The organism is Vibrio viridaestus (assembly GCF_003856525.1).
Taxonomy (GTDB): Bacteria; Pseudomonadota; Gammaproteobacteria; order Enterobacterales; family Vibrionaceae; genus Vibrio; species Vibrio viridaestus.
The window spans coordinates 519,043-576,713 of record NZ_RJVQ01000003.1 but is presented as its reverse complement, the minus strand read 5'-3'; the positions used below and the strand labels follow the sequence as shown (position 1 = coordinate 576,713).

55 protein-coding genes and 2 riboswitches (2 of these 57 only partly in view) are annotated in these 57,671 nt (G+C 40.3%); of the genes, 32 read left to right on the top strand and 23 right to left on the bottom strand.

The window, feature by feature from the left end; genetic code table 11:
• Window positions 1-1,103: the 5' portion of a cation:proton antiporter gene (locus EES38_RS10200; protein ID WP_124937077.1), read on the bottom strand. Its footprint begins 685 nt before the window's first position; only the first 1,103 of its 1,788 coding nucleotides appear in the window; its start codon is at window positions 1,101-1,103; its stop codon lies off the left edge, out of view.
• A gap of 243 nt (window positions 1,104-1,346) precedes the next feature.
• On the opposite strand from EES38_RS10200, the gene EES38_RS10195 reads away from it, so the two are divergent.
• From EES38_RS10195 to EES38_RS10175, 5 genes are all read left to right on the top strand, one after another.
• Window positions 1,347-1,772, top strand: coding sequence for an HIT family protein (locus EES38_RS10195; protein WP_124937076.1), 426 nt, complete (start codon window positions 1,347-1,349; stop codon window positions 1,770-1,772).
• Window positions 1,773-1,944: 172 nt separating this feature from the next.
• The gene (locus EES38_RS10190) at window positions 1,945-4,350 is read left to right on the top strand and encodes a sensor domain-containing protein (RefSeq protein WP_124937075.1); all 2,406 of its coding nucleotides are present in this window, start codon (window positions 1,945-1,947) and stop codon (window positions 4,348-4,350) included.
• 70 nt (window positions 4,351-4,420) lie between these two features.
• A complete protein-coding gene (locus tag EES38_RS10185) occupies window positions 4,421-5,350 on the top strand; it encodes a zinc dependent phospholipase C family protein (protein WP_124937074.1) in 930 nt (309 codons plus the stop codon).
• Between the two features lie 48 nt (window positions 5,351-5,398).
• Window positions 5,399-6,037 carry a LysE family translocator gene (locus tag EES38_RS10180; RefSeq protein WP_124937073.1) on the top strand — a complete coding sequence of 213 codons (639 nt, stop codon included), beginning with the start codon at window positions 5,399-5,401 and terminating at the stop codon, window positions 6,035-6,037.
• Window positions 6,038-6,196: 159 nt separating this feature from the next.
• Complete coding sequence (locus EES38_RS10175) at window positions 6,197-7,342, top strand: iron-containing alcohol dehydrogenase (protein WP_124937072.1); 1,146 nt, start codon at window positions 6,197-6,199, stop codon at window positions 7,340-7,342.
• Window positions 7,343-7,397: 55 nt separating this feature from the next.
• Here the strand turns inward: EES38_RS10175 and EES38_RS10170 are convergent, their stop codons facing one another.
• Window positions 7,398-8,768 carry an alanine/glycine:cation symporter family protein gene (locus EES38_RS10170; RefSeq protein ID WP_124937071.1) on the bottom strand — a complete coding sequence of 457 codons (1,371 nt, stop codon included), beginning with the start codon at window positions 8,766-8,768 and terminating at the stop codon, window positions 7,398-7,400.
• A 116-nt stretch (window positions 8,769-8,884) separates the two neighbouring features.
• A riboswitch (glycine riboswitch) is annotated at window positions 8,885-8,968 on the bottom strand.
• Window positions 8,969-8,970: 2 nt separating this feature from the next.
• A riboswitch (glycine riboswitch) is annotated at window positions 8,971-9,092 on the bottom strand.
• A 172-nt stretch (window positions 9,093-9,264) separates the two neighbouring features.
• Between EES38_RS10170 and EES38_RS22150 the strand changes: the two genes are divergently transcribed.
• The 3 genes from EES38_RS22150 (at window position 9,265) to EES38_RS10160 (ending at window position 11,333) form a co-directional block, all read left to right on the top strand.
• A complete protein-coding gene (locus EES38_RS22150) occupies window positions 9,265-9,423 on the top strand; it encodes a hypothetical protein (RefSeq protein WP_166434237.1) in 159 nt (52 codons plus the stop codon).
• An 18-nt stretch (window positions 9,424-9,441) separates the two neighbouring features.
• Window positions 9,442-10,185, top strand: coding sequence for a chromosome partitioning protein ParA (locus EES38_RS10165; RefSeq protein WP_124937070.1), 744 nt, complete (start codon window positions 9,442-9,444; stop codon window positions 10,183-10,185).
• A 194-nt stretch (window positions 10,186-10,379) separates the two neighbouring features.
• Window positions 10,380-11,333 (top strand): lactate/malate family dehydrogenase, encoded by a 954-nt coding sequence (locus tag EES38_RS10160; protein ID WP_124937069.1) that lies wholly within the window; start codon window positions 10,380-10,382, stop codon window positions 11,331-11,333.
• A gap of 5 nt (window positions 11,334-11,338) precedes the next feature.
• Here the strand turns inward: EES38_RS10160 and EES38_RS10155 are convergent, their stop codons facing one another.
• Window positions 11,339-11,893: a lipocalin family protein gene (locus tag EES38_RS10155; RefSeq protein WP_124937068.1), complete on the bottom strand. Its 555-nt coding sequence runs from the start codon at window positions 11,891-11,893 to the stop codon at window positions 11,339-11,341.
• Window positions 11,894-12,031: 138 nt separating this feature from the next.
• Here EES38_RS10155 and EES38_RS10150 point away from each other — a divergent pair, with 138 nt between their 5' ends.
• The 6 genes from EES38_RS10150 to EES38_RS10125 are packed head-to-tail and all read left to right on the top strand — an operon-like array spanning window position 12,032 to window position 16,901.
• Window positions 12,032-12,790 (top strand): DUF3450 domain-containing protein, encoded by a 759-nt coding sequence (locus tag EES38_RS10150; protein ID WP_124937067.1) that lies wholly within the window; start codon window positions 12,032-12,034, stop codon window positions 12,788-12,790.
• Complete coding sequence (locus EES38_RS10145) at window positions 12,790-14,145, top strand: MotA/TolQ/ExbB proton channel family protein (RefSeq protein WP_124937066.1); 1,356 nt, start codon at window positions 12,790-12,792, stop codon at window positions 14,143-14,145. Before EES38_RS10150 ends, EES38_RS10145 begins: the two co-directional genes overlap by 1 nt.
• Window positions 14,145-14,681 carry a MotA/TolQ/ExbB proton channel family protein gene (locus EES38_RS10140; RefSeq protein WP_124937065.1) on the top strand — a complete coding sequence of 179 codons (537 nt, stop codon included), beginning with the start codon at window positions 14,145-14,147 and terminating at the stop codon, window positions 14,679-14,681. Before EES38_RS10145 ends, EES38_RS10140 begins: the two co-directional genes overlap by 1 nt.
• Window positions 14,678-15,082, top strand: a complete 405-nt coding sequence (locus EES38_RS10135; protein ID WP_124937064.1) for an ExbD/TolR family protein — start codon at window positions 14,678-14,680, stop codon at window positions 15,080-15,082. Before EES38_RS10140 ends, EES38_RS10135 begins: the two co-directional genes overlap by 4 nt.
• Window positions 15,082-15,717, top strand: a complete 636-nt coding sequence (locus EES38_RS10130; RefSeq protein WP_124937063.1) for an energy transducer TonB — start codon at window positions 15,082-15,084, stop codon at window positions 15,715-15,717. The genes EES38_RS10135 and EES38_RS10130 overlap by 1 nt, the downstream gene beginning before the upstream one ends.
• Window positions 15,714-16,901 (top strand): tetratricopeptide repeat protein, encoded by a 1,188-nt coding sequence (locus EES38_RS10125; RefSeq protein ID WP_124937062.1) that lies wholly within the window; start codon window positions 15,714-15,716, stop codon window positions 16,899-16,901. Before EES38_RS10130 ends, EES38_RS10125 begins: the two co-directional genes overlap by 4 nt.
• Window positions 16,902-16,918: 17 nt before the next feature.
• Here the strand turns inward: EES38_RS10125 and EES38_RS10120 are convergent, their stop codons facing one another.
• Complete coding sequence (locus EES38_RS10120; protein WP_124937061.1) at window positions 16,919-17,914, bottom strand: DUF3080 domain-containing protein; 996 nt, start codon at window positions 17,912-17,914, stop codon at window positions 16,919-16,921.
• 16 nt (window positions 17,915-17,930) lie between these two features.
• On the bottom strand, window positions 17,931-19,298 hold the full coding sequence (locus tag EES38_RS10115) for an MATE family efflux transporter (protein ID WP_124937060.1): 1,368 nt from the start codon (window positions 19,296-19,298) through the stop codon (window positions 17,931-17,933).
• A gap of 102 nt (window positions 19,299-19,400) precedes the next feature.
• Here EES38_RS10115 and EES38_RS10110 point away from each other — a divergent pair, with 102 nt between their 5' ends.
• Entirely contained in the window at window positions 19,401-20,021 is a 621-nt protein-coding gene (locus EES38_RS10110; protein ID WP_124937059.1) for a riboflavin synthase subunit alpha, read from the top strand.
• On the opposite strand, the gene EES38_RS10105 is transcribed toward EES38_RS10110, so the two are convergent.
• Window positions 20,018-20,893 carry a fructosamine kinase family protein gene (locus EES38_RS10105; RefSeq protein ID WP_124937058.1) on the bottom strand — a complete coding sequence of 292 codons (876 nt, stop codon included), beginning with the start codon at window positions 20,891-20,893 and terminating at the stop codon, window positions 20,018-20,020. The genes EES38_RS10110 and EES38_RS10105 overlap by 4 nt on opposite strands.
• A gap of 288 nt (window positions 20,894-21,181) precedes the next feature.
• On the opposite strand from EES38_RS10105, the gene EES38_RS10100 reads away from it, so the two are divergent.
• The 4 genes from EES38_RS10100 (at window position 21,182) to nagK (ending at window position 25,476) form a co-directional block, all read left to right on the top strand.
• On the top strand, window positions 21,182-21,523 hold the full coding sequence (locus EES38_RS10100) for a DUF3802 family protein (protein WP_124937057.1): 342 nt from the start codon (window positions 21,182-21,184) through the stop codon (window positions 21,521-21,523).
• Window positions 21,524-21,628: 105 nt separating this feature from the next.
• A complete protein-coding gene (locus tag EES38_RS10095) occupies window positions 21,629-23,674 on the top strand; it encodes a methyl-accepting chemotaxis protein (protein WP_124937056.1) in 2,046 nt (681 codons plus the stop codon).
• A gap of 70 nt (window positions 23,675-23,744) precedes the next feature.
• Window positions 23,745-24,476, top strand: a complete 732-nt coding sequence (locus EES38_RS10090) for a tRNA-uridine aminocarboxypropyltransferase (protein ID WP_124937203.1) — start codon at window positions 23,745-23,747, stop codon at window positions 24,474-24,476.
• Window positions 24,477-24,564: 88 nt separating this feature from the next.
• Complete coding sequence (gene nagK, locus EES38_RS10085; RefSeq protein WP_124937055.1) at window positions 24,565-25,476, top strand: N-acetylglucosamine kinase; 912 nt, start codon at window positions 24,565-24,567, stop codon at window positions 25,474-25,476.
• 23 nt (window positions 25,477-25,499) lie between these two features.
• On the opposite strand, the gene EES38_RS10080 is transcribed toward nagK, so the two are convergent.
• Entirely contained in the window at window positions 25,500-25,757 is a 258-nt protein-coding gene (locus tag EES38_RS10080) for a DUF2960 family protein (protein ID WP_124937054.1), read from the bottom strand.
• A 202-nt stretch (window positions 25,758-25,959) separates the two neighbouring features.
• Between EES38_RS10080 and EES38_RS10075 the strand changes: the two genes are divergently transcribed.
• The 5 genes from EES38_RS10075 (at window position 25,960) to cobB (ending at window position 32,377) form a co-directional block, all read left to right on the top strand.
• Window positions 25,960-27,378 (top strand): sigma-54-dependent transcriptional regulator, encoded by a 1,419-nt coding sequence (locus tag EES38_RS10075; RefSeq protein ID WP_124937053.1) that lies wholly within the window; start codon window positions 25,960-25,962, stop codon window positions 27,376-27,378.
• Window positions 27,371-29,401 (top strand): sensor histidine kinase, encoded by a 2,031-nt coding sequence (locus EES38_RS10070; protein WP_124937052.1) that lies wholly within the window; start codon window positions 27,371-27,373, stop codon window positions 29,399-29,401. The genes EES38_RS10075 and EES38_RS10070 overlap by 8 nt, the downstream gene beginning before the upstream one ends.
• A gap of 136 nt (window positions 29,402-29,537) precedes the next feature.
• Window positions 29,538-29,933, top strand: coding sequence for a DUF3305 domain-containing protein (locus EES38_RS10065; protein WP_124937051.1), 396 nt, complete (start codon window positions 29,538-29,540; stop codon window positions 29,931-29,933).
• A 360-nt stretch (window positions 29,934-30,293) separates the two neighbouring features.
• Window positions 30,294-31,517, top strand: a complete 1,224-nt coding sequence (locus tag EES38_RS10060) for an ammonium transporter (protein WP_124937050.1) — start codon at window positions 30,294-30,296, stop codon at window positions 31,515-31,517.
• A gap of 140 nt (window positions 31,518-31,657) precedes the next feature.
• Window positions 31,658-32,377 (top strand): Sir2 family NAD+-dependent deacetylase, encoded by a 720-nt coding sequence (gene cobB, locus EES38_RS10055; protein ID WP_124937049.1) that lies wholly within the window; start codon window positions 31,658-31,660, stop codon window positions 32,375-32,377.
• A gap of 58 nt (window positions 32,378-32,435) precedes the next feature.
• On the opposite strand, the gene EES38_RS10050 is transcribed toward cobB, so the two are convergent.
• From EES38_RS10050 to potA, 4 genes are all read right to left on the bottom strand, one after another.
• Window positions 32,436-33,473: an extracellular solute-binding protein gene (locus EES38_RS10050; RefSeq protein WP_124937048.1), complete on the bottom strand. Its 1,038-nt coding sequence runs from the start codon at window positions 33,471-33,473 to the stop codon at window positions 32,436-32,438.
• Window positions 33,474-33,698: 225 nt separating this feature from the next.
• Window positions 33,699-34,466, bottom strand: a complete 768-nt coding sequence (gene potC / locus EES38_RS10045; RefSeq protein ID WP_124937047.1) for a spermidine/putrescine ABC transporter permease PotC — start codon at window positions 34,464-34,466, stop codon at window positions 33,699-33,701.
• Window positions 34,466-35,332, bottom strand: coding sequence for a spermidine/putrescine ABC transporter permease PotB (potB, locus tag EES38_RS10040; RefSeq protein WP_124937046.1), 867 nt, complete (start codon window positions 35,330-35,332; stop codon window positions 34,466-34,468). Before potB ends, potC begins: the two co-directional genes overlap by 1 nt.
• On the bottom strand, window positions 35,319-36,446 hold the full coding sequence (gene potA, locus EES38_RS10035; RefSeq protein WP_124937045.1) for a spermidine/putrescine ABC transporter ATP-binding protein PotA: 1,128 nt from the start codon (window positions 36,444-36,446) through the stop codon (window positions 35,319-35,321). Before potA ends, potB begins: the two co-directional genes overlap by 14 nt.
• 322 nt (window positions 36,447-36,768) lie before the next feature.
• Between potA and EES38_RS10030 the strand changes: the two genes are divergently transcribed.
• The 3 genes from EES38_RS10030 to ttcA all read left to right on the top strand — a co-directional run bounded on the left by EES38_RS10030 (window position 36,769) and on the right by ttcA (window position 39,390).
• Entirely contained in the window at window positions 36,769-37,554 is a 786-nt protein-coding gene (locus tag EES38_RS10030) for a DUF2189 domain-containing protein (protein ID WP_124937044.1), read from the top strand.
• Complete coding sequence (locus EES38_RS10025; RefSeq protein ID WP_124937043.1) at window positions 37,547-38,350, top strand: glucosaminidase domain-containing protein; 804 nt, start codon at window positions 37,547-37,549, stop codon at window positions 38,348-38,350. Before EES38_RS10030 ends, EES38_RS10025 begins: the two co-directional genes overlap by 8 nt.
• A 146-nt stretch (window positions 38,351-38,496) precedes the next feature.
• Window positions 38,497-39,390 (top strand): tRNA 2-thiocytidine(32) synthetase TtcA, encoded by an 894-nt coding sequence (gene ttcA / locus EES38_RS10020; protein ID WP_124937042.1) that lies wholly within the window; start codon window positions 38,497-38,499, stop codon window positions 39,388-39,390.
• Window positions 39,391-39,438: 48 nt separating this feature from the next.
• Here the strand turns inward: ttcA and uspE are convergent, their stop codons facing one another.
• Window positions 39,439-40,389, bottom strand: coding sequence for a universal stress protein UspE (gene uspE, locus EES38_RS10015; RefSeq protein ID WP_124937041.1), 951 nt, complete (start codon window positions 40,387-40,389; stop codon window positions 39,439-39,441).
• A 138-nt stretch (window positions 40,390-40,527) separates the two neighbouring features.
• Window positions 40,528-41,271: a fumarate/nitrate reduction transcriptional regulator Fnr gene (fnr, locus tag EES38_RS10010; protein ID WP_124937040.1), complete on the bottom strand. Its 744-nt coding sequence runs from the start codon at window positions 41,269-41,271 to the stop codon at window positions 40,528-40,530.
• Window positions 41,272-41,520: 249 nt separating this feature from the next.
• Between fnr and EES38_RS10005 the strand changes: the two genes are divergently transcribed.
• From EES38_RS10005 to EES38_RS09995, 3 genes are all read left to right on the top strand, one after another.
• Entirely contained in the window at window positions 41,521-41,898 is a 378-nt protein-coding gene (locus EES38_RS10005; RefSeq protein WP_124937039.1) for a hypothetical protein, read from the top strand.
• A 153-nt stretch (window positions 41,899-42,051) separates the two neighbouring features.
• On the top strand, window positions 42,052-43,170 hold the full coding sequence (locus EES38_RS10000; protein ID WP_243694183.1) for an FIST signal transduction protein: 1,119 nt from the start codon (window positions 42,052-42,054) through the stop codon (window positions 43,168-43,170).
• Window positions 43,171-43,174: 4 nt separating this feature from the next.
• Window positions 43,175-44,890, top strand: a complete 1,716-nt coding sequence (locus tag EES38_RS09995; protein ID WP_124937037.1) for an ATP-binding protein — start codon at window positions 43,175-43,177, stop codon at window positions 44,888-44,890.
• Window positions 44,891-44,927: 37 nt separating this feature from the next.
• On the opposite strand, the gene EES38_RS09990 is transcribed toward EES38_RS09995, so the two are convergent.
• The 6 genes from EES38_RS09990 to matP all read right to left on the bottom strand — a co-directional run bounded on the left by EES38_RS09990 (window position 44,928) and on the right by matP (window position 50,821).
• Entirely contained in the window at window positions 44,928-46,349 is a 1,422-nt protein-coding gene (locus EES38_RS09990; protein WP_124937036.1) for a cytochrome c, read from the bottom strand.
• 2 nt (window positions 46,350-46,351) lie between these two features.
• Complete coding sequence (locus EES38_RS09985; protein WP_124937035.1) at window positions 46,352-47,944, bottom strand: GMC family oxidoreductase; 1,593 nt, start codon at window positions 47,942-47,944, stop codon at window positions 46,352-46,354.
• 36 nt (window positions 47,945-47,980) lie between these two features.
• Window positions 47,981-48,553 carry a sugar dehydrogenase complex small subunit gene (locus EES38_RS09980; protein ID WP_166434236.1) on the bottom strand — a complete coding sequence of 191 codons (573 nt, stop codon included), beginning with the start codon at window positions 48,551-48,553 and terminating at the stop codon, window positions 47,981-47,983.
• Window positions 48,554-49,193: 640 nt separating this feature from the next.
• Complete coding sequence (locus EES38_RS09975; RefSeq protein ID WP_124937033.1) at window positions 49,194-49,541, bottom strand: RidA family protein; 348 nt, start codon at window positions 49,539-49,541, stop codon at window positions 49,194-49,196.
• 494 nt (window positions 49,542-50,035) lie between these two features.
• The gene (locus EES38_RS09970) at window positions 50,036-50,356 is read right to left on the bottom strand and encodes a DUF3634 family protein (RefSeq protein WP_124937032.1); all 321 of its coding nucleotides are present in this window, start codon (window positions 50,354-50,356) and stop codon (window positions 50,036-50,038) included.
• Between the two features lie 15 nt (window positions 50,357-50,371).
• Complete coding sequence (gene matP / locus EES38_RS09965) at window positions 50,372-50,821, bottom strand: macrodomain Ter protein MatP (protein WP_124937031.1); 450 nt, start codon at window positions 50,819-50,821, stop codon at window positions 50,372-50,374.
• A 172-nt stretch (window positions 50,822-50,993) separates the two neighbouring features.
• On the opposite strand from matP, the gene EES38_RS09960 reads away from it, so the two are divergent.
• Both EES38_RS09960 and fabA read left to right on the top strand, forming a co-directional pair.
• A complete protein-coding gene (locus EES38_RS09960) occupies window positions 50,994-52,655 on the top strand; it encodes a S16 family serine protease (protein ID WP_124937030.1) in 1,662 nt (553 codons plus the stop codon).
• A 66-nt stretch (window positions 52,656-52,721) separates the two neighbouring features.
• Window positions 52,722-53,240 (top strand): bifunctional 3-hydroxydecanoyl-ACP dehydratase/trans-2-decenoyl-ACP isomerase, encoded by a 519-nt coding sequence (fabA, locus tag EES38_RS09955; protein ID WP_124937029.1) that lies wholly within the window; start codon window positions 52,722-52,724, stop codon window positions 53,238-53,240.
• 144 nt (window positions 53,241-53,384) lie between these two features.
• Here fabA and rmf read toward each other — a convergent pair whose 3' ends face one another.
• From rmf to rlmKL, 4 genes are all read right to left on the bottom strand, one after another.
• Window positions 53,385-53,558: a ribosome modulation factor gene (rmf, locus tag EES38_RS09950; protein WP_124937028.1), complete on the bottom strand. Its 174-nt coding sequence runs from the start codon at window positions 53,556-53,558 to the stop codon at window positions 53,385-53,387.
• A 157-nt stretch (window positions 53,559-53,715) separates the two neighbouring features.
• Window positions 53,716-55,404 carry a DUF3466 family protein gene (locus EES38_RS09945; RefSeq protein WP_124937027.1) on the bottom strand — a complete coding sequence of 563 codons (1,689 nt, stop codon included), beginning with the start codon at window positions 55,402-55,404 and terminating at the stop codon, window positions 53,716-53,718.
• A 6-nt stretch (window positions 55,405-55,410) separates the two neighbouring features.
• A complete protein-coding gene (locus EES38_RS09940) occupies window positions 55,411-57,333 on the bottom strand; it encodes an ABC transporter ATP-binding protein (RefSeq protein ID WP_124937026.1) in 1,923 nt (640 codons plus the stop codon).
• Between the two features lie 74 nt (window positions 57,334-57,407).
• Window positions 57,408-57,671, bottom strand: partial view of a bifunctional 23S rRNA (guanine(2069)-N(7))-methyltransferase RlmK/23S rRNA (guanine(2445)-N(2))-methyltransferase RlmL gene (gene rlmKL / locus EES38_RS09935; protein WP_124937025.1) — the 3' end only. It continues 1,878 nt past the right edge of the window; 264 of the gene's 2,142 nt are visible here — the last part of the coding sequence; its start codon lies off the right edge, out of view; it ends in the stop codon at window positions 57,408-57,410.

Genomic DNA, 57,671 nt, shown 5'->3' with positions numbered 1-57,671 from the left:
AAGGTCAGGGGAACAAGTAGATTGGCTTCAACAATACCAAGCGAGTTGAGTTTGATAGCAAATAGAGAAGAAATTGATGCTGCCACAATACCACGCGGAGCACACCACGCGAGAAAGGTTTTCTCACTGCGCGTTAATTTACTGCGCAATGTCGCGATAAAAATCGAGACTGGACGCGATACTAATTGCATGATGACAAATAGCGTAATGGCACTCCAACCGAGAGTGGTAAAATCGTCTAACTCAATTCGGGCGGCGAGAAGAATGAATAGACCGGTGATGAAAAGGATCGTAAGTTGCTCTTTGAAGTGAAGAATATTACGAATATCGACCCCTTTGGCGTTGGCTAACCACATCCCCATGATGGTAACAGTGAGTAACCCCGATTCTGGTTCAAGGGCATTCGATGCAGCGAACACACCAAGAACGATACTCAATACCGCAAATGGCTGCAGATATTCAGGAATCAAACTTTTTCTCAACGCATAACCCACCAACATTCCCGAAATAACACCAAAAGAAAGCCCGACAAGGAGGATGAGTGCAAAGACATGAAGACTGTGTGCTTCACTACTTGAGATAATGAACTCATACACCATTACGACAAGCAGAGCACCGAGAGGATCGATTAATATACCTTCCCAACGTAAGAGATTAGAAATACGAGAATTAGGTCGTACGGTTCTTAACAATGGAACGATTACCGTTGGCCCCGTTACGACTGTCAGACTACCAAACAGTAAGGCTAGCTCCCAGCTGAAATCAAGCAGGTAGTGGGTTGAAACACTGGTAATAGCCCAAGAAATCAAAGAGCCAATGGAAATGATGCTCCAAACAGTATTACTGACCCCTTTAATCTCTTTGAAGTTTAATGTAAGGCTACCCTCGAATAGGATAACGGCAACAGCGAGTGAAACAAGAGGGAATAGCAGTTCTCCCAGAAGATCCTGAGGTCTTAAAAAACCGGTCAGAGGACCAACAATGATCCCAGCGATAAGCAAAAATAAAATCGCTGGTAGCTTTAATCGCCACGCCAGCCACTGGCAACCCAGTCCTATAACCCCGATGATAGCCAAACCCAGGGCAACAAGCTCTTCACTCATGTAGATTTTCCTTTATTATCAATATTGAAGGCGCTAGTTATAATCTAGCTTTGAGGAATAGGAATCACAACCTTTTCAAATTTTTATCAGCAATATTATTAAGAATAGGCCACGATAGATTTGTTTTTGGAATTTTAAATCCACAAAATTTTGATATGAAACACTTATTTCATTTTCATCTAATGATATGGTAACGCATGTATTCAATAAGATATCCAAAAATTCAAATTGAGGCGTTTCAAAATGGATAATAGTTGTTTCTATTGTACGAAGGATGAAAGACTAACAAATCTGATGTATGAAATCGCAGAATTAAGTGTATCAACTTTTTTCTTTTTCAAAGATCAGACTTACAAAGGTCGTTGCATTGTTGCTTATAAAGGACATGCAAAAGAGCTAACTGATATTCCGGCTGAAGATTTACCATTGTTTGCTCAAGATATGGCAAAAGCCGTTAAAGCTATGGAAGCTGTGTTTAAACCTGACAAAATTAACTATGCCGCCTTTGGCGATAAGCTACATCATATGCATTTCCACTTAGTTCCTAAATACGAAGATGGTCCGGCATGGGGTGGCGTATTTGCCATTACTCCCGATCCAAAAGTTCATCTTCAGGAAGACGAATATCAGCAATACATTTCTCAGCTTAGACAAAGCTTAGAAGCTTAATTCTAACTAAAATATATTTTATTAGTAGTTTGATCGCACTTGTTTTCTCTGGACAGTGCGATTTTTTTCTTTTCGTTTTCTGTAAATAGAATAGGGTATGTAACATAGAGATGATCCACAAGAAAAGTCAGTGTAAACTATTGATCTGACCAATATAACGACATTACACACTATGTTCGGACTTTTTCTTCTTCAAGTTGCGCTATTTTCGTTATTTCCACTGTATTTCACCACACTAGATGGCCCGATCCGCAGGGTCTCGTACTACATTTATCTGGCACTTGTACTTTTGATTGGTGGATTCTTTGGAAACGTGTATTCACTTCCTATCACCTCAGAAATAAACGTGTCAGGTGGTAACATTTGCTACGGCGCCTTTATGATGACAGCCGTGCTTTTTGTTTTAGTGGAGAAAGATTTTTTCATACTACGCCATGTCGTTCGTTTGGTGATTTTCGTCGATCTATTTAACGTATTATTTTCATCTTTGGTGGCGAAAAGCCTCGAAAATAATTCCGTTATCAATCCACACAACACATCCGCAGCCTTATTCGATGTCTCGACTCCATTTATTATTTTGGGGGGAGTTCTAATTATCTCGGAATTATTGGTTCTTCTGTTTTTGTTTGAACAAATCAAGAAGATCAATCTTGCTCCGGCACTCAGTGCGTGTATCTATATTCTCTTGTTCATCTCTGTTTTGTGTTTCGATGGAATTGCTTTTCCACTAATTGCGTTTGGTTTCAGTCCAGAGATTGTTGCGATTGTTTTTGGAGGATTAGACGGAAAAGTCTTAACGGCAACTTCATTTAGTATCCCTCTCCTTATATTTGCGGTAGTAAAAAGAGAGTCTTTCATTCACTACCTTGAGTCAGATACGTTTCGTTGGGGACTGTTGTTTAAAACGAGTTCACAAATTATCGAAGAAATGTCAGATCAAGAATACGGATTAGAACAGGCAGCAACGGTATTTAAAAACTCAAGTGAAGGACTCGCATTTGTCTCTCATAGTGGGCAAGTTATTCAGGCGAACCAATCATTTCTTGAGATGCTCAAGTTATCAAACGACGATATCTCGAATAAAAACACGGTGGTGAGTGCATTGTTTCAGCACAATGGCTTATTAATTCATAATACTCAGGTGTTATCCGGTAAATGGCGTGGTGAAGTAACCTTTGGTGAACGTTATCAACATCAGGGATTACTCTCAGTTACAAAAGTGAGATCTTCATCGAACAAAGAATCAACCTTTGTTTTCTCTCTTGTCAACATCGATGAGCAAAAGCAAGCGCAGAGTAAGTTAAATCATCTTGCACGACACGATCAATTAACTCAATTACCTAATCGTCGTGTTCTGGATGAGAAATTGCATGAAGCAAGTGGTAGAGCAGCTGCGCTACTGATCATCGATTTAGACCATTTTAAAGACGTGAACGACAGTTATGGACATGCTGCAGGTGATGAAGTGTTGAAACAGGTATCAACTCGCTTACTGCAAGTACAAAACCAGTACAGTGGCCATGTTGGCGTATTGTGTCGAACGGGTGGAGATGAGTTCGCTTTGCTCCTCAACGTGTACGATTATGAATTGAGCAAGCGTATTATTGCGGATATACAAGATTCACTTAAACAAGTTATTCAGCTTGAGCGATCAACAGAAGTCTATATATCAGCAACTATCGGTGCGAGTTTTCAGTCAGTTAATGAAGCACGCAATCTATTGCAAGAAGCCGATGCCGGAATGTATGAAGCGAAGAAAAATCGGCGAGGCACCTACGGCATCTATGAAGATCGTCTAACCATTGAAAGCCAACGTAAATTAACGTTGAGTTCTCACTTAAAAGTTGCAATCGAAAATAATGAAATTGAAGTGTATTACCAACCTCAATATCAAACCACTACCGAAACATTAATCGGTGTTGAAGCTTTGGCGCGTTGGAGAGATCAAGAACTAGGGTGGATCTCACCTGCGGAGTTTATTCCAGTAGCAGAAGCAACCGGACTGATTGAAAAGCTTGGAGAATACGTACTTTGTAAAGCGTGTAGTGATGCAGTTACATGGGCGGAACGCAATATTAAATTATCAGTCAATGTTTCAGCGCACCAGTTACGCTTTGGTCAGTTTATTACATCCCTAAACAAAGCGCTCGAGACGACTCATTTCCCTCGTCACTTACTTGAACTGGAATTAACGGAATCAGCCTACATTGAGAGAGAAAAAGAGGTATTCCCGCTGCTTGACCAACTCAAACAGTTGGGGGTTTGCTTGGCAGTGGATGATTTCGGTACTGGGTATTCATCATTATCGTATTTATCCAAAATGCCGTGGGATACTTTAAAAATAGACCGAAGTTTCATTACCAGAATCCCAGATGATGAAGAGCAGGCAAAATTAACCTCAACAATTATTAAAATGGCTCAAGATCTACGTTTGAATATCGTAGTTGAAGGGGTTGAAACGGTGGAACAACTTAATTTTGTCGCTGAGAGAGGATGCCAGATTATTCAGGGATATTACTATTCACCGCCAGTACCTAAATTCGAATTGGAAAAATTATTGGCAACAAAGTCAGAGTAAGTCAGCCATATTTTTGTAATAGAGTTCTCATAGGATCTTAACTAACTTAAACGGATTCTTAGGAATTCTGATGCCAGGTGCATTTGCCCACATAACAGTAGTTAATAAAATGATCCTCTCGGATTATTTTGTCCGAGAGTTTGATAGTGATGCTCGCCGAATTCTGACTATGAATCAGCCCTTTATGGAGTTAGGGTCACTAGCTCCAGACTTTCCATATTTAGTCTTTGGCAATAAGCCGCAGGCTCTTTGGGCAGATATTATGCATTCTTCTGGTGTGAACAGTTGTCTCATTAAGATGATTGAATATGTAAAATCATTGCAAGGCCACTGTTTTGCAAAGGCTTATGCTTGGCTTAGCGGCTATCTGGCCCATATCGTGGCAGATATTACCATTCATCCGGTTATAGAACGTACGGTCGGACACTATAAGGAGAACAAGAATCTCCATCGCGTTTGTGAGATGCATCAGGATGCCCATATATGGCATCGTATGGGACTTGGTGATATAGGTAATAAAGAAAGAGTATCGCGAACGTTAGAGTGCTGTTCCGGACGGGATAGTCCACTCGATCCTATCTTAATCGATATATGGTCATTAGGCCTTCTGAGTATCGATATGCCAAACAAAGTAGAAATGCCGAACATCCGACTTTGGTTTGAGTCCTTTCAGAAAGTCATTAATGTGGTGGAAGATAACTACCAGCTCTTTCCTTTCTCACGACATGTCGCTGCCTTCGTGGGGCTAAAATATCCAGATATCAAAGATATACAACCGCAATTTATTAATAATCTGCCGACCCCCGCTGGTAGAATGCCTTATGACGAGCTGTTTGATCTTTGTGTTGATGAAGTAGGGCATTACTTGAATTTATTGTGGAACAGTGTTGTTTACAACGGTGACCTTGATTGGATAAAACAATGGAATCTTGATATCGGTGAAGATGAAAATGGTGTAATGACCATCTGGGACAAATACAGTAAGAGACAGAGAGCGTAACTTGATGTATAAGGATTTTAAGTTTGTTTTATTGGCAGTTTTTCAGGGATGTATATTCAAAATATAGAAGCGTTTCTCATCGCGATTACCATACTTACTTTGACACCTGGACTTGATACCGCGCTGGTTATTCGCAATACCTCGCGTGGTGGATTAATCGATGGCAGTGTCACCAGTTTAGGTATTTGTACCGGGCTCTTTGTTCACGCAACTTTTTCAGCAATCGGTATTTCTGCGGTTTTGGCTCAGTCAGCTGAGCTTTTCCAGATTATTAAGTCAATCGGTGCCGTTTATTTAATCTGGCTCGGAATCTCCAGTCTTAGGTCTCTCAAAAACACCAATCATGGGCTCCAAATCAGTAATACGACACAAGGGCAATTACGCTTAATGCGTTCACTGAGAGAAGGGTTTCTTTCTAACGTACTCAATCCTAAAACCGCCGTTTTTTATCTCGCCTTTTTACCTCAGTTTATGAGCATGGAGCATTCAGCATTACTCCAGTCGTGGGTGATGGCGGGTATCCACTTTGTCATCGCTATGGTTTGGCAGTGCAGTCTGTCGGCTGTCTTAAATTCAGCGAAAAAGCTCCTGAAAAACCCGACATTTATGAAATGGATGGAAGGTACCACAGGTGTTGTTTTGATCGTTCTCGGCGCTAAGTTATTGCTGGATAAGCAATCTGCGTAATATCTGTTTTTCAATGTGATAGACGTGTCAAATATTGGCTTCGAATCGCTAATAGAGAATATTGTTAGCCTTTTCCTGATTTAAATCAGAATTTCAGACTTTTGAGAGGCATATTGTGTGCTCAAAAGGTCTGAAACTTCCAATGAATCGGAGAAAGTTATGAGCATAATGAGATTCTCAGTACCCAGAGATATAATCTATGGTGAAAACGCGCTTGCTGAACTAGCAAACTTAAAGGGTAAAAAGGCCGCTATTGTCACTGGCGGAAGCTCCATGAAACGTTTTGGTTTTCTAGATCAATGCCAGGCTCACTTGGCTGAAGCTGGTATTGAAAGTATCATTATCGATGGTGTGGAACCCAATCCTTCTGTTGCTACAGTGTGGCGTGGTGCGGAAGCGATGCAAAAATTCGAACCGGATTGGATTGTCGCGATTGGTGGTGGCTCAGCTCTGGATGCGGCAAAAGTGATGTGGTGTTTCTATGAGCACCCACATCTAAAATTCGAAGACATCATCGAAGTGGGCTCAATGCCTCCTTTACGTAATAAAGCGAAATTCATTGCTATTCCTTCAACCAGTGGCACAGCGTCGGAAATAACTGCGTTTTCAGTGATTACTGACACTGAAAATCACATCAAGTACCCAATTGTTGCAGCAGATATGGTGCCAGATATCGCCATCTTGGATCCGTTGCTACCTGAAACCATGCCAGACTATATCACCGCTAATACCGGTATGGATGTACTGACTCATGCCATCGAAGCACTTGTTTCAACCGCGGCCACTTCATTTACGGATCCTTACGCAATTGAAGCAATTCGCCTAGTAGTAGAAAACATTGTCCCTGCATTTAAAGACGGTAAAAATAAAGCTGCACGCTATAACATGCACAATGCGTCAGCTTTAGCTGGCATGGCGTTTACAAACGCATCTTTGGGATTAGTTCACTCTCTCGCACACAAAATCGGTGGTGAGTTTGGCGTAACCCATGGTCTAGCTAACTCAATACTCTTACCTTATGTCATTGAATATAATCGTCAGTTCACAGAGAAGTATAAAGTTGCTGAAGCATTAATTGGGCTTGATGATGTTGCAGAATCTGTACGTAAACTGAATGCTGGATTGGGTATTCCGTCATGTTTCAAAGATTGTGACGAAGTTGACTTTAGTGAAGAGAAATTTAAAGCGGTCTTAGATCGAATGAGTACACACGCACACGGTGATCCATGTACTCTGACCAATCCAGGCAACCCAACAGTTGAAGATGTCAAAGAGTTATACCGCGTTGCCTACTATGGAAAATAAGTGTGAGTTTTATAAATGAGCGAAAAGAAAATGCCGGGCTAATCCCGGCATTTTTCTATGCTTCGGCTTCTCTAGTTACAGAAGCTTCGGTGCGAAAATAGTTTTTTGTTTCTTCGATAACGACATTACGTAAAAGCAATAGACCAATCAAGTTAGGTATAGCCATCAACCCATTGACGATATCGGCGATAATCCAAATAAGCTCAAGGTGGAGGAAAGCGCCCGATGCAACCAGGAGGATGAATATCATTTTATAGGGTAGGACAGCCTTGGTGCCTAATAAAAATACAACGCATCGCTCACCGTAATAGTTCCATCCTAGTATCGTTGTGAAGGCGAAAAACATCAGTCCTATTGTGACTAGGAGCGGTCCCCACAAATCTGAATTCAAACCAGTAGCAAATGCATGAGTTGTCATTGCAGCTCCTGCAAAGTCACTTTGCCAAGCACCGGTTAAGATCAGTGCCAGTCCTGTCATCGTACATATCAAAATGGTATCAAAAAAGGTACCAGTCATTGATATCAGGCCCTGACGAACACACGAATTTGTTTTTGCCGCCGCTGCTGCCATTGGTGCGCTTCCAAGCCCGGATTCGTTCGAGAATACCCCTCTGGCAACACCAGACTGGATTGCTAACATTATTGTTGCTCCAGCAAAGCCGCCAGTAGCTGCGGACGTTGAGAATGCAGAAGACACGACTAAAGAAATCGCTGCAATAAGATGTTCTGACTGATTTATAATGACCGCAAGACACGCAAGTACGTAAAATACAGCCATCGATGGAACAACTTTTGAAGCCACTCGACTAATAGATTGAATACCTCCGATCGTTACGATAGCGACGAGTAACGTAAGCACGATTGCAGTAAGCTCTTTGGACATACCGAACGAAATATTGGCCGCATCAACGATTGCGTTAACTTGTGGGAAAGTACCAATGCCGAAAAAAGCCACGCCAATAGCGAATATGGCAAAAGCCGTTGCTAAAAACTTGGAGCCAACACCATTTAAGAGAAAGTACATTGGTCCGCCGACCATCTGACCTTTCTCATCTGTTTGACGGTATTTAACGGCTAATAAACATTCAGCGTATTTCGTTGCCATACCGAAAAGAGCTGCCATCCACATCCAGAATAGTGCACCGGGACCACCTAGCTTAATTGCTGTAGCGACACCAACGATGTTGCCTGTACCAATTGTAGCCGATAGCGCAGTACATAATGCGGCAAAGCTCGATACATCTCCTTCAGACTGAGAGTGACCGGATTTGCCAAAAACAAGTTTTAGAGCAGTTGGTAAATATCGAAACTGAAGAAGACCAAGCCTAATAGTAAAGTACACGCCTGTACCCACGAGCAAAATAAGTAGTGGCGGACCCCAAACAAAGCTGTCGATTGAGTTGAGTAGATTTTGTAACTGGTTCATAAATTCCCCTTATAAAACTTAACTAAGGAGAAGAGGAAAGGTGTGCGTTATACGCGAGCCAAAAGCAAGGTATAAAAATACGCCAAAACGGATAGGTAAAATTGTCGCCTTTCACTCCTCTGTCCTTTTGCCTGAGAGTTTCACCCCAATATGCTGGGACTTGCTCCTTCGGCGATCGATTAAACGATTCTCTCCAGAGGTTCCTCCAACTACAGTCCTTGCAAGCTTCTAAGAGCTATGCACCTGAAAGATTCACTTCTTCGGCGGGTTATTTTAACAAACTTGTAATAAGTAGGTTAAAAACCTCTCTCCTGCAGTCTTCACTGGAACAATTATCTTTGTAGGATAATTTGCGAGGTGAATGTTAAGACATATGAGGTACAATGACAATAAGAAACTTATACTTAGCTGATTAGTTATTGTTTTTTATCAATCCGCACGAAAGTCTGACGAAAAAACAATATAATTTAGATATAGTTATAAATAGGATAGACGTATGATCCGCATAATCGCTATTGTGGTACTTATCGCTCTGGCATTTGTTTTGGTTCGGTACAATACCAATCAACGATTGCAGAAAGGGGTAGTCATTACCATTCTTGCTGCATTTATTATTTATCTGGTGACTTTGGTCATTACTGAACTTGCTCATTGATGTTAATTGGGAGATATCATGAAAACAAAAAATGACGATCACGAACATGATGAAGACGTGGTCATCATAGAGCAACGAGACAAAAAATCGGTTCTTTATATTGCTATCGCGGCGCTAATAGGACTTGCTGCAGGCGGCCTTATTGGGGCGGCTGTAGCGAGTAATCATTGGGAAGGAACTTATACTGATCTAGAAAATAATATTAAACAAATGGATCAAAGTAGTGCATCAACGCTTGCACAAGCCAAGCAAGAAAATGATGAACAGATAGAAAAACTTAAAAGTGATTACGAAGAGCAGATAGAGAAGTTAAAGCAGCAGCAAGATGAAAAAGTGTCACAGCTGCAAGATAAACTTAAGCAATTAGAGTCACAGAAGCAGCAATTAGATAAAAAAGTTTCCTCTAAAGATAGCGAACTTAAAACTGCGGAAAGCAAGAACCAGAAACTGAATCAAAAAGCGGATATGCAGGCATCGGTTTTTGAACGTTCAAGAGAACTCTTCCAGAAAGAACTGACTGTCAAGCAAGAGCTAGAAAAGCTGGAGAAAGAAAAGGCGGATCTTAATAAGAAGTTGAAGGTATTCAAAACGGAATGTGATGCCTACTTAAATGGTACTTCTTGGGATGCACATTCTGATGCGTGTGATAAACAAGATGAAGCTAACTCTCGGATTAGTCAGGTGGATCAATTAATCAGAGTTCATCAGATGGATCTTAAGCAAATTAAAGCATTAACCAATGATTTAGGTCTAGATCAATAGCCAGTACGTTTTATAATCAAAGGCACTGACAACGTCAGTGCCTTTTTTATTGGTTCGTGCAGAATTTGCTTTTTAATGGTGCAGTAAAAGATTTTTCAGCCAAATACTGGACACTTAACGACATATAAATATGGCACAAAGGTTGCTTCAAGGATAATTATAATAACAAGTTCCCATGGAACGAGGGAGGTACTATGAAAATTTCAGTTATCGGAGCTGGCTCGGTCGGCGTTGGTGTATGTAATTATATATTGATGTTAGGAAGCGTCAGAGAGCTGGTATTGTACGATCGCACTCTGGCAAAAGCACAGGGCGAAGTATTCGACTTTAGACATACAATGTCACTCACTTTTTCCAAACATACGCGAATCACGCCCACGGATGATTTTATGGAATTGGTTGGTTCAGATATTATTGTTGTGACAGCCGGAGCTCAAATACAAGAAGGACAGAACCGGCTAGAACTGGCCGAAATTAACAGTCAAATTGGAGTAAGCATAGCAAAGCAGCTAGAAAAAGTGGCTCCTAAAGCCATTCTGATTGTTGTTACCAATCCATGTGACATTGTCACGCACTTTATGGTAGCTAATACCGGGTATTCACCATCGCAAATCATCAGTGCTGGATGCGTTGTAGACACAGCTAGACTGATGTCAATTGTCGCTAATAGAGTCAATCTGGATCCTAAAAATATTTTTGGCTATGTTCTCGGTGAGCATGGAAGTCATTGTTTTACGCCAAAAAGCTTGATCAGTATTGGGGGGCAACCTGTCGACTATTATTGCGATGTAAATAAAATTCCAAGGATAGATCCTGACGAACTCCTCGATGCGGTAAAACAAGCAGGGTATGAAATCTTCAAGAGGAAGAAAAATACCACACACGGTATCTCAGCCAGTGTTTTCCGTATCATACAAGCGGTTGCAATTAATGAGCGTTCTATATTACCGGTAGGAACCTTACTGCGTGGTGAGTATGGTTTAAAAGATGTTGCTTTAAGTCTGCCAACCGTTATAGGAAGGAAAGGGGCTGAGTCGATTCTGACTCATCCCTTCACTAACGATGAAATGGAGACTTTGAAAGCTATTGCTGGAGAGATGCAACAACAGATAATCAAAGTGGCTAAACAGACTGGACTAAGCTACTAGTTAGCTTAATTGTTACTTGCTAGGTTGTGTTTAGGATAGATCAATTTAGAAGTATAGAATCCATGCTTCTTAGCAATATCAATGTAATGATTGATTTGCTTCTGGCCCATGTTTGGTTTCCTTGACAGTAGCCAGAAGTAATCCGAGTTATATCCGCTAACAAGTGATACTGAATAATCTGGTTCCAGATAAAATACAGCATAAGTCCCATAAAATGGGCCAAAAAATGAAACTTTCAAATAACCAGTTGATTTGTCATCAACGAACTTTGCTTTTCCTTCAGCGGATTCCCAATGTTGTTCACTGTCATTCCAACCTTTATTAATGACTTTTAATGAACCGTCCTTATTAAGAGTATAATCGGCAGTTACGTTAGATAGTCCCTGCTCAAATGAATGGTCTAGTCTAGCAATCTCATACCATTTACCAAGGTAGTCATTTACGTCAAATTTTTTAACTGGAGTAATACCATTCGGAATCCCTGTGCACGCTGAAATAAGCATGCAAAGAGTTGAAAGAAATGTAATTTTTAAAATAGTTAGCCTTGATGACAGTGGCATTATGTTCTCCTAAATGCGTTTCTTATTCTCCGCTAAAAGCGAAAGAAGTGAAATTCTCAAAGTTATTTATTGATAATGAGAGACTTTCTCATTAAGATTGAGACCAAGCTCATATGAATATTTTAGTGAAACAATTAAATGAAAATTAGTCTAGCACTTGTTGCCACATTCTCGAGTTTTGCGCTTCATGCCGCGGACATCGACACTGCAACGTCAATACAAAATAAAACAAATCAGGCTTCTGTAAGCAGCCAGAAGGCTATCGATAAAAGTGTCGTAAGATCGAATCAAATGAGTTCGGATATCGATCAGCTAAACGAAGAGCTTCATAATCTCAAAATATACAAAAAGCACCTCATGGGACTTGTTGCAAGCCAAGAGGACGAAATGAATAGCCTAAATAACCAGATCACCGAAATAAAAGAGACTCGTCAGGGTATCGTTCCTTTAATGTACGAGATGCTTGATGGACTACAAAAGCAGATCGAAACAGACAAACCCATTAATAAAGAGAAGAGAATCCAACGTTTAGACGAACTGCGTTCTTTGATGTCCCGCGCAGATGTGAGCGAGGCAGAAAAATACCGTCGTATCTTAGAAGCTTACCAAGTTGAATATCAATATGGTGACAAAATGGCGACCTACAGAAGCGATATCGACTTAGCCGATAATAGAACTGTCGAAGCTGATATTTTTTATCTTGGTAGAGCGGTTCTCATTGCCCGAAGTCTTGATAAATCCAAATATTGGACGTGGGAACAGTCATCACAAAGTTGGGTTAAAGGTGATGAAGGTTACTTAGAGCAAGTCAACCAAGCATATGCCTTAGCAAATAAACAAATTGCACCTCAGTTATTGACTCTGCCACTTTCTCTAAAAGCTAAGGAGATGAACTAATGAAGCGTACATTAATTTCATCATTACTCATTTCATTATCTCTGGCTTCTTCGTTTTCAGTTCAGAGTGCGTCATTAACCCAAGACGCTAAAGCACAAAGAACTCAGGAAGCGAGTCACGATCGTCAACGTGAGTCTGGATTTAAACGTTCAGAAGCGGAGTTGCGACAAGAAAAAAGTGATTTGACGGCAGAAAAACAACAAATCCAAAAAGAAATAGATCAGCTTTCGGCAAAATTTAGTCAAAACGAAGATTCGTTGGCTAAGTTGGAAGAGAAGTTACGCTTGGAAAGTGGCAGTTTAGGTGAAATGTTTGGGGTCGTAAGACAAAATGCAAAAGAGCTCAACTCAAACATGGAAGATGCGGTGAGCACCGCTGATCATAACCAATATAGCGATGTTATTGCAGATATTGTCGCTGCTAAATCATTACCATCACTAAAACAGCTCAACGGCTTGTGGCTTGCTCTACAAGATCAGATCTCTGCGAGCGGTGAAATCAAAGCTATCGATGTTCCTTTCGTTGATCAACAAGGTGAAAAATCGACAAAACAAGTTATTCGTCTCGGCAATTTGGCCATGATCGACAATTCTGGATATTTAGAGTGGGACGACTCGAAGCATCAAGCGACTTCTTACTCTGTTCAGCCAGACAATGCACCAACTCTAAGTTCGGTTACTCAGCTAATGGATGGTAAAACTCAGTATCTACCCATTGACCCTTCAAAAGGGATGCTTATCAAGCAGCTTGAAAATGAGCCGACACTTTCTGACAGAATTAAAGCAGGTGGTGTTATAGGTAATATCATCATTGGACTACTGGTTATCGGATTGATTATCGCAATTTATCGTGGTGTGGTTCTGATGGTAAGTAAGCAGAAAATTAATGCCCAACTTAAGAACCCGAGTCAACTTGGTGACAACCCATTGGCACGCGTACTTGGTGTTTATAAGAAAGATAACTCTCAGTCAGTAGAGGCTTTGGAGCTACGTTTACTAGAAGCTGTTATCGACGAGCAAAGCCATTTAGAAAAAGGGTTATCAATGCTTAAGCTTCTTGCTGCACTGGCTCCAATGCTTGGTCTGCTGGGTACGGTAACCGGTATGATAGAAACATTCCAGGTTATTACTCTATTCGGTAACGGTGACCCTAAAGTAATGGCCGGTGGTATTTCGATGGCACTTGTTACAACTGTTCTTGGATTAGTCGCTGCAATGCCATTGTTGCTTGCTCATAATATTCTTACCTCTCAGTCAGAAGCAATTCGAACCATATTAGAAAAGCAAGGGATTGGTCTGGTTGCAGAACAAGCTGAAAAAGATGGTCTTAAAAACGTACTTGGGAAAGCAGCCTAATGTTGAGTCTATTGTCACTCGATCATCTTTTTGTTCCTCTTGACGACTTTATGTCTCAAGGGGGAACAATATTGTGGTGGCTGGCATTTATCGTATTGTTATCCTGGTTCTTTGTTGCGGAAAGGATCATGTTCCTTTTGTTTACTTTTCCAAAGCACAGTGAAGAATGGATTAAACATTGGCATAGCAGAAATGATCGTTCTTCTTGGTATGCGTTATCAATACGTGAAGGCTGGCTCTCAGAAGCTCATATCCTTCTTTTTAAGCATCTTAATTTTATTAAAGTGCTAGTACAAATTTGTCCGATGTTGGGTTTACTAGGCACAGTCACTGGAATGATATCCGTTTTTGATGTGATGGCGACCAAAGGGACAGCGGATCCAAAACTGATGGCTTCAGGTATCTCATTAGCAACGTTGCCCACTATGGCTGGAATGGTAGCTGCGTTAGCAGGCCTGTTCATCCATGCACGTCTTCAGAAAAAATGCCAAATGATGGAAATGAAGTTAGAAAAGTCACTTAGGAGTTACTCATGAGATTAGGACGTAGACAAAATCGCCAGGATGAGGCTCAAGTTGATTTAACATCTATGCTAGACATCGTGTTCATTATGTTGATTTTCTTTATCGTCACCAGTTCTTTTGTCAGAGAATCTGGTGTTGAAGTCAACAGACCGCAAGCCTCACATGCAGTGAGTCAGAAAGATGCGGGAATTTTTGTTGCTATAACGTCAGCAAACGATATCTATATCGATAAGAATCAGGTCGATGTTGAACGGGTGCAAGCCACCTTGGAAAGAATGATGACCGATAAGCCAGATGCATCACTTGTTATTCAGGCTGATGAACATGCTTATAACGGCACAGTGGTCAAAGTAATGGATGCGGCAAAGGGCGCTGGAGTTAAGAACATCGCGTTGGCTGCGGAGAAGAAATAATGGCTCGTTATTTTATTGCGATGCCAGCAAGCGCTCTTATCGCTTTTCTTCTATTTAGCTTCATGGCTTGGATGGTCGATAACGGAAGAACTCAGAAACCGGAACAGGCCTCTCCACTTCAGTTTGATATGGTGATGGTTGAAAATGATACCGATGTCCAAAGGCGTCAACGCTCCGTTCCAGATCAACCTGAAACTCCGCCAGAGCCGCCAACAAATGAATTACCGAAACCAACTGCGGCGTCATCGCTTGATGCATCATTTGATAGCCCGGTAGCGCAGTTGAGTATGAATACTCAAATAAAAGGAGTCGCGATTCAGGCTCCTAGTATCGGGAAACTGACTAGTCAAGTGAGCGACAATCGCCAGCTAATGCCGATTTACCGCGTACAACCAAACTATCCATCACGAGCGTTACGACGTAACATAGAAGGGTATGTTGTTGTTCGATTTGATATTGATGAAAACGGGCGGCCATTCAATATTCAGGTGGTCGAATCAAAACCAAGCAGAATGTTTGACCGTGAAGCCATTAGAGCAGTTAAACGTTGGAAATATCAGCCTAATGTAGAAAATGGAACAGCGTCAGTGGTAACAGGACAGCAAACTAAAGTGGAATTTAGGATCGCAAAATGAAAAAGCCAGTAATAAAAGCGTTGTTGGTATGGAGTATTTTCGCGTCTTTGGGCGCAAATGCCGCCGAGTTGAGTACCCGGACGACACAAAAAATTATTGTTGCTCAACAGCTCGCTGAGAAAGATAAGTTCTCAGAAGCCATTGCAACCCTGAATAAGATCGATACATCAAGCGAATATGATAAGGCGTACCTAAATCGTATTCTTGGTATCTATTACTGGGAAAATAATCAACCAAACAACGCGATTAAAGCGCTAAAAGCCTCGGTGGATTCAGCTCAGCTTAAAGATGAGCAAGCCTGGTCGACTGAAAACATGCTTGCAGGGTTGTTACTCAATAGTCACGAGTATCGTCAAGCTCTTTCCCATTATGAAAACTTGCTGAAGAATCCTCAGGATGGTAAGGATATTGATCAAATCTGGTTGCGTGTTGCCCAAATTCATTATCAGTTAGAGCAGTGGAAGCAAACTCTTACTTCCGTAGCACAATACGAAAAGTTCAAGAAGCCTGATGCAATCACACCTCTATCAATTAAATTAGGCGCACAACTGCAACTCAAGCAGTTTCGCTCGGCCATCCCTACTGTAAAACGTATCATCCCTCTTGATAAGAAAGATAGAAATTGGTGGTTACAGCTAGTCAATTTACAAATGCAGACGAATCAACATAGAGATGCATTAAGTAGTCTTGAACTCGCTAAAACTAGTGGTGTATCGCTTAAGCGCACCGATCTTCTGCTTTTAGCACAGCTATATGGACAGAATGGTATACCGGAAAGAGCGGCAAGAGTTCTCGAAAATATTTCGGGTGTCAAACAGGATCGTAAGCTTGTTGTGCAGCTCGCGAGCTATTGGCAAAACGCAAAAGAATGGACGCAAGCGAAGTCGACCTGGCAAATAGCTGCTCAAATGAATAAAAAATACCTTTGGAACGTTGCTCAGATTGAGCTTCAGCAAAGAAGTTATAGCGATGCTTACCAAACGCTGCAATCACTGGAAGGTCATTACCCTAAAGATAAAGTGGCGTTAGCAAAAGCTCGTGTATTGTATCGCTTAAATAAGTTAGGCCCAGCATTAAGACTCGCTCAGGAGGCTCATGATCTACATCCTTCACGAGAAACAAAGAGTTGGGTTAAGTATTTAAGCCAGTTGCAAAAATACCAGGAAAGAATGTCAAACGCGTGATACGTTGTTCAATCCTCTCATCCTGCCGTGGGTGAGATGTTGCAGCGTTCAAATAGGCTTTGCCAGTAATGCACATGCTTCTGTATCGATTTCCTAAACAGAGTGTGTGCATTTTTTATTGGGTAAACATATTGTGAGTCGGGGATGTCGAATATGACTGTAGATGCTTCTATTCGGTAATAAACGCTATCTAGGGTAGCAAGATAGGGCTGTATAACTCCTATATAGTATTTATAAAACACATTCCTTAGGTAAAGTGTTTTGGTTTTATCCCTGTTGGGGCCACATAATAAACGTTCATCATTTTGCTGTAACCACTGGGTAATTTGATTGAGCCAAGATGTTGTTGTTTGCATTGAAAAAAGTAGAGGCCCGAGCAAGGGCTGTTTCTCCAAATCTTCTTGTGACGATGTCACTTTTATTACTGTTATTGATGCCAAATTTTCTGGATTTTTAATTAGTGGAAAAAGTGAAGATAGATTTTTCAATGCAGTTTCAGTCTCTGAAGTTGGGATTCCCGACACTAACCACTCGGCTTTCCCTAGTTGTACGCGCATCGCTTCGCTATGGTAGAGAACTGCCTGCCAATATAGTGTTAAATTCCGCTGCTTTTCGGCAATGATCTTGGCAATAAATTGTTTTATTTCGGGCTTTAAATCGGCCGCTAGGCATTGTGAACCTATCTTAATGAACTTCAACTCGTAGTCTAAATTGCGAAATGGGTCGCTTACTTTTCCGAGGATCGAGTTTTTCTCTGCAATCAATTCGAATAAACCGCACGACTTCAAGCTGTAGCTATCGACCAAGCCCATAGACTGTCTTTCGATGACGATGGGGATTTCTCGTTTATCTGGTAAAAGAGAATAATCTGGAGTGCTTAGGTCCACTTCATTTACGTTTAAAATCGACGCAATTCGTTCTTGATACGTACTAAAAGCTTGTGTTGGTAAATGGTCATCCGTACAGGAGGTCAAGGAGAATAGCAGGAATACGATGACAACGATTTTCTGCATTTCTCCTCCAATGGTTTTATGTAGTCTGTGTGTTTGGAACTTTTTTGAATAACTTAAAAATGACTTTGAGTCGTAATCCTAACAATACTGCTGCCGTCGATAACCCAGCAATGAAGCCAATCCAAAATCCTTTGGCTCCCATGGGACTGATAACCCAATTAGTCATTCCGAGTATGTATCCTACAGGTAGGCCGACCCCCCAATAAGAAACCAAGGTACGTATAAAGATAGCACGCATATCTTTATAACCTCTAAGTGCTCCAGCAGCTGTTGCCTGGAATGCATCTGTACATTGATAAACGCCTGCAACGATTAATAATGATACCGCAAGATCGAGTACTTCCTGATTACTTGTGTACATTCGAGCGATGATACCACTTCCTAGCATAGTAAAACTTGCCGTTATCAAGGCAGTACCGATGGCAACAAACAGCGCTGTCTTTGTCGCTATTTGTGCATCTTCATTTCGGCCTTCACCTAAAAAATGTCCGACTCTTATCGTAACCGCAACACCAATGCTCATCGGCAACATAAATATTAAAGTAGAAAAGTTAATCGCAATTTGGTGGGCTGCCACAATTGTTGGGCCTAACGGTGAAATCAGCAACGCCACTGCGGCAAACAATGTCACCTCAAAAAATTGAGCAGACGCGACTGGTAGTCCTAGCTTAAATAGTTTCCACACTTCTTTGAGATTAATAGGGTGCCATTTTTGGAATATTTGATAGTGGCGCACAGCGTGAGCTTTTAAGATATAGAACAGAAGCAATGCGGCCATTAACCAATAGACTAATGCTGTCGCAATACCACAGCCAACGCCACCCAATTCAGGCATACCAAACTTACCGTATACAAAAATCCAGTTTAGCGGAATGTTACACAGTAATCCGACAAAACCGATAAACATTGCAGGCTTGGTTCGCGAGATCCCGTCAGTGAAGCTACGTAATGATTGAAAGAGTAAAAATGCTGGCGCAGCAAAGATCATGGCATAGAGATAGTGTACGGTCTTAAGTTCTAACTGAGGTTCAACGTCCATCAGCTGAAGGATATAATGGGACTGATAAAGTACCAATCCCGTCGGTAGAGTAAGGATTAAAGCGGTATAAATACCTTGTTGTATTTCAAAAGGGATACTTTCTATTCGCCGGGCACCGGATAATTGGGCTACAACCGGAATCAGAGCCATCAATACCCCCATACTGAATAAGATAGTGGGAAGCCAGATACTTGCCGCTACCGAAACTGCTGCCATATCAACAGCACTATATCCACCTGCCATAATGGTATCAACAAAGCCCATGCCTGTCTGGGCCACAGACGCAATTAAAACGGGGGTCGCTAGTCGGACTAAGTTGTTTGCTTCGTTCTTATAATTAGACACCAATTTCTCCGATGGGTACTATGGCAAGATTATCCGTGGTGAAAGAGGCGCCATGATAAAGAAATGCGCCTTATACTGCTATTAAAATTTAGGAGAAGTAACATGTTTACTGGGATAGTTCAGGGGATCGCGCAAGTTACCCACATAGAAAAGAAACCAGGACTGCAATCGCATACGATTTCGTTGCCGCAAGGCCATACTGAACATCTTCAAATAGGTGCGTCAGTTGCTCATAATGGATGTTGTTTAACTGTGACGGCCATTTCAGGTGACAATGTCACGTTTGATCTAATGCAGGAAACTCTAAAGCTCACCAATCTTGGTTTGCTGGAAGAAGGTAGCTACATCAATTTTGAACGCGCAGCAAAGTTTGGCGATGAGATTGGTGGTCATGTTATGTCTGGGCACATTATCGCGACCGTTGATATTACCGAAATTATAGCTAGCGAAAACAACAAAACGATCTGGTTTAAAGCTCCAGAAGAATTAATGAAGTATATTCTTCCCAAGGGATTTGTTGGCCTTGATGGTTGTTCTCTTACGATTGGCGATGTTAAAGACGATCATTTTTCCGTTCATTTGATACCCGAAACAATCGAACGAACTCTTTTTGGGAAACGTCAAATCGGTCATCAAGTAAACCTTGAGATAGACGCAAGCACCCAGGCGGTCGTCGATACCGTAGAACGTGTTATGCACAATAACAAGAACGCAGTGGCTTAAACTGTTAGTGCCAATTTTATTTCCTGAATCATGGATTCTGCGTGAGCTAAATAGTGACCACCAAAGCAATTGCAGTGGTTCAGGATATGATAGAGGTTGTAAATCGACATTCGTTCTTTGAAGCCTGGGGATAGAGGATAAATTTGCTCATATCCCTGATAGAATTCTTTCGGAAATTGACCAAACAGGCGAGTCATCGCAATATCACATTCACGGTCTCCCCAATAACTCGCTGGATCATAAAATACAGCGCCGTTCGAGTACTGGGATAAATTCCCTGTCCATAGATCACCATGAAGAAGAGATGGCTTAGGGTTATGAGCAAGTAAATTATCATGGATCAAACCAACAAAGGATTCTATGTCTGTTAGGACAATACCTTTGTCGAAAAGTAGCTGAAGTTGCCAGCCTATCCGTTGTTCCGAGAAAAAACTCGCCCAATTTTTACTCCAAGGATTAGGCTGAACGGTAAATCCAATGTAATTATCTTGATCGAAACCGAACTGCTTCTGATCATCACATTTATGCAGTTTTGCCAATTCCTCTCCAGCGTTATAGCTTATCGAGCTATCAATTAGCGTGGTACAGGGGATATATTCTAAGACAAGAAATGAATGCGTTTTACTTGTTCCACAGGTTATGACCTCAGGAACTCGGATAGTATTAGTTAGCTGCAGTCTTCGCAAAGCTTCACTTTCAGCGACAAAGTTATCTATTGCTGGCTTATCGTTGACTTTAACGAAAAAACTCAATTTGGAATTGGATATTACGTATGCTTCATTGATATCCCCCCCAGATAGATGCTCTCGTCTGGATATAATAAAGCCACGTTCTAACTCTTGTGAAATATGCTTAGCAATACCTTCCCACATAAGCGCCTCGTGTTTTCACTTTAGTTGTTGGTAAGTTTAGATATAACGTACACTTTTTGCGCTATATTTTTGTTTTGAAACTGCAAGAGTTAACTTGAGCTTTCATACTACTATGCCATACTCAAATTTAGCATTAGCTCAAAAATTCGGTTTAACATTTTAACTAAATTAGATATTTATCAATAAAATGGTATAAACTGGCATTCTAAATGTATCATTTGTGTGAATTTGCCAATTCATTGAATAGAATTGTCTTATAAAACGAAGTTTATTGATTGGAGTTCCGCCGTGGTTGTGGATAAAGAAGGCTATACAGCACTGATAGAACACTTGGCTTTAAATCTCGATATTTTTACCAAGGACGGAGATACCGGACAAGAAAGTGTAGAAGACGTTGTTACCGATATGATTGCCAGCAATATCATGGCTATTTTTGAGCAAAATCCAGAGTTGCACTCTAGTGTTCGTTTTAAATTACTTAAAGAAGCTGACATTGTCGCCGAAGATTTGGGCGAAGTGCTTGCGGGATGCTGGACGAAAAGGGCTACCAACGAACAGATTATCTTTTTAGACGAGTATATTGCCTTAGTTAAGAACCTGTTTGATTCTGCCGTTGCTACTTACGATTAGGTTTATCAATCAAGCATTGTCATTAAACAGTCACAAAAGCGTATCAAAAGTGATAAATTACAAACATATTATCCCTGTAGTTAGAAAAATTCATACAGTGGTAATATGTTTAACTTTCTTAAAACCCTCTCTCTAATAAAAGTTTTTTCTTTTCTCATACTGTCTTTCTTCGTTGTTATTGGATTTATTAGTTTTCAAAGTATTGAAAGCCTAAAGAAAATTCAAAAGCAATTTCAATACATAACAACACAAGATTTTCCTCTCGCTGTGACACAATCCAATATCATTCAACACGTACTTAGAATGAATGATTTATTGACGAAAGTGATTACAGAAAAATCGTCGTTACAAAACGTAGAGCATGTCGTTCTGCGAATTAATTCAACGAGAGCAGAACTAGATAAAGAATTGACTCGATTGCTTGAACTCAATTCTATGAATGCCGACTATATCGTTATATCAACCAATCAATTAGAAGCGATCAAAAATGAAATTGCTCAATTTGAAAAGAGTGCTTTTGAATTGATTGAGTCAAGAAAGCTATACATTGATGTTCTAAACCAAGTTGACGCAGATAAAAGTGAATTTAGGTATGGATTAGGTTCATTAGGTCCTGAAATGAATCGTATTGCCACCTCTTTAGCTTTCGGCGATCCTGAAGCAATGGATGCAGCAAACAGACTAGTATCAAATGCGTCTAAAATGGACAGTTTATTTTTATCATTGCTTATGGAAAACGACCCGAAAAGCGGAAATGACATCGTAAAAGAACTAAAGAATCGCTTAGCTGGTGTCAATCTAGCCTATGATGACTTTAAAGAACGCTATCCCGACGTTGTTGAGTTTACAAGTTTTACATCTGGGTATGACATTGTAACTAATGGGTTTGCTTCGGGGCAAATACTGGATAGTGCGCTGTCCCTAATTGTTATACAAAGTAACCAAGTAGCCAAGCTGAAAAATATGTCTTCTTTGTCAGATGATATATTGGTTAATCTGGACAATATGTTGGCTCTTATGATGTCAAACCTTGATAGTAAAGAGGTCAAAGTACATCATGTCCTTTCCAATTCTTTGAGTTTTATTTTGATCAGTGCAGGTTTGGGGATGATGGCACTTTTAGTTGTTGCTGTTTTAATTCATCGCTGGATTAGAAGGAGCGTAACTCAGATTCATCAGCATCTCGAACATCTTGGAAAAAGACAGCTCTCTCAGGATAACGCTCAAGCTCCTCGTACTTATGGTCCCTCTGAATTTTCTCATATATCTGAAGGCATACAACGAGTTGAAAACATAGTGTGTGACTCTCTGCTTCAGGTGAAAGAAAACTCTAACGAATTACGCCGAGCATCCATTGACACGTATCAGAATATAGAGCAATCGGAAAAGCTACTCCGAGAGCAAAATAATGAGTTGGCCGCGATGAGCGATACCATGTCACAGATTCAAACATCCACAAAAGAGATTACACTCGCCACACATGATGTCTTGTCTCTCACTCGTTCAGGTTCATCAACTCTGAATGAAGGTGTTGCATCACTCCATTCTAATTTACAGACGCTTGAAGACTTAAATTCGACGCTTGATATTAATGAACAGTCTATGCTGGAACTGAATGAAAAGGTAAAAAGTATCGAAGACATGGTTAATCTGATTAATGGTATTGCGGAAAGTACAAACCTACTTGCTTTAAATGCGGCTATTGAGGCTGCAAGAGCAGGGGAACAAGGGAGAGGGTTTGCGGTAGTGGCTGATGAAGTGCGTCGTCTTGCAAGTGATACGACATCTCAAACAGAAAGTATCCGCAAAAGCATGCATGAACTTTTATCCTCTAGTGAAAAGTCCCGCCAAGTTACGCAACTTTCCCGTGATCAAATGGTTAAAGCTCTAGAGTCTTCAAATTTAGTAAAAGTCGCATTTGAAGACGCTACCCATGCTATTTCCAATATTAGTCAAAGGATAGAACAGGTTGCTGTTGCCGCGGAGCAGCAGGAAAGGGCAACGTTGGATGTGAGTAATACTGTAAGAAGTATTAGTGAGCAATCAAGTCAATCGTCATCGCATTTGGTTTCGGTTGTTGAATCAGCAAGAACAGTACAAGCGACAACTAAAACACTGGAAAATATGCTGGGTAAATTTAGACTTAGATAATTTCTAAGTTGTAATTCGGTAAAGTGGTATTAGAATCCTCGTCATTATCGTTATTGGGGTATTATGATTGATGAGGACTCACCAGTTCCATATGGTTTATCAGGAACGACTTTCTAAAGCAACAAAGCCATTTATAGCGCGCGGAGCCAAAGTAAAACGCTGTACATACTGTCAGGTAGAATCATCACTTTGCCTATGTGATATTCAACCCAATATCGATAGTAAAGCGAAATTCATGCTCTTAGTATCTGACACTGAGATTTTTAAACCCAGTAATACAGGTAGACTGATCGCAGATGTTGTAAAAGATACCCAAGTTCATTTATGGTCTAGGACAGAACCCGCTTCTTCACTACTAATGACGCTTAGCGATCCGAATCTTTATCCCGTTGTTGTATTTCCCGATGAATATGTTGATAACAAAGAAAGGATTATCAGTACGCACGATTTAAAGCACATACCACAAGGGAAAACGGCCTTATTTATCGTACTTGATGGCAGTTGGCGTGAAGCAAGAAGAATGTTTCGTCGTTCACCTTATCTGGATTCTCTGCCTGTTCTTTCTATTCATCCGGAACGGATTTCTGAATACATCATGCGTAAGTCTAGTAAAGAAGAACACTTATCTACTGCAGAAGTCTCTTCTATCGTACTTCGAGAGGCTGGCTTCATAAATGAAGGAAACGTGTTAGAAAGCTGGTTTCAGGTTTTCAGAGAAACTTATCTCCTTTCCAAGTCAAGAGCAAAAAAAGACCAAAGCAGGCCTTCACTCGATGCCTATTTAACCAAACTTAAAACCTGATAGTTATGAAGAGCGTTCAAGCTGTAATTCATTGATGAATAGAGTTATATTAATAACTAAACATCGATGTGCATAACGGAGAGAAGAAATGTATTTTGGCTTTGATGTCGGAGGCACAAAAATAGAATTTGGGGCTTTCGACAATAATTTGGAACGAGTGGCTTCTGAGCGCGTGCCAACACCAAAAGAAAACTATGACGACCTAGTCAATGCAATCGTAAGTTTAGTGACTAAATATGATCTTCAGTTTGGAGTTAAAGGCTCTGTAGGTATTGGTTTTCCCGGTACAGAAAGCAGCATCGATCGGAAAGTTCTAACGGTAAACATACCTTGTGCTAATGGTAAGACATTGGGCAAAGACCTCAGTAGTCAGTTGAAACGTGACGTTATATTAGAAAATGACGCAAACTGCTTTGCTCTATCAGAAGCTTGGGATGATGAACTAAAAGGCTTTCCATCTGTTCTAGGTTTGATTTTGGGCACTGGGTTTGGCGGTGGTATGACCTACCGAGGGAAAGTATTTTCTGGCTTAAACGGTTGCGCCGGAGAGTTAGGCCACATCCGAGTTCCAATTGATGCTTGGTTAAAACTAGGTGAGAAAGCACCGATGTTTCAGTGTGGATGTGGTAATAAAGGGTGTTTAGATAATTATCTCTCTGGTCGAGGCTTTGAGCAGCTCTACGAGAATCACAATGGTCAGAAGAAAAGTGCCAAAGATATTATCAACGGATATTACAACAATGAAAAGGTCAGTTGTGAGTTCGTGGAGTTTTTCCTCGATTTTCTAGCGTGTTGTCTGGGTAATCTCTTTACTGGTCTTGACCCTCATGCGGTTGTACTGGGTGGAGGCTTGTCTAACTTCGATGTACTATATGATGAACTTCCAAAACGTATACCTCAGTATCTGCTGTCCGTTGCGACTTGCCCAAAAATACTCAAGGCTAAGCATGGTGATTCTGGTGGTGTTAGGGGCGCGGCTTTCCTAAACATCGGAGAATAAAAAAAGGAGCGATGCTCCTTTTTTTATTCTCCGATACCACGATTATCTTTAGGCTTTAACGTTATCTTGGTAAATCCCAACTTTCTAAAATAGTTATCACGGTAATTTTTTACGGCTTTTGTATCAGAAATCGCTTCAATCTGAGCTTCCATTTTTAGATACTCAGAAATGTCTATACCTTCGGCATTCGCAACTGCTTCATGGATATTATGGAAACGTTCATAACTGAAGGTCAGCGTTTTCTCTTCATTTTTGTATGTGTATAAAATTGTACGGGACACAACGTTCATCCTTATCTGTAGAAGCCGCTATTGTAAAACATCTAGCAACTTTTCACTAACCAGATCAATGAAACTCTGAATTTTTCCATACTGCATACTGATAAGCATGTAATAAATCAAATAACTGCTCCTTAGATAATGACATCAGAGCTTTGGTAGGTAACAATACACCAAAATACCTATTAGTGAGGGTTTTAGACTCATGAGCCAAATTTCTAATGATCGGAAGAACTATGCTGTATTTTCCGTGCTGATTGTTGACGATGAAGTAGGTATACAGACCTTTTTAAAAAAGGCGATGAGCGAGTATTTTTACCGAATCGATTGTGCGAGTTCTGTAGAGTTAGCTGAAGATCTTTTTAAAGAAAATCATTATGACGTTATCTTACTTGATATCAATTTACCTGGGCGTTCTGGACTAGAGTGGGACGAACTTTTTGAGAACCGAACCAAGTCTGACGTTATATTTATGACCGGTTATGCGACAGTAGAGATGACGATTTCGGCGTTAAAACTCGGTGCCTCTGACTTTATTTTAAAGCCATTTAATCTAGAACAGATACTTTCGTCGGTGTTTCGCTGCTTGGATAAACGAATTGCCCATCGTAGTGAACAGGCACTATTCAGGGACCTATCTCAATATGTTGATACCAATATTATTGGTGTCTCCGAAAAAACAAAGCAGCTTAAGCAGGTCATACAGCAATTTGCGCCGTCTAACGCGAATATTTTAATTCATGGAGAAGCGGGATGTGGTAAGGAGAGGGCGGCACGAAGAATTCATAAGCTAAGTGGTCGACCTGGACCATTTGTATCGGTCACCTGTTCAACTCTGGGTTATGTTGATATCGAAACTGAGCTTTTGGGGTCGGCAAAAAAAGACAAGGAAGGACTCTTCATCATCGCTAATGGCGGCACATTATATCTCGATGAAATTACAGACCTTAACTACGAACAACAAGGTATGTTACTTAGTATCATACAAAATCGTTCAATTACTCCGCTAGGCACCAGTCAATCACAGCCAATAGATGTACGAATCATCGCATCAACAACACATTCCGTACAAAGTTTAATTGAGACAGGTAAGTTTCGGGGAGAGTTATATTACAAGCTCGGGGTGTTAAAAATTGAAATGCCTACATTACGAGAGCGTAAAACAGATATAAAAGAAATGCTCATCTACTTTACTCGCTGCATTTGTAAAGACTTATCACTTCCGCTACCTCAATGGTTAGGTGAATTTCATACGGACATGTACGATTATGAATGGCCGGGGAATACCCGAGAGTTGCGAAATTTGGTTGAGCGTTGCTTGTTACTTAACATATCGCCTCTACAATATTGGAATAGAAGGCTTGATAGTGCTCTGGGTAATACGACAAAAGTCACTTTATCTGTATCTAGCAGTGACCATATGCCTCCGATGAAGGAAGTGGTGGAACATGAGGGGTATCCCAGTAATTGGTCATTAAAAGAAATAGAAAAAAGCCATATTCAAAAAGTAGTTGAAACCAACGATGGAAATAAATCTGCTGCTGCAAAAGTTCTTGGTGTGTCGCGTAAGACCATAGAGAGAAAGTACAAAGAATGGGAAGAAGAGGAAAATCACTTTGTCTAACCCTAAACGGACTATGTTTCCTTTTGATAAGCTCAAAGAATATTCGTCTTCGGCTCGATACAGAATATTACTGTTTACATCAGCTCCCATCCTGATAACGGTCATCGCGTTAATAGGGATTACCCTATATTGGGCGTTTAGCTATACATGGAAAAATACGCTTCACGATGTATCGACTCGCCTTCAAATTGCCCAAAGTAGTTTTGGCCTCTTAAAATCCACTCAAGAAGCGAGTCTGAATGCAATATCACAGTCCTATCGGTTTCAGGAGCTGTTGAGGAAAAAGGCTAATACGAAATATATCAATGATTTTCTAAAGACATTAACTACGTCGTATGCAGTTGATTATATTCAGTACTATCCCTTAACAGATAGCTCAAGAAGTCCACAAAATGTAACTTATGGCTCGTATTTTAGTGTGTTATCTTCTGACGATTTAAATCAAATTGATCGTAAGTTATCGCAGCAGTCTAAAATTCGGCTGGCGAAGTCAGGTGCTACATTGAGTCGTGGTTTGGTATTAAAAACAGTCAGTGCGGTCGTTGATGTCAATTTTAATGTCGTTGGGTACCTAGATGCTGGTGTGCTTATCAATAACTCGAGTGAAATCGTCGATAAGTTGAGAGATTTAATCTATCCGCCTACTCATATTAACCACTCATCTCTGGGAACCGTAACGCTCTTTTTAGATAAGTACCGGGTTTCAACGAATGTACCATTGATTAATGCCAACAAGTTCAGATCCTCGGGAACTCGAGCACTAGGCACTGAAGTGTCAGTTCAAGTCGCAACAGTAGTGCTCAAAGAAGATAAAGTATGGCTCGGCCTCGCTAACGTCGTTGATGGTTGGTATGTGGCAGGCTATCAGTCTATCAAAGACGAATATGGTAATAATATTGGTATTGTCTATACAGGATATTCAATCTGGTCGTTTCTTCAGGAATACATTATTAGTATTTCAATTTTACTCTCGCTTGCGCTCTTATTACTTATCTTAGCAACCTATTTTGTACTAAAAGAATCTTCGGCACTGTTTTTACCATTGGAGAAGATGGGAGAGGTGATAAAGCGCATCAAGCTAGGCGAAACCACTCGTATCGGCGACTTAGGACTGCATGAAAACCATGAATTATCGGTATTAGCTCGACAATTCGACTTCATGCTCGATAACCTTGAGGAGCAAAACAAAGAGATCAAAGGACTTGTGTCTGATTTAGAACTTAAAGTTGCTGAGCGAACTGAAAAGTTAGAAATAAAAACTAAGCAGTTAGAACATCATATTGATCTTCTCAATCAAACAAAAAACAAGTTGGTTTCACAAGAAAAATTCGCTGCATTAGGTGTTTTAACTGCTGGAATAGCGCATGAAATTAACAATCCAGTTGCCGTTATACTAGGTAACGTGGAGCTAATTAAAATAGCCGTAAATAGAGGAAGCTTAGACATTGGAGATGAGATTCGTACTATTTTTGAGCAAATAGATCGCATCAAGAGTATTAATCACAGTTTATTGCAATACAGCAAACAACCCTCAGCGGCGCTTAACCAGCCAATCTATCAAGATATCAATTCTATTATTGAAGAAAGTATTACATTGACGAATACTGGATGCGCTAAAAAGAATATTATTTTCGAACTTCGTTGTAATGCAAGGACTACTACTGTCGTTGATAAACATCAGATGTTACAAGTCTTAATTAATTTAGAACTCAATGCAATTGATGCAATGCAAGGGACCGGAAAAATAATCTTATCAACGGACGATGATATAAATACAGATGGGTCAGTTAATGGTGTTATTGTTAATATAACCGATGAAGGGTGTGGTATTCCTGATGATCAGTTAGGCAAGATATTTGACCCTTTCTTCTCTATGAAGAAAGATGGTACAGGTCTAGGATTAGCAGTATCAAATAGTATTATAAATCAAATAGGTGGAGAGATTACTGTTTCGTCTGTTCAAGGTAAAGGAACAACATTTACCATTTATCTTCCTGTAAACGTAAGCCTATCGAATGGGTAAAGGTTAATCTTTATCCATCTTTTTTAAATTCCTAAGTGATCTAACTTTTGAGACATTTGTTACTTTATTAATACGGTATCCTTAAGTTGAAATATGTCTTCATATGCATGTGAGCGATTAAAGATTTAGGTATATTATGTCACAAACAATGTTTGAAATAAGTGATACATTCAGGACGCATAATTCATGGTCTATTGCTTGTGAGTTTGTTGATCACAGTATTATTACCGGCGCATGGGTTACTAAGCAAAAACAACTTATCGGGTTCAATTTAAATCCTGATAAAGTTACAAATAAAAGCGTTATTCTCAATCTTTACTCTAATGAGAAAAAGGATTATCGAGCAAATTTAAAAACTGAGCATCCCAAACTTTTCATTGTTATCGAAAGTATAGAAGGGGAACAGGATCGCTTATTAATGGCAACAGCTTCACGACGAGTGTCAGATCGATTTACAGAGAAAGGGTTTCTTGTTCTATCTAAAGATATGCCAGATGAAGTAACGGAATGGTTAAAAGAATATACCTATTAGTTGGATTTATCCTCAAATAGCTTAATCGATAAAAGGTAACGCAATGTTACCTTTTTTTATACATATTGCACAATTTTGAAACACTCAAGCCAACCCCTAGTGAACCACAATGATCCATTTTGTTTTATTTTGGTGCACAATAGTAGTCTTAAGTTCTTAAGATTATCCATAAAGTTATTAGCATTAAAAAATAAATACTTTATTTTCATGTGGTTATAATAATTGCATCAAAATAACCCAAAAGCACAATTATGGTTCAATTTTTGCTAAACCTCCTTAAATAAAATTACAAGCCCCAAAATGGGGATTTTAGTCTTTAATAGCACAAATTTTGTGCGTTGTATTTTGGAGAGAACGAGAATGACCCAATCTGTAGATCAAGTGCAGAGTGCTGTCGAGGCATTGACTCAAAGCTCTGACACGCTATTCCTACTACTAGGAGCGATAATGGTGTTTTTCATGCACGCTGGCTTCGCTTTTCTTGAAGTTGGCACAGTGCGTAAAAAAAATCAGGTAAACGCTTTGGTTAAAATAATAGCGGACTTTGGTATATCAACCATTGCCTATTTATTTATTGGTTACTGGATAGCTTATGGAGCTAATTTCTTTGCTGATGCACAAACATTAAGTCAGAACAATGGCTATGACCTTGTTAAATTTTTCTTTTTATTAACGTTCGCAGCTGCAATCCCTGCAATTGTGTCGGGAGGTATTGCAGAACGCGCCCGGTTTTACCCAATACTTATTGCGACGTTTTTCACTGTAGGGATCGTCTATCCTTTATTTGAAGGAATGATATGGAATGGTAATTATGGGCTTCAGGAGTGGTTTCAAAACCAATTTCAATACAGCTTCCACGACTTTGCCGGTTCGGTCGTTGTCCATGGTGTCGGAGGATGGATAGCCTTAGTTGCCGTTATTTTTCTTGGAATGCGAAAAGGTCGAATTAGAGCCGGGAAACATACCAATTTCGCACCATCAAACATTCCGTTCCTAGCGCTAGGAGCATGGATTCTCTGTGTTGGTTGGTTTGGATTTAATGTAATGTCAGCTCAAGCAATCAATGGAATCAGTGGCTTAGTTGCCATGAACTCATTGTTAGCAATGGTTGGTGGTATATTAGCAGCACTGGTAGCTGGTAAGAATGACCCCGGCTTCATTCATAATGGACCATTAGCAGGGTTAGTTGCGGTTTGTGCCGGGTCTGATTTAATGCACCCATTTGGTGCTCTTATCACCGGCTGTATTGCTGGCATTCTATTTATCTGGGTATTCACCTATGTACAAAACAAAACTAAAATTGATGATGTGCTTGGAGTATGGCCATTGCATGGCCTATGTGGCGCCTGGGGTGGGATTGCTTGTGGCATTTTTGGGCAAACATCGTTCGGTGGTCTAGGCGGAGTTAGTTTGATGGTTCAGGTGATAGGTACTTTTACAGGTATCCTAATTGCTGTTATTGGCTCGTTCATTGTGTACGGTACACTGCATAAGTTAACGGGACTACGATTATCTGAGGAAGAAGAATTCCGAGGAGCCGATCTTTCTATACACTACATTTCGTCAACGAACGAAGAAAATTAAAATTAGGCTTGTCCCATCTAATCATTAAAAAAGAGCGTAACATCTATAAAGAGTTACGCTCTTTTTTTATTTTATTCAGCGCACTACAGATCAATATTGATTGGTGCTAACCTTAAGTAAATGCAACTAAAGGAATAGCTATGAAGTTTCCATATCGAAAAATTGTTGTGTTAACTGGCGCTGGGATTTCAGCCGAATCAGGTATACAAACGTTTCGTTCACAAGATGGTTTGTGGGAAAACCACCGAATAGAAGATGTTGCTACACCAGAGGGCTACCATCGAAATCCAGATCTCGTCCAAGACTTCTATAACGCACGGCGCAAACAATTATTATCACCCACAATAAAACCGAATTCTGCTCATTTTGCTCTGGGTAAGCTTGAGTCTGAGTCAGATGCGAAAGTGATAATCGTAACACAGAATATTGATAACCTTCACGAACGTGGAGGGAGTAAGAACATTATCCATATGCATGGCGAATTGTTAAAGGCTCGTTGTACTCAATCAGGACAAGTTTTTGAACAATTAGGCGATCTCAATGAAGGCGATTTATGCCATTGCTGTCAAATTCCCTCACAACTAAGACCTGATATCGTTTGGTTTGGTGAAATGCCGATAGGGATGGGTGACATATACCATGCCCTTGAAAAAGCAGATTTGTTTATATCGATCGGAACTTCTGGGGTAGTTTATCCCGCAGCCGGCTTTGTCCATGATGCCAAACTTCATGGGGCACACACGATCGAAGTTAATTTAGAGCCCAGTGCAACAGAAAGTGAATTTGACGAGAAACGATATGGTAAGGCGAGCATAGAAGTGCCTAAGTTAGTTGAAGAAATCCTAGCATTAGAGTCGTAATAAAAAGCGGGGCTGATGGCCCCGCAAAATAATTAGTAATTACGTTTTGTTCTGAAAATTAACGAACACGTAGCTTCTGATAATACTCTTCATATAAAGCACTAGCTGAGCCTACTTCATCTTGCCAAACACCATTATCAAGTACAGATTGTGGTGGGAAGATGTTTTTATCGTTCATAAACTCTTTAGGAAGTAATGGGTATGCCGCTTTCACTGGTGTAGGGTAGCCAATTTCAAGAGCAATTTTTGCAGCATTTTCTGGACGCAATAAGAAGTCGATCATTTTGTGTGCCGCCTCGATATTTTTAGCGCCAGCTGGAATCGCTAAACTATCCATCCAGAAGATTGCACCTTTCTCAGGCCAAATGATATCGATAGGAGCACCTTCCTGACGAGCCATATACGCAGAGCCATTCCAAAGCATCCCTAAGTTTACTTCGCCAGCAATAAATGGGTTAGCAGGGAAGTCGGAGTTGAAAACAAGAACGTTAGGCATCAACTTCTTCAGTTCTTCGTATGCTGCTTTAATTTCATCTGGGTTTGTCGTATTTGGTGAGTAGCCCAATTTAGATAACGCAATGTGGAAGAATTCACGCGCGTCATCCATCATCAGTAATTGACCTTTCCATTTAGGATCCCATAAATCAGCCCAATTATGGATCTTGGTTTCGTCAATAGCATCTCGGTTTGCACCAATACCAGTGGCACCCCAAATATAAGGGATAGAGTAGTTATTATTTGGATCAAAAGATTTATTTAAGTAGTTTGGATCCAAACCATCGAAGTTAGATAGTTTTGACTTGTCGATTTTCTGTAGCATGCCTTCTTTACGCATTTTTGAAACAAAATACGTTGAAGGTACAACTAAGTCATAACCCGTTCCCTGAGTTTTTAGCTTAGCGTACATTGATTCATTCGACTCGTAAGTAGAATAAATAACTTTGATGCCAGTTTCTTTAGTAAAGTCTTCTAGTACTTCATTAGGGATATATTCTGACCAGTTATAAAAGTACAACTCTTGATCTTCAGCCATGCTATAACTAGCAAATAATGACGCTGCGGCACATAAAGCGCCCGCAAATAAATTTTTCTTCATATTGATACCGTAATCGTCCGCTTAACACGTTGAACGCAAAGCAATTATTATTTGAGCGCGCAGTATAGCAACTAATTAAATATTCGACAGCATTTCAGAATAAATTATCATTATTGATACATATAAGATGCGGGATTATGGGCGGTAGGTTCCAAGAATTGTCTTGTTTTTAATAATATAACGGAAGAAAGCTCCGACCAATATTTGAACGGAGCAAAGTGTTGTTTATTTAGTTTTATCACGTCCTATCAGTTGGCTTAAAACAACTAATGTGAGTGAGATAATCAACATAATTGTCGCTAATGCATTTACCTCAGGAGAAATGCCGACTTTAACCATGGAATATATCTTTAATGGTAGAATTTCATAGGTTGGCCCTGTGACAAATGAGCTGATAATCACGTCATCAAGGGAAAGTGTAAAACTCAATAACCAGCCAGAGGCGACTGCTGGTTTGGCAAGTGGCAGGATGATTTGTTTTAAGATAATCCACTCTTTTGCCCCTAGATCTTTAGCGGCTTCTAACATTTTCACATCGAATCCATTAAGTCGGCTGTATACAGTTATAACAACAAATGGCAGACAGAAAGTAATGTGGGCGATCAAAAGTGATAGGAAACCTAAATGCATCCCAATAAACAAAAATAATGCTAAGAGAGATATGCCCATCACGATATCTGGTGACATCATGACAATGAACAGCATGGTATTAATCAGTTTTTTTCCTTTAAACTGATAGCGATACAAGGCGACTGCAGTCAAACTACCAATAATAGTTGCAGCTGTCGCTGAGAATACCGCAATTGTAATAGAATGCCATGCAGCCTGAGTAAGGCTCGCATTGTTTACTAGCGCTTCATACCACTTAGTACTAAAACCATCCCATCTCATACCAAACTTATTTTCGTTAAATGAGTTAACTATGAGGACGATAATTGGAAGGTATAGAAAGGCGTATACCAATCCCATAAATGAAATACGAAAACCCTTCATTAGTCTAACTCCGAACTTCTATTGAGTAACTTACCAGCCCGATAATAGGCATAAAGCATAATTGCCATGGAGACAGTCAGTGCGATGCTTGTCGCAGAGCCAAACGGCCAGTCTCTAGCATTAAGTACCTGACTTTTGATGATGTTCCCAATAAGTAAGTTTTTAGCCCCTCCCAAGAGGTCGGAGATATAGAACATACCTAAAGCGGGCAGTAAAACTAAAAGACATCCACCAATAATTCCAGGCATCGTTAAAGGCAAAATAACGCGCTTAATAATTTGGAATTTGTTAGCACCCAAATCCCGAGCAGCCTCAATATAAACGTTATCTAGTTTTTCTATTGACGAATATAAAGGGAGAATCATAAACGGCAGAAGAATATAAACTAAACCAATCATGACAGCGGTTTCCGTGTACATGATTCGAAAAGGTGTATCAATAAGTCCAGCTGCTATTAATCCTTTGTTCAACACACCCTGAGTTCCTAGTACGATCTTGAGACCATATGTACGTATCAGGGAGTTAGTCCAAAACGGAACAATGACGAGAAACAGCATAAAAGGGCGCCACTTCTCTGGCATTTTTGCAACAAAGTAGGCAAAGGGATAACCGATAACTAAGCATATTGCAGTCGCGATCAATGCCATATAAAACGAATGCAACACCACTTTCGCGTATAATGGGTCAATCAATCTAATGTAATTTTCAAATGTGAACACTGGACTGATGAGATTAGCTTCGTCACGCGTAAGAAAGCTCGTTCCCACTATCATCAGGTTAGGTATGAGAACAAACAATACTAGCCAGCTAACAATTACAGTAATGATTATATTCTGTAAGTTGAATTTGCTCTTATTGCTGTTCATCTAATACAACCTCCCAGCTTTCAACCCAGGTGATCGACACTCTCTGACCAATTGAGTGGTCAACATCTGGATCGTCTTCATTAAAGAATTCGCTAATCATCACTTTTTGACCTGATGGAAGTTCAACCACTGAGTCTAAAGTCATACCTTTATAGGTACGATCAATGACTGAACCCGTTATACTTTTTGTGACGGCGTCACTAGAGGCTTTTATTTCTTCTAAACGTAAATCTTCGGGACGAAGTAGTACTTTAAGTGATTGTCCTTCAATAACATTCTTAGCGTAATATAGAACAGAGTCACAACCTTCTATCGTGGCAAGAATAGTCTTATCGTCTAATCTACGAACTACAATTGCATCAAATACATTGATTTCGCCTATAAAGCTGGCAACGAATAAGTTCTTCGGATCCTCGTAAATTTCTTTAGGAGTACCGTCCTGCTCAATATTGCCATTCTTCATAACAATAATACGATCCGACATCGAGAGCGCTTCTTCCTGATCGTGAGTAACGAAGATGAAAGTTATGCCCAACGTTCTCTGAAGTTGTTTTAATTCCACCTGCATTTCTTTACGCAGTTTATAATCAAGGGCTGATAGAGACTCATCGAGAAGCAATACTTTAGGCTTATTTACTACTGCTCGGGCAATCGCAATACGCTGTTGTTGACCGCCAGACAATTGATGCGGTTTGCGTTGAGCCAAAGACTCTAGACGAACCATCTTAAGTGCATCTATTACGCGAGTATCAATCTCACTCTGAGGCAGCTTCTGCATCCTCAGGCCAAAAGCAACATTTTCAAAGACCGTCATATGAGGGAAAAGGGCATAGCTCTGAAATACGGTATTAACATGACGCAACTCTGCTGGCACATCAGTTACTTCCGCTGAATCTAATGTGATAGTTCCTTGGTCGACAGCCTCAAACCCAGCAATGATCCTTAAAACTGTCGTTTTTCCACAGCCAGAAGGTCCAAGAATGGTTAAAAATTCCCCATTCTTAACATCTAAATTAAAACCATCAATGATAGTTTTACCGTCAAATTGTTTCGTTACGTTATGCAGGCTAACGACAGGCTGAGGTTGTTGTTCAGATGCAGTCAATGTCTGTATTTCTCCACTTGATTTAAATGACTAACCCTTTGGTTGCATAGAGCTTATAAGGTTAATTCTTAACATAAGAATATTTCGCGAATCATAATCATACCCAAGGATCATTTAAAGAAATTTATTGAGAATTTGCATAAAAAAATAATCTTTTTTTCTCTCGAAAGTATCATGGGGTCATGAGAATAACCTACATAAATGGGTCGAAACTTTTTCATTCATGTTTTGCAACAAGATGTCTAATTTCGGGTTTACGATAAATTCGCTATAATAGATCCTTTATTAGATTTGAGCCCAGCTGAAACGAGTGATGTGGCATTAGGATGTTATGAGTAACAACGACTTAGAAAAAGACTTTAATTTAGGTGGCAGTGTAGACCGCGCACTCAGTGGTGATTATAAGCTAAGCATTCATGAGATATTGAGTGAAGCATTCAAAGTAACGGTAAAACATTTTGTATCTTTCACCCCAGCAGTCGTTCTTTTGGTACTGTTGCAAGCTGCTATTTTTTATACCGCGCTAAAACTACAGGTGCCGGATTTAACCGTTTACCTGCAGGTTGTGAGCGATCCTAATTTGCTAACTCCAAATTTAGTTTGGTCATTTTATATTGCTAACTTTACCTATGAAGTAGTAAGTGCTCCTATATATGCGGGTGTTTGTTTGATGGCGATGAGTCACGCAGCAGGCCTTAAAACCGGAACCAGTTTCATTGGAAAAGGGCTGCAATTTACGATTTCAGTCATCTTATTTACTATGCTAAGTCTGATTCTTCAGGCCGTATCAAGTCAGCTGTTTTCTGTTCTTTCTATATACTTTTCTATCGCTTTAAGCCATTCCATTTTACTAATATGTGAGAAGAGAATGGGTATCTTTCAAGCTATGTGGGTATCTATAAGAGCAACAAACAAGAAGTTATTCCAATTGTTTGCTATCTACGCCGTTTGTGCCGCTTTATTCGTTATGGCATTTGCATTCTACGGAATTGGTCTGATTTTCGTATTACCGTTTTTCCTTCACGTGAAGGGAATTCTTTACCGCAATATGTTCGGCATTAAGCTGACTATAGTTTCCACTTCAAACGACAAATCAACAAAGGTATTTAATGCGTAAACATTGGCTTATTTATACTATTTGCTCAACAGTTTTAGTTGGGTGTAGCTTTATCCAATATATCAAAAGCATAAATGACACATCTGAAGATGTAGACCTAGTTGTAAAGGGAGATAAAGTAGGTCCAGCACCAGATTTCAAAGCAATAAAAAAAATAAGCGAACGGAAAAAGAAGTTTTTTTCCTATCTCATTCCGGGAATCGAGTATGAGAATAGCTTAATAGCTTTAGAAAGAGAGAGAATTATTGCTTTAAAAGGACAAGACTCTCTAAATAACGAGGACAAAGACACTCTAAAGAAGTTTGCTAAGCGGTATCGAGTCGATTGGCCAGAAGAGGGTGATATAACACCAGCCTGGTTTAATGGATTACTTGAAAAGGTAGACGTGTTGCCTATCCCACTTGTGCTCATACAGGCAGCGAATGAGTCTGCTTGGGGAACATCCCGATTTGCCAGAGACGGAAACAATTATTTCGGTCAATGGTGTTATACCGAAGGGTGTGGATTGGTTCCCTTGGCTAGAGGGGATGGAATGACTCACGAAGTAGCAAAGTTTTCATCGGTTCAACGTTCTATTCATTACTATTTTCTCAACGTCAATCGCAATGATGCGTACGAAGACCTACGTAAAATCAGAGCGACCCGCAGAGCCAATGGAAAAACTATGTTAACGGCTAAAGCCGCTTATGACCTTACCAATGGATTAGTCAATTATTCAGAGAAAGGTCAACGATACGTTGATATTATCCAAACGATGCTCGATCATAATAGCAAATACTGGAAACCACTAAATTAGTTCAACTATCCCAAAACCGATTTATCAGGCAAGGTAAATCGGTTTTAATCCCTCTGTTTAAACCTGACAGAAAAGCCCGTATAATCCTCGCCCTGCGGAAAACCTGACTGATGGCTGAACTCGAATCAGTAGTATGAGATAAAGTAATGAACCAAACAGATACGCGTAAAGAAACGTTAGAATTTAATAAGCTACATAAGCGCTTAAGAAGAAATGTTGGTAATGCGATTACCGACTTTAATATGATCGAAGAAAATGACTTGGTCATGGCTTGTATTAGTGGGGGTAAAGACTCATTTGCAATGCTGGATATTCTTCTTAATCTAAAAAAAGCAGCACCCATTAAATTCGATGTTGTTGCGGTGAATTTGGATCAGAAACAACCGGGTTTTCCTGAGCATATATTACCTGAGTACTTTGAGAGTCTTGATATACCATATTACATCGTTGATAAAGATACTTACTCTGTCGTTAAAGAAAAAGTACCCGAAGGAAAAACCACATGTGGTTTATGTTCCAGACTTCGACGTGGAACCCTGTATTCGTTCGCAGAGAAGATTGGAGCAACGAAAATAGCACTCGGTCACCATATGGATGATATTGTAGAAACGCTTTTCCTCAATATGTTTCATGGTTCACGTCTTAAAGCTATGCCACCAAAGCTAAGATCAGATGATGGTCGTAATGTGGTAATAAGACCTTTAACGTACTGCCGAGAAAAAGATCTCATCAAATATGCAGACCATAAGCAGTTTCCGATTATTCCGTGTAACCTGTGTGGTTCACAGGAAAATCTACAACGCCAGGCTATTAAATCAATGTTGATTGGTTGGGATAAAAAGACGCCAGGAAGAGTAGAAGCGATATTTAAGTCCATTCAAAATGTCAGTCCAAGTCAGTTAGCCGACAGAGCTCTTTTTGACTTTGAAAACCTACCATTAGATCGCGATGGTGAGCGAGACGAATATGCATTTAGTGAAGCAACCGTTTCTTCAACGAATATCGATGAGTCTTTATTCATCGATGTAACAAACGTTTAAGTCGTAGAAAATAGTGGTGTCGAAAATGACACCACTACAAGTCTGTTGTTAACTTGATTTATTATTTGGGTCCAGTGGACTAATATACCCATTGGGTTTTAGGGCTAATACATCACAAGTCAGCTTGTCTATTACGCTTTCAGCCGTATTACCAATAAATACGGCAGATAATCCTGTTCTTCCAGTGGTACCTATTATTACCATTGAAGCATGTAGGTCATTTGCAACACGAGGAATCACTTCCTCAGGTAATCCTTCTTCCACTGTCGTATTTTCATCATCAATGCCAAAGTTTTGTCTCAACATCTTCATTTGAGTCAGATAATGGCTACGAATCGCTTCAGAATATGAAAGAGCATCAAACTCCGGTACTTCAACGGCGATATTAGCAGGAGTATAGGGTGATGCACTTACGAGGTAAGGGGACGAATCGAATCGACGACAAATTTCGAGCAGCTGGTCGACGATTTTATTATTGAGCGCGTGGTGTGTTTCTTCCTCTGAACCGACATGAACCGATGCCAATATTTTACTATGTTGCGGCCATTCTGCATTTTTTACTAACAACACTGGACAAGGGCATTTTCGTAACAAGTGCCAATCCGTAGGCGTAAAAATAGCAGATTCAAGCGTATCGTGTTTTCGTGTTGCTTTTATTAAGATGTCGTATTCACCTGAAAAGACCTCCGAAATGATTGCCTCATAAGGTCTGTGGTGCCAAACGACTTTAATGTCAAAGTCGATCCCATCTAATAGATAAGATTGGGATATTTTTTCCAACCAAAGTTTCCGCTGATAAATTACACCGCCTCTCATCGCTTCTCGTTCGTCAGAAGAAAGCATAGACGTCATATCGTACGAAAAGTCATATATGGACATGAACAAAGTAATGCGACTTTTACTCTTGCTTTTTGCTGCAAGGTGCATCGCTCTGGCTAGTGCGGGTTGTTCATCACGGTTGATATCGGCTACGACTAAAATACTGTTGTATATGCTCATCCTGTACTCCGGATTTTCTAGGGTGACATTACAACTTTAGCTTAAATGAGAGGGGATTATGAGAAGTAGGGTAAACTTTGTGCAAAAAATATGATGTGGTACTAAATAAAGCACCACATCATCAAAATTCTTTTGGAATTATTCGGTTACGCCTGCTAGTTCCATTAATGCGTCGTGATCAAGTATGGTAATGTACTTACCTTTAACACTTAAAATTTCAGACTTTTGGAAGCGTCCGAGCAAACGACTAATGGTCTCAACAGTGAGGCCTAAGTAATTGCCAATATCTCCACGAGTCATTGTAAGACGGAACTCTCTTGGACTAAAACCACGTTGAGAGAAACGAGTCGACAAATTAAACAGGAAGGCCGCTAAGCGCTCTTCTGCATTCTTCTTAGAAAGCAGTAAAATCATTTCCTGATCGCCTTTAATTTCATTACTCATCAAACGCATGATCTGCTGACGAAGCTTTGGCATTTTACCCGATAGATCATCAAGTATTTCATAAGGTATTTCACATACCATTGATGTTTCTAAGGCTTGAGCGAAACTAGGGTGAGAATCACCGGTAATTGCATCAAAACCTACTAAATCACCAGCCAAGTGGAACGCAGTGATTTGCTCATCACCTTGCTCTGTAATCGTATAGCTTTTGATAGTTCCTGAACGAATAGCATACAAAGAACGTAAATCATCTCCAGCTTTAAAAAGCTCTTGTCCTTTTTGGATTGGCTTTTTACGTTCGATGATCTCATCAAGTTGATCAAGTTCAGATTCATTTAGGGTAAAAGGAATACACAGTTGGCTAATACTGCAATCCTGGCAGTGTATTGCACAACCCCCTGATTGGACACGTTTTCCGGCTGGCTTATCAGAAATCATAATAACCTTTCACTATATTGATATACATCAATATTTTACCATTCCTTAATAATAAAGCATAGTGAAAAAAACACGATGCTATTCAACTAGATAAATAGCTAATAGTTTTTGTTCTACAATTAGCTAAAATCTTCTCCCTGAATAAACAAAACAGAGCACAAGCGATCAAAAGCGCGTAGACTAGCGAAAATTTATATATGATGCGCGATTAATTGCCAAAAAGTTTGATCTACGTAACAAGAGAATATTATGCCAGCAGAAAAACTGACACCTCAAAAACTCATTCATATCTCAATCATCATGGTTATCTTGATCGTTGCATTTTTTTGGCGAACATACTCTCATTCCGATAACAACGATTACCAATGTGAGAAAAGAGCCCAATGCTCTGTTACGTTTCAGCAAACCAACATACAACTTGTCACTGAAAGTGGGGCAAGTTACATAACAATTGCTAAAAAGTCGCCTAAGACTAATCTATCTGTTGAATTTAATCCAACATTTATACTGATAAAATCCACAGATAAAGAAATGGTATATCATCGTGAAGAGCCGCTTGGAAACGTTGTTGCTGTGACTTTAAATGGAAAAACATTGCAACTAGAGTTACCAAAATCGCAAAAATAATACACAAGCGTGACCTGTAACATTCTCCCATTAACTTTTATCATGTATAAAACTGATTACTTATTGTTGCTAGCTATATAGTCCATGCATATCATTTCAAAAATTTCTCAACACTGTGATATAGAAAAAGCCATAGATGAGTTGGTGGAAGGTATTGATATCTCAGCACTATCAACATATGTGATTTACTTTACAGATAACTATTCATCTGAACAGATGTATTCATCTCTTTCTAAAAAAATTTCCAACATACCTTATATCGGTTGTACGTCTTGTGCCGGTGTTATGACCGACCAAGGTTACTTTGCGGCGCCCGCCATGGGATTACTAGCTATTTCAGACAGTGGCATTAGTTCATATGGAACCGGAAGCGCTGAATTTTCGAAGTTTGATTCTGTATGTGACGCTACCGATTTTGCAGTAAAACAAGCCCTTTGCTCAGCGAAGAGAGAAGGTGAGATCCCTAGCCTGATTATTCTTCATTCTACTCCGGGTAAGGAAGAGGAAATTATAGAGAGAATGGATAAAATGTTTGGAACTCTCGTGCCTATTATTGGCGGTAGTTCTGCAGATACTTCGCTGTCTGGGCAGTGGTCGGTTATTTCAGATAAAGCCGTTTCTAGTAATGGTATCGTCGTTTCCTTACTTTTCCCTTCAAGCGCTGTTTCTTCAGGTTTAAGCGCAGGTTACTCTCCAACTGAATTTGTCGGACGAATAACAAAATGCAATGGCAGAAGTATCTACGAGATAGATGGCGAGCCAGCGAAAGATATTTATAAAGAGTGGGTTGGTGATCATTCCGGGATTCAGATCGATGACGAGTTTAGTTTTGAGAATGTGACGAGCTATCCATTAGGGCGAATTGTTGGAGATTTGTACGATCAGCCATATTACAAGCTCACTCATCCCATACAGGTAAAAAATGATGGCGCATTGGAAGTCTTCGCTAACGTGTATGAAGGTGAAGAAATCACCTTAATGACTGGTCATAAAGAACAATTAATTACCCGTGCGTCTAGAGTGATTAAAGAAGCAAACGCTAAAAATTACGCGAGATCTTTACCTTTGGGAGCGATTATGATTTTCTGTGCGGGCGCAATGCTGAGATTAGGTGATGATATCAACCGGGTTCATGAAAACGTAATACAGCAATTACCCGGTAAATCGTTTATTTGTCCGTTCACATATGGAGAGCAAGGACGATTTACTGGTGGTCAAAACGCCCACGGCAACTTGATGATATCAGCCGTTATTTTTTATAAATCCGAGTAATATTATGCAATTAGATGGTTTTGAAGCCTTAACAGAAACTTTACTTGAGTTGAAACAGAGTAAAGAAAGAGAAGCACGGTTAGCCGAAGAAAATCGTGTCATTCTCGCTTCGCTATCATCTTTGAGTACTGCTGAAAACAAATATCAGATCTTTGATGAACTCAATCGAGTGATAGCTAAATATATCCCTTTCGATGACTTCGTGGTTATCTCGAAAGGTAAAAACAATACTGACTATGAGACGTTTTTGTCGTCGAATAACCTTTTCGTAGGCAAAAAATGGAATCACGGCGATAAGTTTGTCCGTGTTTTGCAGGGAGAGTCTATTCTTCTCTATGAAACCTCCTCATTAGAAGAATTCTGTCGCCTTAGTCCATGCTTGAAGCAGCTTATCAATACCGTTTTAATTACTGGCATCAAAGGGCAGGTAAGTGATCTCATTCTTTTAATGATTGGTCATCATTCCGGAAAGTTTAGTGTTGATACAAAACAAACGCTCTCTCGATTCAGACCGCTACTTGAGCGTGCAATCATAGATATTGAGTTAAAAGAAGAACTTCAACGCTTAGTAGAAGTAAGAACTCACGAGCTGCAGGAAGCAAGATTGGCAGCCGAAAAGGCAAGCCATGCTAAATCTGAGTTCCTTGCTATGATGAGTCATGAGATACGTACGCCATTAAGTGCAGTTCTTGGAATTGTTGATGTTATGCGAGAAAACTCATCTCCGGAACAACAATTATTATTGGAAAAGATGGAAGGATCCGCTGAACTGCTACACGCAATTATTAGTGACATACTTGATCTGAGTAAAATCGAATCCGGCCATTTTCAACTCAATCGTGAATGGACTCAACTTAATGCTAAATTGACCCATGCTTTTGACTATTATCGAGTAATGGCCGAAACAAAAGGAATCGATTTTTTCCAAAGTATCAATGTCTATGAAAATCACTCCTTCTACGTTGATTCTGTCCGAGTCGTACAGATTATCTCCAATCTGGTCGGAAATGCGGTGAAGTTTACAGAAAAGGGATCCGTTAACCTTTTAATTCAAGCTTCACTAGACCAACTCACTGTCAGAGTGAAGGACACAGGTATCGGTATTGATAAGGACCGAATAGATAGACTCTATAGTCCATTTTTTCAGGTTGAAAATGGGAATAAACGACAGTTTGGTGGAACAGGCCTTGGATTAACTATTACTAAACGACTTGTTGATTTAATGCATGGCAAGATATCGCTCACGTCGAATCCTGGTGTGGGAACAGAATTTGAGCTAACAATCCCGCTAGTCAGCCGAAGAAAAAAGCCGACAGTGGAAGGCGAATTATCGGATAAAATAACGAGCCAAAAACAGAATCAACCAAGAATTTTAGTTGTGGAAGACACTCCAACGAACCAGATGGTAATAAAACTATTATTAAATCAATTGGGTCTGAGCGTTGAGATAGCAAACAATGGAGTTGACGCTCTGGAAATACTCGACCATCAAGTATTTGATCTTGTTTTCATGGATATTTCTATGCCATTAATGGACGGATTCGAGGCAACCAAACAGATTCGAGAGCGAGGTATGACCATACCCATTATTGCATTAACAGCCCATTCCATAACAAACGAAAAGTCGCGCTACCTTAATTCAGGTTTCAACGATGTAGTCATGAAGCCAGCAAGGAAAAAACAGTTATTTAATGTTCTGAGTGAATATCTTGATTTGTAGATGGGCGCTAAGGCCCATCTATATCTCAAAGAGGAAGCTATCTTTTACTACGACGTATCCGCTTAATAAAAATAATCAGAATGAGTAGGACGATCACAATACCAACAATAGTTAACGCTTTTGCGTTTTTAACTAAGAATGGTACATCTTGAATACCTGATGATATTTTCTCGACATCAGCGCCAGTAAGATTGGCACTTCCTCGACCGAAACTTTGAGTAACATAATTCGCAACTGAGGCTATCTGGTCCGAGGTAAGCCAACTATGAATAACTTGCTGATGCTCACCAAAGGCCGGCATGACTGCTTTACCATCCGCTCCCTCACGATGTATCCCGTTAACTATCGCCATAACGAGGTTAGTTGGGTCCGATCCCCCAACAGCGGTATTATTCGTTAACGAAGGGATGAATTGATCGTCAGATCCGTTTCCACTTTGCCCATGACAAGCAGCACAGTTGGTATTGTATAAAACCGCTCCATCTGTTGAGCTTGTGTCTGAATAGTCAGGTGAATTACTTGCAACATTTCCAGGTTCATAGCTAGTCCAGTCAATTGCTTTCGCCTTATCATTAGACCAAGCAGGTTGTGATACATCGCCGTCTTTAATTGGAGGGACTTTTTTCAAGTAACTAACAATTGCAGAAATATCATCATCTGTCATGAAACGAAAACTGTGTTGTACCGCATCAGCCATTGGACCGCCAGCCTGAGCTTTACCGACTGCATGGCCATTTTTGAGGTAGGACTCCAATTCTTTATTAGACCATCCACCGATACCACTAATCGGATCAGATGTAATATTGGGAGCTACCCAACCATCAATAGGTGCACCGCTAAGAAAACGACTCTTGTCTTCAGCCATTAATTGATTTCGTGGCGTATGACAAGTCGAACAGTGAGCCAATCCTTGAACAAGATATTTCCCTCTGTTTTCCGGAGAGCTTAGAGTAGGGTCTGGCTGGAACTGTTCGCCGCTAGCAAACATTGCATTCCATCCCCACATTAAGCCTGGTAAGTCAAAAGGAAAAGACAGCTCTGTTTTGTCTGCCGGCGCTTCATCAATAGCAGGGATCGTTTTAAAGTATGCATACAACGCTTTCATATCAGCATCCGTAATAGCGGAATATGACGTATAAGGCATTGCTGGGTAGAGCTGTGAGCCGTCAGGTCGAACCCCATGTCTCACTGCGTTGGCAAACTGTTCTTCCGTCCAACGTCCAATACCAAATTTTTTGGAGGAAGTAATATTACTCGAAATGATATTGCCCATCGGCATTTCAAACTTGTATCCGCCAGCGTAAGGCTTTTGCTCATTACTTGTGTGGCAAGCCGTACAGTCACCCGCAGTTGCGAGGTAGCGGCCATATTCAATTAAGGATGAGTTATCATCGGCAATACTAGATTGCGACATCATAACGGAAAACAGTGCCGATAAAATCAATGTAGACTTTTTCATGACTAAACCTCTCTTGCTATGATGTCAGCAACACGAATTGACAATGCAATCGCCGTCAGAGTCGGATTAATCACACCGGCAGCGGGTATCACACCAACAGACGCGACAAAGAGATTATCGTGGTCAAAACTACGACATTCATAATTTACTACAGAGTCTTTAGCATCATGCCCCATAATCATCGTTCCCATTAGATGATCATGATTTTCAAAATCGGAGTTTATATCAATGATTTCTCCGTTCATGAGTTTCGCAATATCTTTATATTGCTCAATTGCGTGCTGGCCACCTTTTTTGACGTAGTCATCCACATCAAAATTAACACGAATGCCAGGAAGACCAAGGCTATCCTTCCAGTTAGGGTTCGGTTCGACTCGATTTGCAGGGTTAGGTAATGGCTCAAAAAAACTATACATGTATAGCCAACGAGATGACCAGTCCATTATTCTGTCGTCAAGTTCTTTGCCCATTAAGCCACTTTCAATGGCCCGGCGTGCAATATCGATTTGTGGGTTATTAATAGCGAACTCGTGTTTGTTGGCTGAATATTCGGCACGCGAGGGACCATCACGCCAAGTCATAATAGCAGCCTGCTGTACAGGACCTCGACCAGACCAAACGGCTTGATCTGCTAAAAATGTAAAACTCAAACCCACATGATCCATTAAGTTTCTTCCGACCATATCGGACGAGTTACCAACATCATTCATGATCATTAGTTTTGCAGTCTCGAAACTATGAGCAGCTAACACAAAATATTTTGCTGTTAGCGTATGTTCTGTACCATCAGGTTTTAAATAACTAATAGATTCAATTTTATTACCAGCACCTTTAGTAATTTTATGTACAACAGCTTCGCTGATAAGCTTCGCGCCATTCCGAACAGCCTTATCTGCGTGAATGGAACCATTGTAAAGAGAGCCTATCGGGCAAACTTGATCACAATTATTATTTCCCTGACATGCGGGTCTACCATCGTATGGCTTATGTGTACGGACAGTCGGTTCGTGAATAACAGCATGTCCCGCGGGCGTGAGTCTTTCTTTCATCAGTGATGTACTGAACACGTCTACTTCTGATGAAACAGGGTAGTGCTTGGAGCGAGGAGGGTAGGACATTCCTGGATTTTGGCCTGATTGATCTTCTGTATCAGAACCAGCAACACCAATGGCATATTCAGCGCGAACGTAGTATGGCTCGATATCATCATAACTAATTGGCCAGTCACGACCAACGCCATACAAAGAATTCAATTTAAAGTCGTTAGGTATATAGCGCCAAGTTGCGCCTCCCCAGTGCCAAGTTGTCCCGCCCACTAGTTTTAACATCCCAGGCATTTCATTGAAGCTACCCGTATTGTGTAAATACCCTGGTTGATAACTCGTTGGTGCCCATGGATTATTGGGGTACGGGTCATTATGGTCGTAATGGCGGCCAGAGTTACGAAAGTTTTCTACAATTTTCCACCGTGGGACATTCGGGCCAGCTTCTAACAAAATGACCGATTTCCCTTTTAAGGCAAGTTCATTTGCTACATTCGATCCACACGCGCCCGAACCGACGACAATTACGTCGGCATCATATTGTTTTGCCAAAATAATTTCCTTTTCAATTAATTAATAAGATTAACGCTACGCTGATGATTTTTTATTGGGCAAATGAGCCCAGTACCCCGTTTTCAGTCGCGAGTAACTGGGTATCGGCGTGAAATCTTTCGTTAATTGATAGGTAAGCGCCTGCGTATAAGTGACAAACTCAACATTGTCTTCTGAAGAATGTGCTTTAGGCTGTCCAGCGTAGCCTAAATACAACGCTGAAATTACTTCTTGAGCGGTATTCTTAAGCTCGCCAGTAAATTGAGGGTGATCTTTCAACTCATTAACACTGCTAAATTGGTTACTCGCCAAAAAGTTATTGAGAGTGATAAATCGTTGAGGAAACTGAGAATCAACTTTCGTTAGTGCTTGATAAGCGCGATTAGCTAAAGCTAAACCTATGTCTTTATCAGTTAAAAATGAGGTTATCTTCTGTATGTCTTCCGCAGCTAAATTAGCTTCAGCGGCGAAAGAAAATGATGGGAAAGCCAGCATAACATAACCACCGACAACGGTGGATATAGCGTTAGATAAAAATTTACGCCGGCTAATTGCATTACCCGAGAGAGATTCACTCTTAGGCTCGCGAGTGTGTATAACATTTTTCAAAATGCTACCTCCAGTGACTTTACTATTAACGTGTAGTTACTGATCTTTTGTATAGTTTTTATAAAAGAAACGTAGCTAGACTTGCGCGAACGCTATGAGTTCAAGACATCAATTAAGGTGAGAGGAACTGAAGTAAACGTCGCGTAAAACGTGACTAGTTTGATTAAGATCAAAGATACGATATCACTATAGTTTCATATATGGAAATATTTGGTTACAAATTAGTAGAAAATTTAAAATAAATTTTAAAAAATGTTATACGTATTTGATTTTAGTGGGTAAACCAATAATTCTAATAATTAAGTGTACTGAGATAGATAGTAATTTCTTATTGTTTTGAGTGGTGTATCTATCAATCAGAGTTGATCACTGAGTAACGCTTGTTTCAGGTTTAACTCCCCAGCACACAGTTATGAGCGAGCAGTCTACGTAGATACCTGGAATAGGAGAGGATACTGATAGGATAAGCTAGCTTGTCTTTTTTGTAGTACAACATTCAGTTAGTAATAAATAGGATCTAAAGAATTTAAGTTCGTGGTAACCAACGTTTAACTTGTTAACTAGTGTTATTTATGAGCTGAGACGCAATTTTTCTATTAGATCCTGATGATTCAATCTCGTAAACGTAAGAAGGTCGACATTATTGAGCCGCGATAACAGACATTTCAACTAAAAGAACATCGCGAGCCATTCTAGCTTCGACGCACGCACGCGCAGGCTTTTCACTATTAGCGATCCAAGCATCCCATACTTCATTCATAGCAGCGAAATCTTTCATATCGCGAATATAAATAGTAACAGATAGTATCTTATCTCTGTTTGAACCAGCTTTTTCTAATAAGGCATCGATTTTATCTAAACAGCGCTGGGTTTGCTCAGCTATGTCCCACGCAGCATCGCCAGCAGTCTGACCACACAAATAGATTGTACCATTATGCTTCACAATACGGCTCATACGATCGGTCGACTCAATTCTTTCAATTGTCATTGTTTTTCCTTTGGACTGAACTTTTTGTAATCGTTTGGAAAACTGATTACACCATTAATTGGTAATAGTCAGCTTCCAATACGCAAAATAGTACCATACATAAGACCAGTTCAACCTTAATGATGTTATGAATTAGATACACTAGTAACGACTAAGATACTGCATAAAGCAATTAACGTAATAAACAGTAAATGATCGTAAGATAATTTACTGTTTATTATAGATTTTATGGTAAATACAGTTATGTTTAATAGATCGAGGGAAGAGAGACATAGATAGAAACAATAGGCGGCCAACATTGGTGTTCGTAGAAACATTATTTAACATAATATACATAATGCGCACTTAAAGACAGGTCATATTATCGCTGTAATCGAATGTGTATTACGTTGTTCAAATAATCTATTTGTACGATTGTCTATCCGATTTATTAACCGCCCACAATGTACTATCCACTTTAAGAATGAATTTCACCGCCTATCCTTAGCCTTTCTTTAGCCTTTCTTTCTTTTCGTCGCGTGAGTCGGATTATATGACGCAAACGGAAAAACATTGCGGATTCGTTGTCTGACGTTTTTGGGAACCTGATTTGAAAAAATTAATTTTATACCAGAACGGTTTCGGTATGCTTTGATGTGACCGTCGAACGGTGATTTGGAAATGATTTCTTGTAAGTTGTGCTGGAAACTTGGTGAGAGATGGCCGGATACTTTTACAATGCTGTCCTGTTTAATATGAATCTTCAATATCGGTCGGTCTATGAGCGTTAGCCAAAACACAACCGCAATTACGGCAATAAATAATACTGTAGTCATCGTTTTCTTCTCAGCTTATTCCGATAATAATTTACTCAAATCTTCTTTCAATGAAGACATTTTCTTGTTTGCTTTCTCGCTCTTAGACGCTTCTGACAATAAGTATTCTATTGCCTCAGACAATGTACAGCCTAAATCGTTAGCGCGAACCGATAATTTTTCCCAGACTCTATAGTCTAAATCAATTGATTTCTTACGTGTGTGAACTTGCTCAGCATTAAAGTGACGTTTTCGCTTTGCTCGGATCGCTTGCTTAAGCTTATTATCGAGATCTTCAGCCATATGAACGTCTATCCAAGCCGGCACTTTTGTTGGCTCATGCTCTAAGCTCTGCAGTTCTTGAACAGCGGCTTTTGCTTCGCTGCTGTCGACATGGCGCGTTATTTCGATACCATCTTTCCAACGGTTAACGAGGTATTGCCATTTCCAACCACATTCTAAATTTTCAAGTTGTTGATATTTCATTATCGGCTTTTAATCACGTGACCAAGTTTATGGTGACAGCGTAACCCCAATCATTCGTAAGTTCAATTTTTATTATACAAAAATTGACTCTAGTCTTATCTATTCGACTCTTCTATGCCCTGCTTCACTTTTTCTATATAATCCCTTCCAAAATCATCGTAGTAAGATTCAAATGACAAAAGAAATTTGGCAAAAAGTAACGCCACAGCTAGAAAAATATAGTGCCAATTTATCTCAATACAATGAGATAAAGCCTGCCGGCTTCTTTAGCTGCCAATCGAGAACAAACCTAGCACTAGAACAGTTTGTTAAGGTTAAAGGTGTTTGCAGAATTCTACTTTTAAATAGTTTTGATAACCCGTTGTATCGCGAGCTTCTTAGTGAGCGACTGTCAGAGTTAGTCGCTAACGAAGAAATTCCTGTGGTTATGAGTGAAACGTTAAGCTCTTACGATATGTTTCCCATACTTCAGGCAGAAAAAGGCTACATTATAAATGAGATGCCAGGGCTATTGGATCACGCTAACGGCGGCTACCTGATTGTATCGGCAAACTGGATTCTAGCTAACGCGAAAGATTGGCCTGAATTAAAAGCTGCTGTTATGGGGTACTCGATTAATGGTCGCAATTGTGATCCACGTTCTCCTATCCATGCTCAATGGACCAAGCAATATGACGTTAAGCTCATTATCACCGGTGAAAGAGAACAATTAGCCAATTTAGATTTTCTCGATGCAGATTTACGTGACGGTGTAGCGTTTTATAGTGAAATTGAACAAGATTTCGCGCTAACGACCACATCCATTAACAGCTATCTATCGTACATTAAATGGATTTGTAAGCGGTACTCGCTGCCTGAGCTCACCAATTCGGCTCTTGAAATTTTATTAACGACGGGGACTCGTCAAACAGAAGACCAAAACTACGTTCCGACCTCCCTACTATGGCTTCGAGCGATTCTAGAAGAAGCGTCGATTGGCACTGATGAGAAAATCGATGAAGGTGACATTCATCGAGCCATACAAAATAAATATTACCGAGAAAGTTATCTCCCAGAGAGAGCCGCAAACGATATTCTGGAAGGCCAGGTTCTTATCGAAACGAGAGGCGAACATGTTGGGCAAGTTAATGGTTTAACGGTTATCGATATCGCTGGTCATCCTATGTCATACGGAGAGCCTGCTCGAATTTCTTGTGTCGTTCATTTCGGTGATGGTGATATTAGTGATGTGGAACGTAAAGCTGACTTGGGCGGCAGTCTTCATGCGAAAGGTATGATGATTATGCAAGCTTTCGTGAGTAGTGCGCTCAAACTCGACTCCCCACTTCCCTATTCTGCTTCTATTGTCTTTGAGCAATCATACAGTGAAGTGGACGGAGACAGTGCGTCTCTTGCCGAAGTGTGCTCTCTACTCAGTGCATTATCGGAAGTACCTATTGACCAGCAAATAGCTGTTACAGGTGCAGTCGACCAATTTGGCCGAGTACAAGCTGTCGGCGGATTGAATGAAAAAATTGAAGGATTTTTCCGAGTATGTAAGCACCAGGGTTTCACAGGAAAACAAGGTGTCATACTTCCAGAAACCAATCTGATTAACCTTTCTCTAAATACTGATGTAATAGAAAGCCTAAAGAAAGGCGAATTTCACCTTTGGCCTGTTACAAACGTCGATCAAGCGGTACCGATCATACTCAAACGAGCATTTCGTACATCAGATAAAGAACAGACTACACTAAGTATTGTTGACGAAATTAATAAACGAATCGACAAATTAGACGAACTTTCAGAACCAAGTTCTCTTTGGCAACGAATTAAAAATTACTTTTGTCACTGATCGGACTTGTTTAGCGTACACGTGTTCACTAACATGCTCGCTATTACAAATTGGAGTTATTAAATAATGCAAAACAAACGTGAATCTTATAATCGTGAAGATCTTCTAGCCTCTAGCCGCGGCGAGTTATTTGGACCAGGCTATCCTCAACTACCAGCGCCAAACATGTTGATGATGGATAGAGTCACTAAAATGTCTGAAGATGAAGGCGATTTTGGTAAAGGTTTGATTTTGGCCGAATTAGATATCACTCCTGATTTATGGTTTTTCGACTGCCACTTCCCTGGTGACCCAGTAATGCCTGGCTGTCTTGGCCTAGATGCGATGTGGCAATTAGTTGGCTTTTTCCTTGGCTGGGTCGGAGGTAAAGGTAAAGGTCGTGCTTTGGGTGTTGGCGAAGTGAAATTCACTGGACAAATCCTACCAACAGCTAAGAAAGTGACTTATGAAATTCACATGAAGCGAGTTGTTAACCGTAAATTGGTTATGGGTCTTGCTGACGGCCATGTATTTGTAGATGGTAAAGAAATCTACGTAGCAAAAGATCTTAAGGTTGGCCTGTTCCAAGACACGTCAGCGTTTTAATCGAGATTTCTAATATAGCGGTGTTTTCACCGTTATATTTTTGCTTAGATATTTAGTTATAGTGCACTAAGAGCAAATTAAAAAGCCCCATTTCTATGGGGCTATCCTTTTCATTTTCGTATGTGGAGAGTTAAGCGCAGCTATTTATTTGTAGAGACCCATATTTTTGTCTTCTCTAGCATCTCGCCAGCCTCCCATCCAATAGGACCGAGCATCCATTTGCTGATATGGACACTCATCGCTTGAACGACCATTCAAGCCAGCTTTGTATCCCTGAGACTGAGCTCTTTCCAGGCGATCACGCTTTTGTCTCTTCATAATTAAGTCCTCATACATTGGTGATTCATTTCAACTATGACAGTTGTGTGGCTTTTTTATGACCACAAGAATAAGAATCGCTCATTAAAGCATCAGACTCAAGCACGAATTTAGGGTGTGTCACGTTATGTGACACGTCCCCACTATTTACAAAAATTCACTTTTTACGACGGAACCAAGCTAAACCGAAGAGTGAAAATACACCCAAAATACCAAAGCTACCGCCACCAGAGCGTGAGACCGATGAGGTTTCATATCCACGTTCTGAAATATCTGACGATGTTGCTCCTGAGATCGGAATCAATTTAACCGCAACTGTTTTCTCAGTTCCGCTACATGTCGCATCGTGAGTTGTCGCGCTGTAACCACCACTACATTTTATCGCAGTAGCGGCGATAACGCCGGCATCGTTAATATCATTACCGCTCAGGATTCTATACGCGTTATTAGAAGAGCTATAGCTACCGCCGTTCGTTAGGTCATCCAATAGCCATGCTTGGCTTCCAAATCGGCTAGAGTTAGTAGAATCATTATATGGGTAGATAAAACCACGTTTACGACGAGGTTTACCATCGACTTCACGTGCCGTTTCAGTGTCTATCTGTCCGACGATATCATTATCATCGTTGATAGCATTAACATGACCGCCAGCTCCGTTGAAACCAATATTACCTGTTCCCTGCGAGAAGAATGTTGCTGATGGACTAGATGCAGTTAAATCTGTAACAAAAAGTTTATTTGCGTAAGCACCATTTAGTGCATGACCATTATCTAATTTTGCTTCACCAACAGCGATTTTATTTGCATTGATTGCAGTAAGGCGGGTATTAGAATAACTGCTACTTGAACTGGTCACTTCAGCACCCGAAATCAAAGATGTCGAATCTAATTCCCAATCACTACTATCACTGATGTCAATTTTAAATAGAGTGGCACTCATATAGTTATAGTTGCCATAGCTATTATAACCAACGGCATAAATCATATTCTCACTAGTGTCAACGTAAAAGTCTCTGATACTCCCCTGAGCATAACGACTGTTTCTCGTTGAATCAGTACCAGTACCAGTACTAGTCCAGCCTATGGTAAAAGGTGTAGAAGACGAGTTCTCCCACAATGCAGCTTGGGACGTATAGTAACTCGAATAACTCGTAGTGATACTTCCCGCTTTTACGCCAGAGGATGGATCGTCTTTCCAAATTCTCACTTTTGTTTCACCACTCACGGTAGCCGTTGGTGTAATCGCTGAACGATCTACGCTTCCATCACCCGTAGTTAATGAGAAACCAACAGCATCACCGGAAGAGTCACTGCTTGTTACCACACTGTTTGTACCGGTAGATGCCGATGTAGAAGCAACCGCAAACGATGACGTTGTTGCGCCGCTATCTTGAGTAAACGCATAAGAAGTCAGTTCACCGCTATCCTCGCGCTCCTTCTCATTCCAACGGGCTTCACCCCAGCTGTCACAAGTATTGTAGCCAATATATGTCGAACAAAAGCTCTGAAACTCTGATTCGCTATCGATATAAGAGAACTCATTATCTAAACCGAATGGAACTTCTTCTTTTAGGTCATATCCATCGATCGGCTGTCCTGCCATGGTTTTCTGATAACGTGTTTCACCAGACAGCGGGTAATCAGATGCCGAACAACTCGTAGAAAAGCAACTTGTGCTTCCCGTTTCTGGCTCTACAGCAATACCAAACGAGCTTTTGTATTCACTTCCATAGGTAATACCACTTGGAGGAGTCACCTCTACTACGCGGTAAAGTGCTGCACTAGCCTGAAAAGACGCCAGAATGGAAAAAGCTAACGTCGTCAATTTAATCGGATGTCTAGTCATTATTAATTATTCACTGTCCTGTTGTAATGCTTCTAATTCTTCCCAGCGCTCGAATGCAGCTTCTAGGTCAGCCTCAGCCTGGGATAAATCATCTAAAATGGGTTGTGTGATATCCACACTCTGCGAGAAAAAGCTCGCGTCATTTACCACAACCTGAAGCTCTTCAACTTTCGCTTCAAGCTGCTCTAATTTAGCTGGAAGATCTTCCAACTCTTTTTGCAATTTGTAAGAAAGTTTTTTCGCTGCTTTCACTTTCTTCGGCTGAACCACTGTTGGAGCAACATTATTGACGGGTTTTGATACTGGCCTTTGGCTTTCACGTACCGCTTTTGCTTGCATACGCTGCTGCTGAGCATCGTGATAACCACCAACAAACTCTTCAATGTGTCCGTTGCCTTCAAAAATCCAACTTGTCATTACCGTATTATCAACAAATTGACGATCGTGACTCACTAAAAGTAATGTGCCCTGATAATTGGCAAGCAAATCTTCTAAAAGTTCCAATGTTTCAATATCAAGATCGTTAGTTGGTTCATCAAGCACCAACAAATTGTTTGGTTTGAGAAAAATTCTCGCTAATAGTAAACGGTTTTTTTCTCCACCAGATAACGCTTTGACCGGCGTACGAGCACGCTTAGGCGCAAACAGGAAGTCTTGAAGGTAACTTAAGGCGTGACGTTGTCTGCCTTGAACCATGACTTCTTGCTTACCATCCGCTAAGTTATCAATCACAGACTTTTCGGGGTCTAATATCTCTCGATATTGGTCAAAATATGCAACTTCAAGCTTGGTACCGCAATGTAGCTTTCCAGATGTCGGCTGCAATTCACCCAGCATCAATTTTAGAAGCGTACTCTTACCACAACCGTTAGGACCAATTAACGCAATTCGATCACCGCGTTGGATAGTAAAGCTAAAATCGCTAATGATCGACCTTCCATCTATCTCATAATTGATACTTTCAGCTTCAAAGACGATTTTTCCTGAGCGAACGGCATCATCAACTTGAATAACGGCCTTACCTTGAACTTCTCGGCGCTCACCTCGTTCTTCCCTGAGTTTCTTGAGCGCACGTACTCTTCCCTCGTTGCGAGTTCGGCGCGCTTTAATGCCCTGACGGATCCACACTTCTTCTTGTGCTAATTTTTTGTCAAATTCTGCATTCTGCAGTTCTTCTACACGAATAAGTTCTTCTTTGCCCGTCAGATAACCTTCATAGTCACCAGGGAAAGACGATAGCTTACCTCTGTCGAGGTCCACAATACGTGTAGCCATGGACTTGATGAATGCTCGGTCATGAGAAATAAAGATAATAGAGCCTTTAAAATCTTTTAGGAACGACTCTAGCCATTCAATTGTCGTTACATCAAGGTGGTTGGTAGGCTCATCGAGTAACAAGACATCCGGATCACAAACCAATGCTCTCGCCAATGCCGCTTTTCGTTGCCATCCTCCAGAAAGATCCGTTAGTAACGTCTCACCATTAAGATTCAACGAAGACATTACGTTGGCAATTCTATCTTCAAATCGCCATGCGCCTGCATGATCTAACTGCTCTTGGATTTTCGCTAGCTGGTTGATATGTGCTTCTGATGGGTCCTTTTCAACTTTTATGAGCTGTTCTTGATACCTTTTCAGTAAGTCACCAGCTTCAGCTAGTCCTTCTGCAACATAATCAAATACTGTGCCTGACTCGTTTCTCGGTGGATCTTGTTCCAAACGAGACACTGTCACGTCCTGCGTAACAATCATCTTACCATCGTCTAGCAAGACTTCTCCTGCGAGTATTTTCATTAAAGTTGACTTACCCGCACCATTACGCCCTACCAAACAGACTCTTTCATTATCTTCTAGAGTAAAATCGGCATTATCGAGTAGTGGGTGATCACCAAAAGCTAAAAGTCCATTATGAATATTAATTAAAGCCATATACCAATAACCATTCGTTTATATGAAGCAAGGGGCCATACTTATGGCCCCTTGACGATCAAATTATATTGTTACTATTTGCGATTAACTAACCAGCAATTGTGAATTTGTTTATTACGCGCAAAATCAAGCGGCAATGTTTTGGATGAGATATTTTGCGCTTCCAATCCAAGCGCCTCTAGCCCTTTTTCATCCATCTTGAAGTGACGCTTATTGTTAGAAAAAACAATAACACCATTTGGAGCTAAAAGTCTTTCTAAGTGCTTGAATACATCCACATGATCTCGCTGGACATCAAACGTTTTGTCCATACGCTTTGAATTTGAAAATGTCGGCGG

What these genes read in the sequence shown, in the direction of transcription:
- EES38_RS10110 (WP_124937059.1), top strand. Translation starts at nt 19,401, where the DNA reads ATGTTTACTGGGATAGTTCAGGGGATCGCGCAAGTTACCCACATAGAA.
- matP (WP_124937031.1), bottom strand. Translation starts at nt 50,821, where the DNA reads ATGAAATATCAACAACTTGAAAATTTAGAATGTGGTTGGAAATGGCAA.
- EES38_RS10095 (WP_124937056.1), top strand. Translation starts at nt 21,629, where the DNA reads ATGTTTAACTTTCTTAAAACCCTCTCTCTAATAAAAGTTTTTTCTTTT.
- EES38_RS10175 (WP_124937072.1), top strand. Translation starts at nt 6,197, where the DNA reads ATGAGCATAATGAGATTCTCAGTACCCAGAGATATAATCTATGGTGAA.
- potC (WP_124937047.1), bottom strand. Translation starts at nt 34,466, where the DNA reads ATGAAGGGTTTTCGTATTTCATTTATGGGATTGGTATACGCCTTTCTA.
- EES38_RS10075 (WP_124937053.1), top strand. Translation starts at nt 25,960, where the DNA reads ATGAGCCAAATTTCTAATGATCGGAAGAACTATGCTGTATTTTCCGTG.
- rmf (WP_124937028.1), bottom strand. Translation starts at nt 53,558, where the DNA reads ATGAAGAGACAAAAGCGTGATCGCCTGGAAAGAGCTCAGTCTCAGGGA.
- nagK (WP_124937055.1), top strand. Translation starts at nt 24,565, where the DNA reads ATGTATTTTGGCTTTGATGTCGGAGGCACAAAAATAGAATTTGGGGCT.
- EES38_RS10130 (WP_124937063.1), top strand. Translation starts at nt 15,082, where the DNA reads ATGGCTCGTTATTTTATTGCGATGCCAGCAAGCGCTCTTATCGCTTTT.
- EES38_RS10060 (WP_124937050.1), top strand. Translation starts at nt 30,294, where the DNA reads ATGACCCAATCTGTAGATCAAGTGCAGAGTGCTGTCGAGGCATTGACT.
- EES38_RS09960 (WP_124937030.1), top strand. Translation starts at nt 50,994, where the DNA reads ATGACAAAAGAAATTTGGCAAAAAGTAACGCCACAGCTAGAAAAATAT.
- EES38_RS09975 (WP_124937033.1), bottom strand. Translation starts at nt 49,541, where the DNA reads ATGACAATTGAAAGAATTGAGTCGACCGATCGTATGAGCCGTATTGTG.
- cobB (WP_124937049.1), top strand. Translation starts at nt 31,658, where the DNA reads ATGAAGTTTCCATATCGAAAAATTGTTGTGTTAACTGGCGCTGGGATT.
- fnr (WP_124937040.1), bottom strand. Translation starts at nt 41,271, where the DNA reads ATGATTTCTGATAAGCCAGCCGGAAAACGTGTCCAATCAGGGGGTTGT.
- EES38_RS10170 (WP_124937071.1), bottom strand. Translation starts at nt 8,768, where the DNA reads ATGAACCAGTTACAAAATCTACTCAACTCAATCGACAGCTTTGTTTGG.
- EES38_RS10050 (WP_124937048.1), bottom strand. Translation starts at nt 33,473, where the DNA reads ATGAAGAAAAATTTATTTGCGGGCGCTTTATGTGCCGCAGCGTCATTA.
- EES38_RS10090 (WP_124937203.1), top strand. Translation starts at nt 23,745, where the DNA reads ATGAGGACTCACCAGTTCCATATGGTTTATCAGGAACGACTTTCTAAA.
- EES38_RS10120 (WP_124937061.1), bottom strand. Translation starts at nt 17,914, where the DNA reads ATGCAGAAAATCGTTGTCATCGTATTCCTGCTATTCTCCTTGACCTCC.
- EES38_RS09940 (WP_124937026.1), bottom strand. Translation starts at nt 57,333, where the DNA reads ATGGCTTTAATTAATATTCATAATGGACTTTTAGCTTTTGGTGATCAC.
- EES38_RS10140 (WP_124937065.1), top strand. Translation starts at nt 14,145, where the DNA reads ATGTTGAGTCTATTGTCACTCGATCATCTTTTTGTTCCTCTTGACGAC.
- EES38_RS10025 (WP_124937043.1), top strand. Translation starts at nt 37,547, where the DNA reads ATGCGTAAACATTGGCTTATTTATACTATTTGCTCAACAGTTTTAGTT.
- EES38_RS10065 (WP_124937051.1), top strand. Translation starts at nt 29,538, where the DNA reads ATGTCACAAACAATGTTTGAAATAAGTGATACATTCAGGACGCATAAT.
- EES38_RS10180 (WP_124937073.1), top strand. Translation starts at nt 5,399, where the DNA reads ATGTATATTCAAAATATAGAAGCGTTTCTCATCGCGATTACCATACTT.
- potB (WP_124937046.1), bottom strand. Translation starts at nt 35,332, where the DNA reads ATGAACAGCAATAAGAGCAAATTCAACTTACAGAATATAATCATTACT.
- EES38_RS10005 (WP_124937039.1), top strand. Translation starts at nt 41,521, where the DNA reads ATGCCAGCAGAAAAACTGACACCTCAAAAACTCATTCATATCTCAATC.
- uspE (WP_124937041.1), bottom strand. Translation starts at nt 40,389, where the DNA reads ATGAGCATATACAACAGTATTTTAGTCGTAGCCGATATCAACCGTGAT.
- EES38_RS10145 (WP_124937066.1), top strand. Translation starts at nt 12,790, where the DNA reads ATGAAGCGTACATTAATTTCATCATTACTCATTTCATTATCTCTGGCT.
- EES38_RS09995 (WP_124937037.1), top strand. Translation starts at nt 43,175, where the DNA reads ATGCAATTAGATGGTTTTGAAGCCTTAACAGAAACTTTACTTGAGTTG.
- EES38_RS10105 (WP_124937058.1), bottom strand. Translation starts at nt 20,893, where the DNA reads ATGTGGGAAGGTATTGCTAAGCATATTTCACAAGAGTTAGAACGTGGC.
- EES38_RS09970 (WP_124937032.1), bottom strand. Translation starts at nt 50,356, where the DNA reads ATGACTACAGTATTATTTATTGCCGTAATTGCGGTTGTGTTTTGGCTA.
- EES38_RS10160 (WP_124937069.1), top strand. Translation starts at nt 10,380, where the DNA reads ATGAAAATTTCAGTTATCGGAGCTGGCTCGGTCGGCGTTGGTGTATGT.
- EES38_RS09945 (WP_124937027.1), bottom strand. Translation starts at nt 55,404, where the DNA reads ATGACTAGACATCCGATTAAATTGACGACGTTAGCTTTTTCCATTCTG.
- EES38_RS10030 (WP_124937044.1), top strand. Translation starts at nt 36,769, where the DNA reads ATGAGTAACAACGACTTAGAAAAAGACTTTAATTTAGGTGGCAGTGTA.
- EES38_RS10125 (WP_124937062.1), top strand. Translation starts at nt 15,714, where the DNA reads ATGAAAAAGCCAGTAATAAAAGCGTTGTTGGTATGGAGTATTTTCGCG.
- EES38_RS22150 (WP_166434237.1), top strand. Translation starts at nt 9,265, where the DNA reads ATGATCCGCATAATCGCTATTGTGGTACTTATCGCTCTGGCATTTGTT.
- EES38_RS10185 (WP_124937074.1), top strand. Translation starts at nt 4,421, where the DNA reads ATGCCAGGTGCATTTGCCCACATAACAGTAGTTAATAAAATGATCCTC.
- ttcA (WP_124937042.1), top strand. Translation starts at nt 38,497, where the DNA reads ATGAACCAAACAGATACGCGTAAAGAAACGTTAGAATTTAATAAGCTA.
- fabA (WP_124937029.1), top strand. Translation starts at nt 52,722, where the DNA reads ATGCAAAACAAACGTGAATCTTATAATCGTGAAGATCTTCTAGCCTCT.
- EES38_RS09990 (WP_124937036.1), bottom strand. Translation starts at nt 46,349, where the DNA reads ATGAAAAAGTCTACATTGATTTTATCGGCACTGTTTTCCGTTATGATG.
- EES38_RS10155 (WP_124937068.1), bottom strand. Translation starts at nt 11,893, where the DNA reads ATGCCACTGTCATCAAGGCTAACTATTTTAAAAATTACATTTCTTTCA.
- EES38_RS10165 (WP_124937070.1), top strand. Translation starts at nt 9,442, where the DNA reads ATGAAAACAAAAAATGACGATCACGAACATGATGAAGACGTGGTCATC.
- EES38_RS10190 (WP_124937075.1), top strand. Translation starts at nt 1,945, where the DNA reads ATGTTCGGACTTTTTCTTCTTCAAGTTGCGCTATTTTCGTTATTTCCA.
- EES38_RS10150 (WP_124937067.1), top strand. Translation starts at nt 12,032, where the DNA reads ATGAAAATTAGTCTAGCACTTGTTGCCACATTCTCGAGTTTTGCGCTT.
- EES38_RS10135 (WP_124937064.1), top strand. Translation starts at nt 14,678, where the DNA reads ATGAGATTAGGACGTAGACAAAATCGCCAGGATGAGGCTCAAGTTGAT.
- EES38_RS10195 (WP_124937076.1), top strand. Translation starts at nt 1,347, where the DNA reads ATGGATAATAGTTGTTTCTATTGTACGAAGGATGAAAGACTAACAAAT.